At 41.1% G+C, this 57,671-nt stretch carries 49 protein-coding genes and 1 pseudogene (1 of these 50 running past the window's edge); 15 read left to right on the forward strand and 35 right to left on the reverse strand.

Features of this window, described 5'->3' with window-relative positions; all coding sequences use genetic code 11:
- Positions 1-376: 376 nt before the first annotated feature.
- The 6 genes from RMY32_RS19250 to RMY32_RS19275 form a co-directional block, all read right to left on the reverse strand.
- Entirely contained in the window at positions 377-2,086 is a 1,710-nt protein-coding gene (locus RMY32_RS19250; protein WP_322708591.1) for a fumarate reductase/succinate dehydrogenase flavoprotein subunit, read from the reverse strand.
- Positions 2,087-2,112: 26 nt separating this feature from the next.
- On the reverse strand, positions 2,113-3,171 hold the full coding sequence (locus RMY32_RS19255; protein WP_409883448.1) for a sulfonate ABC transporter substrate-binding protein: 1,059 nt from the start codon (positions 3,169-3,171) through the stop codon (positions 2,113-2,115).
- 125 nt (positions 3,172-3,296) lie between these two features.
- A complete protein-coding gene (locus tag RMY32_RS19260) occupies positions 3,297-3,638 on the reverse strand; it encodes a 4Fe-4S binding protein (RefSeq protein WP_322708593.1) in 342 nt (113 codons plus the stop codon).
- A gap of 13 nt (positions 3,639-3,651) precedes the next feature.
- A complete protein-coding gene (locus tag RMY32_RS19265; protein WP_322708594.1) occupies positions 3,652-5,313 on the reverse strand; it encodes an FAD-binding protein in 1,662 nt (553 codons plus the stop codon).
- Positions 5,314-5,770: 457 nt separating this feature from the next.
- Positions 5,771-6,163, reverse strand: coding sequence for an LLM class flavin-dependent oxidoreductase (locus RMY32_RS19270; protein WP_322708595.1), 393 nt, complete (start codon positions 6,161-6,163; stop codon positions 5,771-5,773).
- A gap of 11 nt (positions 6,164-6,174) precedes the next feature.
- Positions 6,175-6,825 carry an LLM class flavin-dependent oxidoreductase gene (locus tag RMY32_RS19275; RefSeq protein WP_322708596.1) on the reverse strand — a complete coding sequence of 217 codons (651 nt, stop codon included), beginning with the start codon at positions 6,823-6,825 and terminating at the stop codon, positions 6,175-6,177.
- A gap of 160 nt (positions 6,826-6,985) precedes the next feature.
- Here RMY32_RS19275 and RMY32_RS19280 point away from each other — a divergent pair, with 160 nt between their 5' ends.
- Together RMY32_RS19280 and RMY32_RS19285 are read left to right on the forward strand one after the other, a co-directional pair.
- The gene (locus RMY32_RS19280; protein WP_322708597.1) at positions 6,986-7,705 is read left to right on the forward strand and encodes an LLM class flavin-dependent oxidoreductase; all 720 of its coding nucleotides are present in this window, start codon (positions 6,986-6,988) and stop codon (positions 7,703-7,705) included.
- Positions 7,706-7,773: 68 nt separating this feature from the next.
- A complete protein-coding gene (locus RMY32_RS19285) occupies positions 7,774-10,698 on the forward strand; it encodes a helicase-related protein (protein ID WP_322708598.1) in 2,925 nt (974 codons plus the stop codon).
- A gap of 84 nt (positions 10,699-10,782) precedes the next feature.
- On the opposite strand, the gene uvrB is transcribed toward RMY32_RS19285, so the two are convergent.
- A complete protein-coding gene (gene uvrB / locus RMY32_RS19290; RefSeq protein WP_322708599.1) occupies positions 10,783-12,780 on the reverse strand; it encodes an excinuclease ABC subunit UvrB in 1,998 nt (665 codons plus the stop codon).
- A gap of 253 nt (positions 12,781-13,033) precedes the next feature.
- On the opposite strand from uvrB, the gene RMY32_RS19295 reads away from it, so the two are divergent.
- The 3 genes from RMY32_RS19295 (at position 13,034) to RMY32_RS19305 (ending at position 15,248) form a co-directional block, all read left to right on the forward strand.
- A complete protein-coding gene (locus RMY32_RS19295; protein WP_322708600.1) occupies positions 13,034-13,486 on the forward strand; it encodes a hypothetical protein in 453 nt (150 codons plus the stop codon).
- A gap of 345 nt (positions 13,487-13,831) precedes the next feature.
- Positions 13,832-14,014 (forward strand): CsbD family protein, encoded by a 183-nt coding sequence (locus tag RMY32_RS19300; protein ID WP_100900626.1) that lies wholly within the window; start codon positions 13,832-13,834, stop codon positions 14,012-14,014.
- Positions 14,015-14,609: 595 nt separating this feature from the next.
- The gene (locus RMY32_RS19305; protein WP_322708601.1) at positions 14,610-15,248 is read left to right on the forward strand and encodes a histidine phosphatase family protein; all 639 of its coding nucleotides are present in this window, start codon (positions 14,610-14,612) and stop codon (positions 15,246-15,248) included.
- Between the two features lie 62 nt (positions 15,249-15,310).
- On the opposite strand, the gene RMY32_RS19310 is transcribed toward RMY32_RS19305, so the two are convergent.
- From RMY32_RS19310 to RMY32_RS19335, 6 genes are read right to left on the reverse strand one after another with little or no spacing between them, the layout of a single operon-like run.
- On the reverse strand, positions 15,311-15,742 hold the full coding sequence (locus RMY32_RS19310; protein WP_322708602.1) for a hypothetical protein: 432 nt from the start codon (positions 15,740-15,742) through the stop codon (positions 15,311-15,313).
- A 1-nt stretch (position 15,743) separates the two neighbouring features.
- The gene (locus RMY32_RS19315; RefSeq protein WP_322708603.1) at positions 15,744-16,196 is read right to left on the reverse strand and encodes a retroviral-like aspartic protease family protein; all 453 of its coding nucleotides are present in this window, start codon (positions 16,194-16,196) and stop codon (positions 15,744-15,746) included.
- Between the two features lie 24 nt (positions 16,197-16,220).
- Positions 16,221-16,508 (reverse strand): PIN domain-containing protein, encoded by a 288-nt coding sequence (locus tag RMY32_RS19320; RefSeq protein ID WP_409883454.1) that lies wholly within the window; start codon positions 16,506-16,508, stop codon positions 16,221-16,223.
- Entirely contained in the window at positions 16,474-16,644 is a 171-nt protein-coding gene (locus RMY32_RS19325; RefSeq protein WP_409883456.1) for a type II toxin-antitoxin system VapC family toxin, read from the reverse strand. Before RMY32_RS19325 ends, RMY32_RS19320 begins: the two co-directional genes overlap by 35 nt.
- Complete coding sequence (locus tag RMY32_RS19330) at positions 16,641-16,931, reverse strand: hypothetical protein (RefSeq protein ID WP_409883458.1); 291 nt, start codon at positions 16,929-16,931, stop codon at positions 16,641-16,643. Before RMY32_RS19330 ends, RMY32_RS19325 begins: the two co-directional genes overlap by 4 nt.
- 47 nt (positions 16,932-16,978) lie before the next feature.
- The gene (locus RMY32_RS19335) at positions 16,979-17,167 is read right to left on the reverse strand and encodes a hypothetical protein (protein WP_322708606.1); all 189 of its coding nucleotides are present in this window, start codon (positions 17,165-17,167) and stop codon (positions 16,979-16,981) included.
- A gap of 39 nt (positions 17,168-17,206) precedes the next feature.
- Between RMY32_RS19335 and RMY32_RS19340 the strand changes: the two genes are divergently transcribed.
- Complete coding sequence (locus tag RMY32_RS19340) at positions 17,207-17,494, forward strand: hypothetical protein (protein WP_409883460.1); 288 nt, start codon at positions 17,207-17,209, stop codon at positions 17,492-17,494.
- Here RMY32_RS19340 and RMY32_RS19345 read toward each other — a convergent pair.
- Positions 17,491-21,126 carry a tetratricopeptide repeat protein gene (locus RMY32_RS19345; RefSeq protein ID WP_322708608.1) on the reverse strand — a complete coding sequence of 1,212 codons (3,636 nt, stop codon included), beginning with the start codon at positions 21,124-21,126 and terminating at the stop codon, positions 17,491-17,493. The two genes, RMY32_RS19340 and RMY32_RS19345, sit on opposite strands and share 4 nt — an antisense overlap.
- 384 nt (positions 21,127-21,510) lie before the next feature.
- On the opposite strand from RMY32_RS19345, the gene RMY32_RS19350 reads away from it, so the two are divergent.
- Entirely contained in the window at positions 21,511-23,505 is a 1,995-nt protein-coding gene (locus RMY32_RS19350) for an MASE1 domain-containing protein (protein WP_322708609.1), read from the forward strand.
- 228 nt (positions 23,506-23,733) lie between these two features.
- Positions 23,734-24,861 carry a succinylglutamate desuccinylase/aspartoacylase family protein gene (locus RMY32_RS19355; RefSeq protein WP_322708610.1) on the forward strand — a complete coding sequence of 376 codons (1,128 nt, stop codon included), beginning with the start codon at positions 23,734-23,736 and terminating at the stop codon, positions 24,859-24,861.
- Positions 24,862-25,032: 171 nt separating this feature from the next.
- Here the strand turns inward: RMY32_RS19355 and RMY32_RS19360 are convergent, their stop codons facing one another.
- Positions 25,033-26,115: an ATP-dependent 6-phosphofructokinase gene (locus RMY32_RS19360; protein ID WP_322698044.1), complete on the reverse strand. Its 1,083-nt coding sequence runs from the start codon at positions 26,113-26,115 to the stop codon at positions 25,033-25,035.
- Positions 26,116-26,543: 428 nt separating this feature from the next.
- Between RMY32_RS19360 and era the strand changes: the two genes are divergently transcribed.
- From era to RMY32_RS19375, 3 genes are all read left to right on the forward strand, one after another.
- Complete coding sequence (gene era / locus RMY32_RS19365) at positions 26,544-27,518, forward strand: GTPase Era (RefSeq protein WP_322708611.1); 975 nt, start codon at positions 26,544-26,546, stop codon at positions 27,516-27,518.
- Between the two features lie 123 nt (positions 27,519-27,641).
- Positions 27,642-28,319: a response regulator transcription factor gene (locus tag RMY32_RS19370; RefSeq protein WP_322708612.1), complete on the forward strand. Its 678-nt coding sequence runs from the start codon at positions 27,642-27,644 to the stop codon at positions 28,317-28,319.
- 164 nt (positions 28,320-28,483) lie between these two features.
- Complete coding sequence (locus RMY32_RS19375) at positions 28,484-28,774, forward strand: hypothetical protein (RefSeq protein ID WP_322708613.1); 291 nt, start codon at positions 28,484-28,486, stop codon at positions 28,772-28,774.
- A 766-nt stretch (positions 28,775-29,540) separates the two neighbouring features.
- Here RMY32_RS19375 and RMY32_RS19380 read toward each other — a convergent pair.
- The 7 genes and pseudogenes from RMY32_RS19380 to RMY32_RS19410 form a co-directional block, all read right to left on the reverse strand.
- Positions 29,541-29,669, reverse strand: coding sequence for a hypothetical protein (locus RMY32_RS19380; RefSeq protein ID WP_322708614.1), 129 nt, complete (start codon positions 29,667-29,669; stop codon positions 29,541-29,543).
- Positions 29,670-29,722: 53 nt separating this feature from the next.
- Entirely contained in the window at positions 29,723-30,463 is a 741-nt protein-coding gene (locus tag RMY32_RS19385; RefSeq protein ID WP_322708615.1) for a DUF3891 family protein, read from the reverse strand.
- Between the two features lie 324 nt (positions 30,464-30,787).
- A complete protein-coding gene (locus tag RMY32_RS19390) occupies positions 30,788-31,480 on the reverse strand; it encodes a manganese catalase family protein (RefSeq protein ID WP_322708616.1) in 693 nt (230 codons plus the stop codon).
- A gap of 165 nt (positions 31,481-31,645) precedes the next feature.
- Positions 31,646-31,946: pseudogene (locus RMY32_RS19395) on the reverse strand (GlsB/YeaQ/YmgE family stress response membrane protein).
- 578 nt (positions 31,947-32,524) lie between these two features.
- A complete protein-coding gene (gene hemN, locus RMY32_RS19400) occupies positions 32,525-33,907 on the reverse strand; it encodes an oxygen-independent coproporphyrinogen III oxidase (protein ID WP_322708617.1) in 1,383 nt (460 codons plus the stop codon).
- Between the two features lie 172 nt (positions 33,908-34,079).
- The gene (locus RMY32_RS19405) at positions 34,080-34,796 is read right to left on the reverse strand and encodes a heme oxygenase (biliverdin-producing) (RefSeq protein ID WP_322708618.1); all 717 of its coding nucleotides are present in this window, start codon (positions 34,794-34,796) and stop codon (positions 34,080-34,082) included.
- 599 nt (positions 34,797-35,395) lie between these two features.
- Positions 35,396-37,651 carry an FdhF/YdeP family oxidoreductase gene (locus tag RMY32_RS19410; RefSeq protein WP_322708619.1) on the reverse strand — a complete coding sequence of 752 codons (2,256 nt, stop codon included), beginning with the start codon at positions 37,649-37,651 and terminating at the stop codon, positions 35,396-35,398.
- A gap of 419 nt (positions 37,652-38,070) precedes the next feature.
- Here RMY32_RS19410 and RMY32_RS19415 point away from each other — a divergent pair, with 419 nt between their 5' ends.
- Positions 38,071-40,317: a DUF1796 family putative cysteine peptidase gene (locus RMY32_RS19415; RefSeq protein ID WP_322708620.1), complete on the forward strand. Its 2,247-nt coding sequence runs from the start codon at positions 38,071-38,073 to the stop codon at positions 40,315-40,317.
- A gap of 239 nt (positions 40,318-40,556) precedes the next feature.
- Here the strand turns inward: RMY32_RS19415 and RMY32_RS19420 are convergent, their stop codons facing one another.
- The 9 genes from RMY32_RS19420 to RMY32_RS19460 form a co-directional block, all read right to left on the reverse strand.
- Positions 40,557-40,748 (reverse strand): hypothetical protein, encoded by a 192-nt coding sequence (locus RMY32_RS19420; protein ID WP_322708621.1) that lies wholly within the window; start codon positions 40,746-40,748, stop codon positions 40,557-40,559.
- A gap of 211 nt (positions 40,749-40,959) precedes the next feature.
- Positions 40,960-42,438, reverse strand: coding sequence for an amidase (locus tag RMY32_RS19425; RefSeq protein WP_322708622.1), 1,479 nt, complete (start codon positions 42,436-42,438; stop codon positions 40,960-40,962).
- Positions 42,439-42,604: 166 nt separating this feature from the next.
- Positions 42,605-44,089 (reverse strand): acyl-CoA synthetase, encoded by a 1,485-nt coding sequence (locus RMY32_RS19430; protein WP_322708623.1) that lies wholly within the window; start codon positions 44,087-44,089, stop codon positions 42,605-42,607.
- Between the two features lie 121 nt (positions 44,090-44,210).
- Positions 44,211-45,191 (reverse strand): magnesium transporter CorA family protein, encoded by a 981-nt coding sequence (locus tag RMY32_RS19435; protein WP_322708624.1) that lies wholly within the window; start codon positions 45,189-45,191, stop codon positions 44,211-44,213.
- 219 nt (positions 45,192-45,410) lie between these two features.
- Positions 45,411-47,471 (reverse strand): tetratricopeptide repeat protein, encoded by a 2,061-nt coding sequence (locus tag RMY32_RS19440; RefSeq protein ID WP_322708625.1) that lies wholly within the window; start codon positions 47,469-47,471, stop codon positions 45,411-45,413.
- A 357-nt stretch (positions 47,472-47,828) separates the two neighbouring features.
- Entirely contained in the window at positions 47,829-49,685 is a 1,857-nt protein-coding gene (locus tag RMY32_RS19445) for an aspartate kinase (protein ID WP_322708626.1), read from the reverse strand.
- A 119-nt stretch (positions 49,686-49,804) separates the two neighbouring features.
- Positions 49,805-50,374, reverse strand: a complete 570-nt coding sequence (locus RMY32_RS19450; protein WP_322708627.1) for a Uma2 family endonuclease — start codon at positions 50,372-50,374, stop codon at positions 49,805-49,807.
- 30 nt (positions 50,375-50,404) lie between these two features.
- Positions 50,405-50,632 carry a hypothetical protein gene (locus tag RMY32_RS19455; protein WP_322669454.1) on the reverse strand — a complete coding sequence of 76 codons (228 nt, stop codon included), beginning with the start codon at positions 50,630-50,632 and terminating at the stop codon, positions 50,405-50,407.
- The gene (locus RMY32_RS19460) at positions 50,622-51,062 is read right to left on the reverse strand and encodes a PIN domain-containing protein (protein WP_322708628.1); all 441 of its coding nucleotides are present in this window, start codon (positions 51,060-51,062) and stop codon (positions 50,622-50,624) included. The genes RMY32_RS19455 and RMY32_RS19460 overlap by 11 nt, the downstream gene beginning before the upstream one ends.
- Positions 51,063-51,546: 484 nt before the next feature.
- Between RMY32_RS19460 and RMY32_RS19465 the strand changes: the two genes are divergently transcribed.
- Together RMY32_RS19465 and RMY32_RS19470 are read left to right on the forward strand one after the other, a co-directional pair.
- On the forward strand, positions 51,547-51,912 hold the full coding sequence (locus tag RMY32_RS19465; protein WP_409883469.1) for a DUF433 domain-containing protein: 366 nt from the start codon (positions 51,547-51,549) through the stop codon (positions 51,910-51,912).
- 9 nt (positions 51,913-51,921) lie between these two features.
- Positions 51,922-52,320 (forward strand): DUF5615 family PIN-like protein, encoded by a 399-nt coding sequence (locus RMY32_RS19470; RefSeq protein WP_322708629.1) that lies wholly within the window; start codon positions 51,922-51,924, stop codon positions 52,318-52,320.
- Between the two features lie 210 nt (positions 52,321-52,530).
- Here the strand turns inward: RMY32_RS19470 and RMY32_RS19475 are convergent, their stop codons facing one another.
- The 4 genes from RMY32_RS19475 to RMY32_RS19490 all read right to left on the reverse strand — a co-directional run bounded on the left by RMY32_RS19475 (position 52,531) and on the right by RMY32_RS19490 (position 56,968).
- Complete coding sequence (locus RMY32_RS19475; protein WP_322708639.1) at positions 52,531-54,609, reverse strand: tetratricopeptide repeat protein; 2,079 nt, start codon at positions 54,607-54,609, stop codon at positions 52,531-52,533.
- Positions 54,610-54,675: 66 nt separating this feature from the next.
- Positions 54,676-55,056, reverse strand: a complete 381-nt coding sequence (locus RMY32_RS19480; RefSeq protein WP_322708630.1) for a hypothetical protein — start codon at positions 55,054-55,056, stop codon at positions 54,676-54,678.
- 301 nt (positions 55,057-55,357) lie between these two features.
- The gene (locus RMY32_RS19485) at positions 55,358-55,747 is read right to left on the reverse strand and encodes a Tudor-knot domain-containing protein (protein ID WP_322708631.1); all 390 of its coding nucleotides are present in this window, start codon (positions 55,745-55,747) and stop codon (positions 55,358-55,360) included.
- 288 nt (positions 55,748-56,035) lie between these two features.
- On the reverse strand, positions 56,036-56,968 hold the full coding sequence (locus RMY32_RS19490; protein WP_322708632.1) for a lysylphosphatidylglycerol synthase domain-containing protein: 933 nt from the start codon (positions 56,966-56,968) through the stop codon (positions 56,036-56,038).
- A gap of 142 nt (positions 56,969-57,110) precedes the next feature.
- On the opposite strand from RMY32_RS19490, the gene RMY32_RS19495 reads away from it, so the two are divergent.
- A protein-coding gene (locus RMY32_RS19495) for an alpha/beta hydrolase (RefSeq protein WP_322708633.1) crosses the window boundary here: on the forward strand, positions 57,111-57,671 show its 5' portion. The gene runs 420 nt beyond the window's last position; only the first 561 of its 981 coding nucleotides appear in the window; its start codon is at positions 57,111-57,113; its stop codon lies off the right edge, out of view.

The following is a 57,671-nucleotide window of genomic DNA, read 5'->3' on the forward strand; positions in this document are numbered from 1 at the left end:
ATTTAATGTGAAGTTACACATATCTAGATCCCCCTAAATCCCCCTTAAAAAGGGGGACTTTGATATGTTTTTCTGGTTCCTCCCTTTATAAGGGGGGCTAGGGGGGATCGAATTCTATGCAGCTTTATAAAAAATTGGTATAAGAACAAAATCCATTTTGACTTGTGTTGCTCCCGCATAGTCGTGCTTTAGAGAATCTCCAACGTCAAGAACTTATGCTTATGTTAAATTGAACTTAGATAAAGTATGATGGAATATCTCAAGAGATGGTTTAGCAAAACCAATTGCTTCATAAACTACAACTGCTTAAAAAAAATGCTCAATTCCCGCAGCTTGCCTAGTGTACGATCAAAATCCCAAAATAAATATTTCATGTTTATTTCACCGCTATATCATAAATTTCATGATGTAAATTTACATCCACAATGTAAGTATCTACAGGACGTTTAAACAATATCATTTGTCCTGATTCATTTTTCTTTAAGTTGACATGACAAAACCACTCATCATCGTTCTTTTCGGGGTAATCTAAACGGTAATGATAAAGTCCCCAACGAGTTTCTTGACGATATAATGATGCTCTAGCTGCCATTTCTGCACAGTCACGAATAAAGTGAACTTCTAGACTACGCATCAATTCATGAGGGTCACGAGCGCCCATTAAATCTAATATTTCTTGATATTGCACAAAATGTTTTAAACCAATTTCGATTTTATTACCTGATTTTGGTGGTTGTAGATAATCATTAACTAAACGTCTTAATTTATATTCTACCTGGGTGTGAGGTACACCATTCGGACGAGTTAAAGGTGCATAAATTCTGGCTTTTTCAGCTTCTAAAAAATCTGTATCTGGTTCAATAAAATCTAGATTTTGGATATATTCAATGGCATGAGTTCCGGCTATGCGACCAAAAACAAATGCCCCAATCATGTAATTATGGGGAACGCTGGCCATGTCTCCAGCTGCATATAAACCTGGAATGGTTGTTTGAGCGTTTTCATTTACCCAGACACCAGAAGCACTATGACCGCTACATAAGCCTATTTCAGAAATGTGCATCTCTACGCCGTGAGTGCGATAATCTTCATTTCTACCATGATGAAAACGTTCTCTACTCGGTCGTTCATTCGCCCACAGTATAGATTCAATTTCCGCGATTGTATCTTCATCGAGATGGGTCATTTTCAATTGGACTGGCCCTTTTCCAGAATTTAATTCTTTCCAGATTTCCAACATCATTTGACCACTCCAATAGTCACAGCTAATGAAGCGATTTCCTTCGGCGTTAGCTGTATGTGCGCCAAAAGGCCCGGCGACATAAGCACAGGCGGGACCATTGTAATCTTTGATTAAAGGATTAACTTGAAAGCATTCAATATTACTAAGTTCTGCACCTGCATGATAAGCCATTGAATAGCCATCTCCGGCATTGGTAGGATTTTCATAAGTGCCGTAGAGATAGCCGGAAGCAGGTAATCCTAATCTGCCACAAGCACCTGTACACAGGATGACTGCTTTAGCTTGAATGACAATATAATCACCGTTTCTGACATCAAATCCTACCGCACCAATAGCACGTCCGGCTTTGACTAAGACGCGGGTTGCCATAACGCGATTTGTGACTTTGACTTTGTGGCGTTTAACTTGTCGGGTAAGAATGGTTTTGAGGTCTTTTCCTTCTGGCATGGGTAAGACATATTTACCCACACGATGCACTTGTTTTAAGTCATAGTTGCCTTGAGCATCTTTTTGAAATTTCACACCCCAACTTTCTAATTCTTGGATAACTTCGTAACCTAATTTGCCTGTTTGATAAACGGCTTTTTGGTTGACAATGCCATCGTTAGCAAGGGTGATTTCGCGCACGTATTGTTCTGGGGTAGAATGACCAGGAATGACTGCGGTATTCACTCCATCCATACCCATTGCGATCGCACCACTCCGTCGGATGTTAGCCTTTTCTAAGATCAGCACCTCTGCATCGGGATTCGCTTGTTTGGCTTTAATTCCAGCCATTGTCCCGGCTGTACCGCCACCAATAACAAGTACATCCGTTTTTATTTGTTGGGTGTTGATGTCCATAAGCTTTTGCGAGTAGGGAGTAACTTCTAAGATTTATTACCATTCCAAACAATATCTTTGACTTGGATTTGCTTGGGAACTAGCTTGATTTTGTGAAAAGTATCGGCAATGTTTTGTTGCTGAGTGATTACTTCATTTGTTAGCGGTAAAACGCCATATTTTCGTCGTTTTTCGGCAATTTCTAATGCTACCGCGGGAATACCTAACTCTGGTTCTAAAAACTTGGCAACTTCTTTTGGATTATTTGTTGCCCATTTATTTACAATGCTTACTTCATCTAACAGGGTTTTCAACAAATCTGGGTGAGAATTAACAAACTCTTGACGTGCAAGATAGTAACCCCGATTTGGTGCTAAATTTGTTGCATCTGTCAATGTCTTAACCTTTGTGTCGTGTTCAACTGCTGCTAGGTAAGGGTCCCAAATTGCCCAAGCATCAACGTTACCACCAGTAAATGCTGCACGGGCATCTGCTGGTGTTAGATGTGCTGGTTGAATGTCGCTATACTTTAATCCGGCAGCTTCTACAGCTTTGACAACAAGATAGTTAGTGTTCGAGCCTTTAGCAAAGGCTACTTTTTTCCCTTTCAGGTCAGCAACCGTTTTAATTGGTGAATCTTTCGGTACAATAATTGCTTCGGCTTTGGGACTCCAAGGATCGTAAGCAACATAAAGCAAAGGAGTACCTCCGGCTTGGGCAAATATTGGTGGTGATTCACCTGTATAGCCAAAGTCAATACTACCTGCGTTCATTGCTTCTAGCATGGGTGGGCCGGCAGGAAATTCTGCCCATGTCAGCGAAGCACCAGCAGTCTTTAAAGTTTGTGCTAAATTGCCTCGATTTTTGAGAGCGCTGAGAATAGTCGCCGCTTTTTGATAGCCAATACGAACTACCACACCTTGATTTGCTGTCTGTGTTGCTACAGAGTTACCTGTATTGGTCGCAGAACACGCAGATATCACAAGAGTCAAAGTTAAACCACAGGTAAAGAATAAGGCAAATATGCCAATTCGGGATATTTCATAATTTTGAATAAAGCTGCTGACAATCCTCATCAGTCGATGTGGTAAATACTTACTGAACATACGTACATTAAACTATAAGCAATATCAATACTACGATAATTCGGGCAATTTGCCGTATTTTGCTCATAAAATATTCACAAAATATATTCCCAGCCTGGAGGCTGGGAACAAGACGACACAAGCCTTTAACTTTGATAAGGGCGCGGCAGTTGGCGTAGTTTATGAGCAGTATCTAATTCACTATTGTTTTTTCTGCCATATCCCCAACCCAAGATACGACGATATTCACCCATGATGCCACTTTCAATTAACTCATCCTCATTGACTGCAACATTGGTGTGAGATTGGGGCGCAACATAGAGTGCATCCGCAGGACAATATGCTTCACACATGAAACAAGTTTGACAATCTTCTTGTCGGGCGATCGCAGGTGGTTGGTTCGGTACAGAGTCAAAAACATTAGTAGGACATACTTGGACGCACAGATTGCAATTGATACAGAGTTTATGGCTGACAAGCTCGATCATGATTCTGCTCCTACTACAACTTTGATACAGAGGGTGTGGTTTGAGAGGTTTGTACTGGTGGTGTAGCGATGGCATCCTTAATCCAATCACGCCTCACCCAAAGTTTATCTAAGCCGCCGGTTGCTTGGTAATAACGCTGATTTGGATCGGTTTCGGGATAGTCCATACGAATATGTTCGCTGCGCGTTTCCGTGCGATGTAAAGCACTAAAGTATGCCCATCGCGCTACAGCCGTCAGAGCAGCCGCTCGACGAGAAAATTCCACATCGCGCACTGTATCTTGTTTTGGGTTCCCTTGTACTTGCTGCCACAGGGTTTCTAATTTGGCGAGGGAATCCAGAAGTCCCTGCTCAGAACGCAAGTAGTTCTTTTCCAACGGGAACATCTGGTCTTGTACGCCACGCACGATCGCTTCACTATCGAATGTTTCAGAAGATGCTGAAGGCGATGGCGTTTTGCCCACCGTAGGCGATCGCAATCCCACTTGACCAGCAGGACGCGCAACCCGTTCATTTGCTTGAGCGCCTAAACTTTTCGCAAAGTTAGCTGCCCCAACTCCAGCCCATTGCCCTGTGGAGATTGCCCAAGCAGCATTGGGACCACCGCCTCCAGATGCTAACCCAGCTAAAAACTCCCGCGATGCTGCATCACCGGCGGCGTAGAGGCCAGGAACCTTTGTAGCACAACTATCATCGGTCAAACGGATTCCACCTGTACCACGGACTGTACCTTCTAAAATTAGTGTTACAGGCACTCGTTCTGTATAGGGGTCAATGTCAGCTTTTTTATACGGTAGAAAAGCGATGAAATGAGACTTTTCAATTACTGCTTTGACTTCAGGTGTGGCTTTATCCAAACGAGCATAAACGGAACCTTTCAAGAGGGCATTGGGAAGGAACGATGGATCGCGACGACCATCGACATAACCACCAAGATCGTTACCTGCTTCATCGGTGTAACTAGCCCAGCCAAAGGGAACACCCCGCGTCACTGTGGCATTAAAAGCGGTCGAAATTGCATAGTGATTGGAAGCTTCCATACTAGAGAGTTCGCCACCAGCTTCTACTGCCATCAGCAGCCCATCACCGGTATTAGTATTGCACCCTAATGCTTTACTCAAGAATGCACAACCGCCATTCGCCAAAACTACTGCACCAGCACGAACGGTATAGCTACGATGATGTTGCCTCTGTACACCTTTTGCTCCAGCTACTGAGCCATCGTCAGCCAATAAAAGTTCTAGAGCCGGACTTTGGTCGAAAATTTGTACACCAACACGCAAAAGGTTTTTGCGAAGTACCCGCATATATTCAGGCCCATAATAGCTCTGGCGCACAGATTCCCCATCTTCTTTGGGGAAACGATAGCCCCAACTTTCCACTAAGGGCAAACTCAGCCAAGTTTTTTCGATCGCACGCTCGATCCAACGTGAGTTAGCGAGGTTTTTTCCTATGCGATAACGCTCCGATAAAACTTTGTCCCAATTCTCTGGAGAAGGAGCCATGATGCCGTTACCACTAGCAGCAGCTGCACCGCTCGTACCCAGAAAACCTTTATCAACAATGATGACTTTGACTCCTTGGGATGCGGCTGCCCATGCTGCCCATGCTGCCGCAGGACCACCACCAATTACCAGCACATCAGTAGTTAATTGTAGTTCATTTTCTGTTAGCAATTCTTTTCCTCCTTATTTGGCAGTCAACAGATTTCTTTGCCACTCTGAGCGGACTTTACAGGCAAAAATCCACCCACCTGCATTTTTCACAACCTTTAAGCACCACTTTTTGCTAGTAATTTGTCATCGGTGCAGTCTTCGACAATGAGCTTCTATACTGGCGTGTTTTGCTCATCGGCTTTTTTGTCTATAAACTTGCGTTAGCGATCGCTTTACCAGAGGTATCGCTGATTTGTCTGACTAAATTATGCAGTAGATAGAGTTTGCACAATATATACAAAGAGTGTGTACGGCAAATTACATTTAGCATGATACTCTAATTATTAGTTTTTCAAACATTAAGTATTGCAAGTTAATTTCCGATTGGACTAAAACTGGTGTACTGGAAACCGAATGACAGAGTGAAAATAAATTCTTTCCTCCTGCCCCCTGCCCCCTGCCTTTTTTCAGTCAACAACTAAACAACTTTTTGCAAGTGCTGCACGCGAGGCATAACTTCTTGAGCAAAACGTGTCATCTCCCGGACAAAGGGATTAAATTGCAGCATGAAAGTGTCGATACCTGCATCAACGAAAGCTGCAACGCGAGTTGCCACTGTATCATAGCTGCCAACCAATCCTGCGGCTGTGCCACCATTGCCGCCAACAGCCGGATTTTTGGCGAAGAGTTGGAACATAACGGCTTCTGCGTCAACTCCTTTAGCAACACTTAACTTATATTGTTCTTCCAACTTTTGCAGTGCCATGAGTCGTTCTAGTTCTGCTTGGGCTTCTTCGTCTGTAGTTCGGGCAATCACAAAGGCTGACAAACCAAAACGGACTGGTTGGGCTAGGAAACGTGGTCGGTTCAAAACTTGTTTAATTACTTTGCGGACATCTTAATCGGCTGACCGTTGATGAAATAAACATCGGCTTGTTGGGCTGCTAAAATCTGTGCTGGGTCTGATGCTCCTCCCAGGTAAATACGAGGATAGGGTTGAGCAACAGAGAAAGGTCGAAAACTCAAATCTTGAATTTTGAAATATTCACCCTTAAAGTTCACCCTCTCACTACTCCATAAAGCTCTAACAACCTGCAACCATTCACCAGAATAGCGATAACGTTCATCATGGGGAGGGAAAGGGATATTAGTACGCTCCATTTCTGGGCGAAACCAAGCACTAATTAGGTTGATGGCAAAACGTCCGCGACTGATAGCATCAATACTCAAGGCCATTTTGGCTAGAACGGCTGGATGAAATAATAAAGGTTTAATCGCGGCGATAATTTCTATGCTTTCCGTAGCCTCAGCCAACGCCGCACAAGCTGTCCAAGTTTCCAACTGTTCTAAATCTAGACTACGGGGATTAGCAAGATGCTGTGCGACTAAGGTTGTCACATATCCTAAACGTTCTGCTTCTAATACTAGCGATCGCGTGCGTTCATAACTAGCATCAATCGGTTCATCTGGTGTATTGAGAGGGCCAAAGTTACCCCCAACAGGAACCCAAATACCATAGCGTGGTTCTGACATTCTTGCCTCCAAATTAAATGGGGACTGGGGAGATATACCTTGTTTTTTATCCTCACCTATGCAAATCTCTTAGTATACTACTAAAAATATACCGATTTACAGTATATTTTAAGGTGCAAAAATAAAGTTTTAGTGCCGACTACAAAGGTTCTAGAAAGCTATGTCTGAACCACACTATGGGATTTGGATTCCCGTTTACGGCAACTGCGGTGTGATGACCCATCCTCTTGAACCTCGTGATGCTAGTTACTCACGAGCCAAGAATTTAATCCAATTGGCCCAAAAGTGCGGATTTACCACAACTTTAATCGCGCAACATATCATCAATGCCAGGAATCAAGAACTTGACCAGCTAGAAACTTGGACAACAGCAGCAGCTTTGGCAGAAGCAACAAACTTTATCGAGATTATTGCAGCTGTTAAGCCATTACTATTTCATCCTGCCGTCTTAGCAAAGATGGCCTTAGGTATTGATGCAATCAGTGGTGGACGCTTTGCTATTAACTTAGTAAGTGCCTGGTTCAAGCCAGAAATAGAAAAGTCGGGGATCAATTTCCTTACCCACGATGAGCGTTATCGCTATTCGGATGAATGGATTAGGGTCGTAAAAGCCCTATGGAGTGGAGAGAAAGTCAACTTCTACGGTGAATATTTTCAGATCGATGATTTGAAGCTCAATCCTCCACCTATAGCCAAACCACATCCGCGTGTGTATGTAGGGGGAGAGTCAGAACCAGCCCAAGAACTAGCCGCAAAAGAAGCGCATACATTTTTCCTGAATGGTCGTCCAGGGAACAGAGGGAGGAAAAAACAGGCTTATCTGAACTGTATTGATTTATATAGTACAGGACTTACGCAATTGGTACAGCGCAATCGCTAAATCATAGTACATAAGTATCAATAAAACAGATAATAGAAAGGTATTGCTGAAATTAGTAACACTCCCTCATGCCTCGCAAGTCCAAGTCAAAGTTAGCTTTGGTTTTACAGTCTAATCCTGATGGGCAACCTATTGCAGGTGTCGGCTCTGGTGTAGGATTAGAGTTTATTAAAGCCTATTTTCCAGAAGCTGAAAATACAATTCGTATTGCTAGTGCTTACTTTAGCCTGGTTGGATACAAGTTGGGTCGTAAGTATGTGGCATCGGAGGTACAATTTAAAATCCTAGTGGGTCGGGAGGAAGGAAAGCATGTCCGAGCCACTGTCATTGATGAGATTACGGCAGATTTGGGGCAGTGTGATACAGATCTGTGGAGAACAGTTTTTGAATTAGTTGAACGCATGAAATCCGGACGTTTCATTATTCGAGATGCCCGCGAAATGCAAGTGCCTTTTCACTGTAAATTTTACATATGTGATTCTAAGCTAATATGGCATGGTTCATCAAACTACAGTCGTAGAGGACTTTGCCAATCAGCAGAGCAAGTGAGCGTTAGCAACGATTTTGAGCGGATCTGTTTGTTTACAAATTGGTATGATGATGTTGCTCAAAATGCCCAAGATTTATTGGCTGAACTGATCAAAAAATTAGAGGATTGGCTTAATCTCGCCACCCCATTCGAGGTATATCTCAAAACAGTTTTTCTGCTCAATAACTTAGCTGAATATCCTTTGTGTTTAGGTGCGTATTCTCCTGTGTATTATCAGAAGGGTGTAATTGCACGTGCTCTTCGTCAAGCTAATGAGTATGGTGGCGCACTTATCATAGCTGCGACTGGTCTGGGTAAGACTGTTATAGGTGCTGAAATTGCTTTGCGTTTGCAACCAATAGGCAGAACCAGTCTAGTTATTTTAATTGCTCCTGGTGGAGTACGCGAAAATTGGGAACAGCAGCTTGAAAATCGCAATGTTTACTTTAAGTTTTTTAACATCGATCTGCTGTTTCGCAAAGCTTCTGAGGAATCTCGCCATCTAACAACCCAGTTAGAAAAGCTGCTTCAACGAGCTAATGATAATACTGTCATTATTATTGATGAGGCTCACTTCTATCGAAATGAATTTCTACGGGAGAAGTCCAAGCGTGGTAAGAGTTTGGTTTATGAACGTATAGTACCAGCAGTCAAAGCAGGTGCAAAAATCTTTCTTCTCACGGCTACAGCATACGGCACAGATTACTTAAATCTTAATAGTCTGTTATATCTTCTACCTCATCGGTTTTACAAACCTAATCTATTGGAAGAGCAAATTCCTTGGGAAATTATTGATGCCGAAGAATTTTCCCGCTTACCAATCGTGACAATTTTGGGGTTACCTCACGTTTTACAAATAGCTCGAAACAGAGGTGATATCGATCCAAATGGACGAACTTTTATTCAGTTTGGTGATGAACGACGTTATCTACCAAAAAGCCTCAAGCTATATTCGTTACGCTACCAGTTGTTCTTGCAGCCTGAACTACAAGCTGCTTTTGATCGCCGTTGTTTCGATCAAGCTTTTAAGTCTCCATATAAACGGTTTGATGATGACAAAATGGCTTTATGCGAGAGTGCGATCGATACAGTGTATAATGCTTCACTTACAAACTGGCTTAGTTCACCTGTAGCAATGGCATACAGTATTGAACAAAACCTTGCGACATTAAGCTCTTGTGAGCAAACAGAATACTCCTCTCAACTCACTCTAAACCTATGGGAACAGTCTGCTACTGATATTCATAATCAAGAACATTGTTCTTTTAACGTGGTTGATACACAAAATCGGTCTCATAAAACACCGATGTATCTAAGCTTGGAAGAGCGTAGTAATACTCTGATACCACTATTGGCACGGCTTAGGCAGAGTAACTACACAGATGACAAGTTTCTGAAATTGCAGAACATTATTGAGGAGCATTGCCTAGATACAAGGGGTAAAGTCATCATATTTGTCAAGAGATATCTTACTGCCCAGTATTTACTAAGTATGTTGGAGAGAAGATTTAGTGAGGCACTTAGGATTGGTTGTACAGTTGAAACGGATGAAGGTAATCCGCGATTAAAAGCTGGATTACAGCGTTTTGAAGTACTAAAACAGTTTTCGCCACGTTCTCATAATTACAATGCCAGCCGAGAGTATGACGTACTAATTTGTACTGATGCAGATGGTGTAGGTGTTAATTTACAAGATGCCGATACTGTTGTGAATTACGATCCACCTGAAGGGGCGGATGAGCTATTTCAAAGGGCAGGTAGAGTGTTGAGGATGACCTCAAATTCTGAACGAGTAGTTCAGTTCTATACACTTGTACCGTTAATCATAGATCGAACAGACAGCCTCTCCCGCGTACAAAACGATATCTGTAAGAGATTTACTCGCATTGCTCATCGCCACAATAAATCGAAACGCATTTTGGGATCTGGTGTCATATCAGAAGAAGAACACTCTGAAATAACCCTTGATAGCGATTTAGATGTGGAGCAACTTACACGAGATAGTCAATTTTTAAAAGATATTGGTGGACTTGGTGCTGAATCCATGCTGACTCATGTAGCAGTGCTTGAACAATACCGGAGTCGTGCAGAAGAACTGCCAGAATATTTACTGAGTGCAAGGAGCTATTCCAAGCCTCAACCCCGTATCTTTGTACTGCTTAAGTATGAAAGCAAGTATTGTCCCATACTTTTCAACTTGTCAAGCAAAAAGCTTGAAAAGCAAGATGAACTTGCTATTCTTGACTTAATTGCTTGTATAGAATCAGAACCTTGTGCCGCAATTCAAGCTGCTGAGATTGAGAAGATAGCTAACCAAGCTGCCCGTGCTTGGTGTGATTTTGAGAATATTTCCCTAGATCGGGTAAGCAAAATTTGTGGTCTTTATCTCGTACCTCTTGACAAGACAGCAGAAATAAATCGCTTGCTAGATGACAAACTGGCAGAGGCGAACGCTAAAGTTTAGTACTTATGTATTGCTTGTAAAAGTCCTTAACCCTCTTTTGTCATCACTGTTTATTAGGCGAATATTGGTCAGCAGAAGATTCACTTAACGTCCTAGCATTTTATCTCGCAGATGTTTAATGCGATCGCGCAATTTTGCTGCCTCTTCAAATTCTAGTTTCTTTGCCGCTTCTTTCATCTGCGCTTCTAACAGAGTAATCAATTGGGGAATCTGTTCTAATGGCAGTTCATCTAGATGTTCATCTACAACTTTTAAATCAGTTGCATTTAACCGCCGAGATACATCTAAAAAAGCCAAAATTGCATTACTTGATTTTTTTACAATCGGTTGTGGTGTAATCCCATGCAATCGATTATGTGCTGTTTGAATCCCACGCCGTCTGTCTGTTTCATCAATAGCTTTAATCATGCTACCTGTCAGATTATCGGCATATAAAATCGCTTGTCCCTGAATGTGACGCGCGGCTCTACCAATAGTTTGAATTAAGGAACGCTCGGTTCGTAGGAAACCTTCTTTATCTGCATCCATAATTGCTACTAATGAAACTTCCGGTAAATCCAAACCTTCCCGGAGCAAATTCACGCCAACTAATACATCAAATGCACCTTCGCGCAAATTCTGCAAAATCTCGATGCGCTCAATAGAAGTAATTTCGGAATGTAAATATCGTACCCTGATACCGTGGTCTTGCAAATATTCGGTTAAATCTTCCGCCATCCGCTTAGTTAGTGTGGTAATCAAGACTCGTTCATGGCGGTCGGCTCTATCTTTAATTTCGCCTAACAAATCATCAATTTGTCCTTCTGTGGGACGCACAGAAATTTCTGGATCGATCACCCCAGTTGGTCGAATTACTTGTTCAACTACATGGTCTTCAGAAACTTCTAATTCCCAATTTCCGGGAGTTGCTGAAACAAAAATACACTGATTTACCTTTTCCCAAAATTCTTCGGCTTTTAAAGGACGGTTATCAGCAGCACTAGGAAGCCGAAATCCATGTTCAATTAAAACTTTTTTTCTCGCTTGGTCGCCATTATACATGCCGCGAATTTGTGGCACGGTAACGTGAGATTCATCAATAACTAATAGCCAATCTTTGGGAAAATAATCAATTAAACATTCTGGTGGTTCTCCAGCTTGTCTTCCTGCTAAATGACGGGAATAGTTCTCAACGCCGTTACAGTAACCGACTTCGCGCAGCATTTCCAAGTCATAGCGTGTACGTTGATCTATGCGTTGCGCTTCTAATAATTTGCCAGCTTGTTCTAAGTCTAGTTTTTGCTGTTTTAACTCGGCTGCAATGTCATGACAAGCGACTTCTAACCGTTCTTCTGGGGTAACAAAGTGACGTGCAGGGTAGACATTTACCGCTTCCAAACTTTTGAGAATTTCACCTGTTACCGGATCGATATAGCGAATTGCGTCAATTTCATCACCAAAGAATTCGACGCGAATAATTCGGTCTTCATAAGCGGGGCCAATTTCTAAAACATCACCCCGGACGCGAAATTTTCCCCGACCCATTTCGATGTCGTTACGGCTGTATTGAACATTTGCCAAATCTCGTAAAATTTGACGCTGATTTACTTCCATACCTATCTGAAGGGGGATGGCAGCTTTCAGATATTCTGCTGGCATTCCTAAACCGTAGATGCAACTGATGGAAGCAACGACAATGACATCACGACGTTCAAAAAGTGATCGCGTCGCTGAATGCCGCAACATATCTATTTCATCATTAATTGCCGCCGTTTTTTCAATATAAGTATCGGTGACGGGAATATACGCTTCTGGCTGATAATAATCGTAGTAGCTGACAAAATACTCGACTGCGTTATTGGGGAAGAAATCCCGCAACTCGTTACAAAGCTGTGCAGCCAGGGTTTTGTTATGCGCCAGTACTAAAGTCGGCTTGCCAATTTTCTCAATAACTGCTGCTACGGAAAATGTTTTGCCAGTTCCAGTGGCTCCTAGTAAAGTTTGGTAACGATTGCCTGATTGGATACTAGCAGAAAGTTTAGCGATCGCTTGTGGTTGATCGCCTGTGGGACTAAAGGGAGCTTGAAGAGAAAATTCTGTCATACAGTTTTGCTGTAAATACCCGATCTCATGGTGACGATTCCGCTCTGTATCTATTGTAGCTGGCTTATCAGAGCAAATAAATAGTAATAATTATTTACAAAATTTATTGCTTTAAATTTACTTATGTATTTGTTTTAAAGATTCTTATATCTATATGGGGTTTTTTAAGGTTAAACTCTAAGGTATATGGGAAAAAATTTCATCTTTCCTTAATTATTGTAAAATTCAGTTAACAAACTAGAGGTGTTCGTTTATGACTAATAGCAACACTGGCAAAGCAACCAGTTCTCGGCAGAAGTATGCCAAGTCTACACAGGAAGTTGTAAATCAACAAGACCAGAGCTTGAATGCAGATAAAGCCGAGGAAGTTAATGAACTGCCAGTAGGAGCTTCTGGAACACTCGCCATTTCTGGAATTCGTCCCATAGGCGCTAGCGACATAGAAGTTGCTGAACACCTTTCAATTTCTGGGGTGCGTCCTGTTAGCACTAGTAATTTGGAAGTAGTTGAAACCTATAATGCAATGGGTATTCGTCCAATTGGTGCTAATAGATTCCAAATTGTTGAAAGTATGAATCTCTCTGGGATTCGTCCAATTGGCTCAAGTTCATTGGTAATTGATGAAAGCTATTCGACATTCGGTAATCGTCCGATAGCATCAAATGAGATTGACAATCCTGAAAATCTGATGGGTTTTCTAGATTAAACAAAAAACATCCCCATAACTTTATTAACCCATTTTCTCTACGAAACTGGGTTTTTTTTATTTAAAAACTAAAAATTATCATCTGTGACATTTGTTCTATGTCTTTTAGCATAGGTAACTAAACTCTTCTCACTTTATTTTATATTCAACTAACAGCCAGAACGCTTATTGAAACTAACTTTCTTAATTATGAATTACCAATTACCAATTCCGAATTATTGAATCTGCCTTGTGATAGAAGGCTTTAGTAAAAATTTTAAGTTACTGTGTAAAAGTAATAACAAAGAGTTTCAAAGTTAGTTTATAGCTTTGAAATTAATTTTTAATTGAATCAGGAGGATCAAAATGAGCATAGAAGATCGTGCAAAGGCTGCTGCTAAAAATGTTGAAGGTAAAGCCCAAGAAGCATTAGGAAACGTCACTGGAGATCCAGAAGATAAAGCTGAAGGTAAAGCAAAGCAAGCCGAAAGCGAAGTACGTCACGGAATTGAAGACGTAAAAGATAATGTAAAGAAAAACATTGACTAGTAATTCATGATTTTTTTTGCAGAAACTCTAGGGATATAAATGGGGTGGATTCCATTTTTGCAAGAAAAAATTACGAAATGCTAAACATTCAATGCTACGCACCTTTATTCTATTCTTAGCAAGCGTTGAAAGATAAAGGAGTAGCTTGATTGAAAGAAATTTTATAGAGACGTAATTAATTACGTCTCTATATTTATGTTTAATTTATTCTTACAGCAGATTGCAAGTTAATAGACCTCTTGCAAAAATCCTTGAATCACCCCTCCCCGTATGTATTGGGAAGGGAGCAAGATTTCAAGTTTCCTCCTTTATAAGGGGGGATTAAAAGGGGTAAGAATGTATTTGATTTAGATGCAAAATGCTCTAATTTATTTTTTATAATTATTAAAACTATAAAGCAATACAGTTCACAATAAGCAACAAAAACCTGATTGAGTTGCAAATCTGTCTACGACGAGCGTAGCTATGACAACTTTGCTCAATCTGAAAATCATTGCAAATATCAAAAATTGTAGTAATATACCACAGGCATTAACTATCTTCAGCTACATCTGATTGTTAGCGCTCTTAAATTCACAATCGATGAGAATATACCGTGAACCTAACTCTTTATTTCCTCCGTCACGGACAAACAGAATGCAGCCGCAATAATTCCTTTTGCGGTTCTATAAATTCAGAACTTACTCCAGAAGGCTTGGAGATGGCAAAAGCTTTTGCAGACACATATAGTTCTATGGATTGGACAGCAATATTTTGCAGTCCAATGCAGCGAACTGTGGAGACAGCAAAACCTTTGTATGAAGCAATAGGGATAGAACCACAACTTAGGGATGGTTTGAAAGAAATTAACTATGGCTTGTGGGAAGGAAAAACGCCAGAAGTAATTAGCCGTGAATATCACGATGATTATATTCGCTGGTCAGCAGATCCGGCTTGGAATGCTCCAACTGGCGGAGAAATGGCTGTCACAATTGCTTCTCGCGCCTTGCAGGTAATTGAAGAAATTAAACAAAATTACACTAGTGGAAATGTTTTAGTGGTTTCACACAAGGCAACCATTAGAATTCTTCTGTGTAGTTTACTAGGGGTTGATGTGGGACGCTTCCGTTTTCGTTTGGGATGCCCTGTGGCTTCGGTGAGTATTGTAGAATTTAGTTCGCATGGGCCGCTATTAAAGGTTTTGGCAGACCATAGTCATTTGGATGAACGGTTGCGAAATTTACCAGGGACGTGAGGAAGTTAGGAGTTAAAAGTTAGAAGTTAGGAGTTAGGAGTTATTATTTTTATCCTTGCTCGTTATTTGTTATCTGGCTCAGTGTATTTGCACAAAACATTTATTCCGATTTTTAAAATATATAACACGACAATTGTGGCGATCGCACCATCAATTGGAATCCCATGTACTGCTGCAACAGCTACCAGTGAGCCAATGATACTATTGAGCAGAGAAGAACTACCAGGGTTATTGGTGTATTCTTTGATTTTGCCCCGTAAACCATCATCACCACAGATTTCCGCGCGGATTTCGTCGAGGGTGAGTTGTAAGAGAGATTTTTTGCCCTGACTATAATCTGTTTTGCCGACTTTCTCTTGCCAGAGTGCATCAAAACTGGTTTCTAGATTGCCGTTGTGTTGTTGCAGAGTAGTAAGCGCTTGTTGCGCTGGGGTCTCGTTTTGCAGAAGTTGCTGAAACTCTTGGATTTCGACAGGGGTTAATTGGAGATTCATGCTATATCCTTAGTACGGGATAATTGGGATGCTCAGGATTGGGTACAAGTCGCTGATTCTTACAATCTACTAATAAATCGAGCGTTTCCAGTACTGTTTGCCCAATCAGCACAGTATTTCCTGTCACTAATGTAGCTTCAGTAGTTTCTCGCCCTTCTAATTCTATAATTACAGGTTCCGTCACACCGATAGATTCTTCCATGCCGTTAGCGTATTCTGCAACCTGCTGACCCCGAATTCTCAAACCTAACTGCTGTACAATCGGCATTGGTAGTACTGTACGCACAGCCCCAGTATCCACCAGTGCTTCGGTTTCATATACCCGCAACATATTGGGATTAAGCATTCCTCGACTCACAAGAGCTTCGTCTATGGCATTTGTTAGTTTAACTTTGATGCGAACTGCACCCATAGAATCATTGCTGGCATTATTGGAAGTATTGAGATTTACCATAATTTCTATCTCCTCAAAAATTCTCTATGGAGAATTTGTTAATTCTTGAATTAATTGTTGAGGTGTGAGAATTCGGGGAGTAGTAACTGGAAAATCTCCAGGGTTGCGAGTAATAATAGCATCTAAATGATTGAGTATCGCAGTGCTGTATTGAATGGCGTCTTCAAAATCTGCAAAGTTAGTGGTTAATGCCATGTTGATTGTGGCACTGTCTACTGTGGCGACTTGACAGAAGGTTACAATTCTATTTAAAAGGGATAGAGCAGATGCTCGACTTTTATTTATTTTTCCGAATGATGTAGTAGAGGTCACTAAAAGTAGAAGCAGAAAGATAACCTTCTATTTGTTTTTGATAAATAAATGAGAATACTTGTATAGTATTGCTGTAAAAGGGATGGCGTTCAAGAGCAAAATCCAGAATTATATTAGTGTCTAGCAAGACTCTCACAGATTATGTTTCTTCTTCAAATATTCCCATTTGGCTTGGTCGGGGTCAAAATCTGAAGGAGTCGGCTCTGTACTTTCCAACCATTCTTTCAAAATGGGTATAGAGCATTCCACTATTCTTTTTTGCTTTGCAGGTTGTGACTGAGTTTGAGTTTCTGTAGAACTTTCTAAAGATGGAACTGGCTGCAAAATAATCACTTCTACCGTACCAGGAGCAATATTAAGAGGTTCGTCAATAATTAAATGACCGAATTCATCAATTGTGGCGTTGAGCTTGTAGGCTTGCATATTGGCTTTTTCCATTTACATATAATTAAATGATATTTTACGCAATTTCACAGATTATGTTTCTCCTTTAAAGCTTCCCATCGAGCTTGGTCTGGGTCAAAGTCTGGTGGTGTCGGTGGGGCATTTTCAAATAAACCTTCAAATGCTTTGACTTTAGACTTTCTTCTCGGCTTTTCTGGCTGTGGCTCAGTAGAAGTTTCCAAGGATGGAACTGGCTGCAAAATAATCACTTCCACTTTTCCAGGAGCAATATTTAGAGGTTCATCAATAATTAAATGCCCGGATTCATCAATTGTGGCGTTGAGTTTGTAGGCTTACATAGTTTTACTCTTTTTGTTTCTAGGATAGAACACTGCTGCTGTAAATGTTCCGTAGGTGTAGCCCGCACTTCTCTACGAGACGCTGCGCGAACGGCTGCGCCAACGGCTACGCTCAGGACAGGCTCAGTGACCGTAGACATCGCACTTCTGAATAACCAGCCTGTCGTGACCAAAATGATGATTTTGGTTATGAAAATGATGATTTTTGTGGCAAACGCTTATGCGATCGCTAGCAATGCTTAAATAAAACTTATGAATGATTTGATATGGGCAATAAATCGTTGCACTGCACCCCACGACTCTGTTTCTAGCCTATTTCGCGCTATCCAGATTGCCTTGCGATACCCTCCAGCGCACTCTTCACCCCTGACCTCGCGCCAAATGGTTTGAAACTGGCTTTCACCTAACTGCTGGAGCATACGGGCTAAATCATGGATATCTGAACCAATCCAATCTTGATTATGCTCTAGGTCAATGGCTAAAACATGAATGTAAACTTGCAAAGCATCAGCGTAATTTTCTTGAGCTTCTAAAACCCTTCCCCATTTACCCAATGTTTGTGAAGCCCAATACCAATCGCGGAATTGCTCGTAAATTTCCCAGGCTTTTTGATAATAGTTAATTGCCGCATCAAACTGCCGTTGCTCTTCGGCTACCGTGCCCAGTTGGTGATATTCTCTAGCAGCACTGTAAAAATCCCCGGCATCTTCACATATCTTCAGCGCCTTGTTGTAGTAATCAACAGCCACATCAATCTGCCGTTGCTTTTGGGCTACCATGCCCAGTTGGTGATAGTCACTAACAGCACTGTACAAATTCCCAACATTTTCTTTTATCTTCAGGGCTTTGTAGTAGTAATCAACAGCCACATCAAACTGCCTCTGCCCATAAGCTACTATGCCCAGGTGGTGATATTCTCCAGCAGCACTGTACAAATCCCCGGCATCTTCAAAAATCTTCAGGGCTTTGTGGTAGTAATCAATAGCGACATCAAACTGCCGTTGCTGTTGGGCTACCATGCCCAACTCGTGATATACTTTAGCAGCATTGCACAAATCCCCAGCATCTTCAAAAATCTTCAGGGCTATGTGGTAATAATCAACAGCGACATCAAACTGCCTCTGTTCATAAGCGACAATACCCAGACGCTGATAATAAGTAGCAATTTTTTCATTTACTGAAGGGTCATTTAAAGCGATCAATTCATCTAAATTTTCTTGATAAACTTTTTTCGCTTCTGCCAATTTAGCACTTAGCAGTGCTTCATTTGCATCCACACCTCGCAGATACATCCAGAAATCCAAAGCATCTTCACCCTTTGCTTTTGCATCTGCCAAGTAAATGCCAATTTGATTTAGCGCCCGTTGTCGCAGTGACTTAAATTCAGGTTTCCGCCCAATGCGCTCATACATTTCTCCCAAGGTATACAAAATGTTATGAGCACAATTCCATTCTTGCTGCTGTTCGGCAAGGCGCAGATTTTGCAACAGATTTGGTTCTTCGACTCGTAGCACAAAAGTTGCTAGTTCTGTGTTGCTGATGAGTTGCTTGCAGCAGCTACGCGCCAAATTAGCGTAGAAAATCAGCAACTTTTTTTCAAATTCGTTAATCACCGCCTGAGAGCTAATTATGTTTAATTGCTGACGCAAATACCAAGGTAATGTAGCGTGAATTTTGTAGATAGTCTCATAACCCAAATATTCCAAAATACCTGCGGCGGCGGCTTCATTGAGAATTCTCATCCAATCTGGTTTTTGCAAGTTTTCCCCAAACACCGCCCGATAAGCTTGCCCAAATTCATTATCAGCACTTTCTGAAAACAGATGCAGCCAATCTGCATTAACCCGTTCCGAAAACAGCGCCAAAAATGGTAAATGTTGGCGTGTACGTTCCGACAACTTCGCAAAGGAATAATCCAACGACACAGTAAGAGATTTTTCTCTCCCTTCTTCCTCTTGTCCCCTAAAAGTATCCAACCCCCGCCGCAGCGCCTCAATTAACTGCATAGGTGTCTGCATTTTTAAATGCGGCAACACCACCCGCAAAGACAAGGGATGTCCCCCCAACAATTCCAACAATTCCAAATACTCTGCTGGTAAGTTCTTTCTCTCCACACCTACCGTTTGCAAAATCTTCGCGGCTAACTCTTGGGCATCCGCTTGAGACAACCCCCGCAAGTTGATTAAACTATACCCACAATCTAACCAAGGTTCTTCGCGGCGACTGGTAATTAATACCCAAGATTTTCCACCCCGCAATTCCTTCAGAAACCGCTTCAGCTTGTTTCTCTCTTCTCCACTCAATAATGGTTCATTCCCCGTAGGAAAACCGTTGACAGGTTCAAAGTTATCCCAAATCAATAAACAAGGATGAGTTTGCAGATATTGCCGCACCACAGCCTCTTGCTGTTCTAGCATCATTTGGGAAAATCTCTCACCGCCCAACGCCCTACCAATTTCGTTAATTACCTGACTCAACCCCGCACCCTGTTCAAAGGAAGTGAAGAACATACCGCCTGTACGTCCTTGAGTATCATCCAACCACCGGGCGAAACCTGCGACTAACTCAGTCTTCCCAACGCCGCCCATTCCCTGCACCAGCACCACATGATTTTGCCGAAATGCTCTCTCTAAACGCAAAATCTCATAATCTCGCCCAATAAAACCATAAGCGCTTTCATCAGGTAAACCTACAGCTTTGCTGCTTTCTGAAATGTTGTCTGCTTGCGCCATCAAATCAGCAAAACTGGGTGCTGTCTTTTGAGGAACAAAAGGCGTATAGGGTTCCTGCTGATACAGCACCGGCACAAGCCAATCTTGTAAAGGTAAATTTCCTTTCGGACTGGGGCGCATTTTTTCTATAGACATGGACTTGCGCCCTGCTGCAACTGCTGTAGCGATACACTCTCCCCTGACTAATTCCCCATACAACCGCCCAACAAAGTGTTCTGCACCTTTGGCGTAAACTGAATACGCCATTGCTACTACACCCTTTGCCCCCAATTTCACCAACTGTCCCGCCACAGAAGAAAAGGCTTCTTCGCCTACTTGCCCAGATTTGCAAGCATTGAGTACAAAAATCGGCACGCGACAATCTGTTAAATATTGGGCAATTTCTCTGGCACTAACAAGTTGCTCGTTTCCCTGCTCATCTTCAAAGACTAAAACTCCTTGAGTATCGCTGTCAAAATTTCCATGTCCATCAAAATGGACGATATGGTAAAAACCTTTATTTGCCTGGAGTTCTGCTTCAAACGCTTTCAAGCTAGGGGGACGCAATACTTTCAGGTTGACTCGCTGACGTATCGGTTGCAACGCCGCCAGCAAAGGACGGGCAATGGTTTTAAAATTTACGTCTTGCTCATCATCAGGACGGGCAATAACTAATAAAATATTCAGTTGGTCATCGGGCATTGGCGGCAATGGTGCTTTTACGCCCTGAGTGCTGAGACTGCGATACATCCCCGCCAGTGAAGGTGCAAGAAATTGATAGTCGGGGGAATACAGCAATTCCCAAGGTAAATTCAGCACGTTGGCGTTATCGGAAATGATGCCCAGTTCGCATTTATCGAGTCCTTCCCGTGTAGCTTCTTGAAAAAACTCTCTTCCTTTTTCTGTGCTGCGAAATACTAGCTCAAATAGCTGTTGTCCCCAGTGCTGTAACTTTTGTTCGATTTTTACAGCGTTATCTGGAAAAATTCCGTAAGGAAACTGTAAATAATCTTCTAAATACCAGCGCAATTCAGCCGCGTTTTCTTCATCGAAGGGTTGTTGGAAAGGGACTGCTGGGGCTAGGCGAGGATTTTCGTATCCGCGTTGCCAAGAAAGTTGGATTGTTTCGCCTTGATGGGTGATTCGCAACCAATTTGTTGCCATTGCTGCTGTGCTGGTTACTGGGTAAATTGATGCTAGCTTAAGTTGAGAAATTCAAGCATAAACGCACAGAGAAGTCGGAGCGGCTACCCTGCGGGAATGCCAAAGGCGAACCGCAGTAGACACACAGCTTGTCGTCAATCTGAACTTCTCCTGTCGGAGACGCTACGCGAACGGTCGGCGCAGAGAGGATAAGCAGTTTTTATGGTTTTAACTCAGTACGAGTAGGGGGTAAGGCAGAAGGCATTTACACAAAATCAGCTTGACAAATTGCTTGTTTTATGAATTTATAAACTACTTTTATGGCTGCTTTATGTTCCGACCTTAAGGGAAAAGGGCATTCTATGTAAAGACAAGTAACTTTGATATCAAGCAGCCACTAAACGGATGATTCAACAAAAATCGCCTATATTCCCTCATGCGCTAAGGCAAATCGGAGGCACTGTTGTTTTGGCGATCGCTTACTATGAAATGGCTGAAATTTCACGTTATCTTGCCTCCACACCTCAGAATGTGACTCCAGTTTGGCCCCCAGATGGAATTGCTGCTGGGGCTGTGCTGTTGTTTGGGAACTGGATCGGGTACGGTGTTTTGCTGGGTTCATTTCTCGCCAACTTCTGGGCGTTCCGAGATTCAACAAGTTTCTTATCCTTGGTGATTTCAACACTGCCAGTTCTGGGAATTGCGATCGGAACAACTCTAGGGACTTTGTTGGGTGGCTTCCTGCTGCGGAAAACTACCAACCTTCGCTATCCTTTAGAACGTGTCACCGACGTGTTCAAATTTTTGATTTTAACCGGCATGGTGGGGCCGAGCATCAATGCAACTGTTGGAGTGGCTTGCTTGGCATTGAGTGGTAAAGTTCCCTGGACAGCGTATGCGACAGTTTGGTTAACTTGGTGGATTTCTAATGTTTCGGGAATTTTTATTATCACCCCGATTCTGCTTAGTTGGGGGCAATTCATTCAAAAAAACCAACATCCAATCTGGCAATGGTTATCCCTGAGTTCAACGTCAGAGGATTGTGAAAATCTCTCTTATATTCAACATTTAAGAGCTGACTTACGCTGTTTAAGATTCTGGTTAATCGTAGTAGAGCCAGTTATCTTGATGGGGTTGGTAATTCTCATCGGCAAAGTTGCTTTTGGTGGGGGATATCATTTGGAGTATATGTTGATTCCGATGTTGATCTGGTCTGCCTTTCGACTGGGGCAACCGGGTGCAACGCTGTTCACTTTTATTGTGGCTGCGATCGCTGTAATCGCAACCGTTAATGGCAAAGGTGGTTTTGTGAGTCAGGATCTCAACCAATCTTTGATCCAACTGCAATCGTTTATTGGCGTGATTACACTCACAATTCTGGTGCTGACAGCGACGATCGCAGAACGAACACAAGCACAAACCAAGCTGCGTTTAGCTTTTGCCGAATTAGCTAGAACCAACGAAACTTTAGAAGTTCGAGTTCAGCAGAGAACTGAAGAATTGAATGAAAAGAATACGACTCTTCAGCAAACTCTACAAACGCTTAAACAGACTCAATTACAGATGCTTCACAGTGAAAAAATGTCTGCATTGGGACAGATGGTAGCAGGGGTTGCCCATGAAATCAATAACCCGGTTAGTTTCATTCATGGCAACTTAATTTATCTTTCTGAGTATATCCAAGATATGCTCAGAGCATTGCAAGCTTACCAACAGCACTATCCAAATCCACCTCAAGCCCTGCACGCAGAATTGGATAAACTTGACCTGGACTTTTTACGGTCAGATATAACCAAGATGCTTGAGTCTATGCAAATCGGTACTGAGCGCATCTCTACTATTGTGTTATCGCTGCGGAACTTCTCACGCTTGGATGAAGCAGAATTGAAAGCGGTAGACATTCATCAAGGGATTGATAGTACCTTAGTGATTTTGCAATATCGATTGCAAGCGACAGCCCATCGCCCACAGATCCAGGTTATTAAAGAGTATGGTCAGTTACCACTGATTGAATGTGATGCTGGTTCGCTTAATCAAGTGTTTATGAGTCTTTTGAGCAATGCTGTTGATGCATTAGAAGCATCTAATCAGGGGCGTTCTTTCCAAGACATTTCAGCCAACCTCAATACCATCTGGATTCAGACTTGTCAAATTGATACAAACCAAGTGATGATTATGATTTCTGACAATGGAGTAGGCATTCCAGAAGAGATTTGCTCTAAACTATTTGATCCTTTCTTCACCACCAAGCCCGTTGGTAAAGGCACTGGTCTGGGTTTGTTTATGAGCTATCAAATTGTAACCGAGAAGCATGGCGGTAATCTTTGGTGTGACTCCACACTGGGGCAAAGCACCAAGTTTGTGATTGAGATTCCTGTAAAAGCTAAGAGGATTGCTTGAGTAACCCTGTTTTGTCACTAAGCGGTAGAAAAAAAGATAAATTACAGTGAGTCAGGTGTAGAGTGCAAATTAACCGGCGTTGCTAGTTGTTAAATTCCAATCTTTTTGATAGCTGCTTAAGAAAAGCCCAATTGTAGATAGACATCATTGCTTCACTTGTATTTTATTTTCCGACAACTTTAGTGCAGATACAGCGATAATTTACTCAAATCATCACCGAGTTGTTTTATGCAGCCAGTTATTGAGACTATTCCTTTACGTCAAATGGCTTCGGGCGATCGCCTTTTTCTCCAAATTTACAAATTCATCGGCGCTCAACCTGGTAAAAAGGTTTACATTCAATCTAATCTGCACGGTGCAGAAATTGCTGGTAATGCCGTTATTCACCAGCTAATTGAGTTTTTTTTAACAATAAATGATACAGATTTAACTGGAGAAATTTGGCTAGTTCCCGTTTGTAATCCAATGGGGACGAATGAACGCGCTCATCACTTCTCCCCTGGACGTTACTGCATTTACGAAGCTAAAGACTGGAATCGCATATTTTGGGACTACGAAAAAGAAGCTGATGATTTAGTAGCTTTTACTAAATCTCAACTTCATATCGATCTAAAGGTCGTTCGACAAAACTATCTAACTATAATTAAGCAACAATTTGCGAAAATTTTAGAAAAAATTAATTCTCCTAGTGCAGTGCCCTACACTGAGCTTTTTGGCTACAAGTTACAAAACCTGAGTTTAGATGCAGACTACTTAATTGATTTACATAGTTCTACAAATCAAGCGTTAGACTACCTTTATTACTTCCGAAATCGAGAAGACAGTGCAAAACACTTTCTACTCGATTTTGGAATCTTGCTTAATAAATACGATGGTGATGCTTTTGATGAAGCTTTTATCAAACCTTGGTTAGCGCTGGAAGCTTGTTTTAAAGAGTTGGGTAGAGAAATCAAGTTTGATGTGGAAGCTTGGACACTAGAATTAGGCTCAGGAATGCAAATGAATCCTGATTCAGTTGCTAAAGGTGTACGGGGTGTAAAAAATTATTTAGCACAAAAAGGTGTCCTCCAAATGTCTGATTTATCAGGTGACACAAAAATCCATGAGATGACTTTTGCATCTAGCAGCAACCGAAAAAAATATTATGCGATCGCAGGTGGGATGATTCAATGGAGAATAGCTTTAGGTAGTTTTGTAAAAGCTGGAGAAAAATTGTATCAGATTCTCAGTTTTAATAAAGAAGGTCAACTACCTACTGTAATTGATGTTTGCGGTCAACATGATGGATTAGTTTATGATGTCGCAACAAATCAAGCTGTGAATGAAGGTGAATTTGTCTTGGGAATTGTTAGTTAGTCATTTGTCATTTGTCATTTGTCATTTGTCATTTGTCATTTGTCATTTGTCATTGGTCATTGGTCATTGGTCATTTGTCATTTGTTATTTGTCATTTGTCATTGGGAGTTTAGAGTTGTTTAACTCTTCACTCCTCACTCCTCACTCCTCACTCTTGACTCAGCACTGAATTCAGTCTCCCAAATAAATACTCATACCACGAGCAGTTTTAACTAAAGTACCATTGGGATCGACAGCGCTATATTGAGCGATCGCTTCTGTAATTGGTACACTTAATACTTGACGATTTTGCCATGTCACCATGCGATCGTATTTACCCTCTGCAATCAGATTAACTGCTGCTACGCCAAAGGCTGTTGCAACTAATCTATCCAGTGGTGAAGCAGTCCCACCTCGTTGAATGTGTCCTAAAACTGTGACTCGCGTTTCTACACCAATGTGCTGAATAATTTCATCGGCTAAATATTCGCCAATTCCACCATATCGAGATTGACCTAAGCGATTGGTAATTGTCACATTTTCGCCGCCTTGGGTACGAACCGCTTCAGAAACAATAATCAAACAATAGTTTTTGCCTTTTTCTTGGCGTTCTTTGATTTTGTGGCAAATGTGTTCAACTGTATAAGGTATTTCGGGAATTAAAATTACATTCGCTCCCCCCGCAATTCCCGCAGCTATTGCTATGTGTCCAGCATCACGACCCATTACTTCCAAAATCATGACTCGGCTATGACTTGCAGCGGTAAAATGTAACCGATCTAGTGCTTCTGTAGCAATATTTACTGCTGTATCAAAACCGATGGCGTGTTCGGTAACGCCAATATCGTTATCAATGGTTTTGGGAATACCTACTAAATTAATACCACCTTGTTGAGCTAGGCGACGCAAAATTGCCAAGCTACCATCGCCGCCAATACCAATCAAAGCGTCTAAACCTAGTTCATGATAGCCTGCAATAATTTCTTCGGAGCGATCGCATAAACTTCCATCCGCCATTGGAAAAGCAAAAGGGTCGCCTTTATTGGTTGTCCCCAACATTGTGCCACCCGCAGTTAACAATGAGTCAACTCGATCGACTTCCAGCTTGGTGAATTGTGGCGGACGCGCCATTAATCCTAGAGTCGCTTGACGAATTCCCAAAACCTCCCAGCCATAAGTATTGACAGCACAATTTACTACAGCCCTAATCACAGCATTTAAACCAGAACAATCACCTCCACTCGTCAAAATTCCTATGCGTTTGGGTTCTCCCACATTTTTTGTTGACATTTTGATCCAAATGTATATGTTAAGCAGTCGATGAAAATTAAGCCAAAGTTAGCAGCAGATTAAACTTAAGCAAAAGTCCTCCCTGTTAATGCCAAAGTAATTTTATGTTTCTTTTGGATCTAAAAACAAAACAAAGTCTAAAAATTCCGCAACTCTTGAGCCAGAAGTCATAATTTATGTAGGTTTGGTATGATTGCCGATGAAATGAGGTAAACTTGGAGTTTATTTTTTTTTAATTCTGACTACTAAATTCTGAATCCTGAATACTATAACTAAGGCGATCTCAGATGTAAAATATAAGTGTAGAACCAGTAGTAGATTAAACCTCGGCAAAAGCAATCCCTAAAAATGCCAGGGTAATTTTATGCCTATTTTGTGTCTAAGAAAAAACCAATTTATCCCAGCTATCAAATATGAGGGTGGAGCCAAAGGTGACTAGTATTGAAAATTACAACTTCTCTTTTCCAGGAGAAGTAACAATCCCCCAGGCTCCTCCTGAGTTTAAATCAGGTTTTATCGGCATTGTTGGTCGTCCAAATGTCGGTAAATCTACTTTGATGAATCAGTTAGTAGGACAGAAAATTGCCATTACATCACCAGTAGCACAAACTACACGTAACCGTTTGCGCGGTGTATTAACTACACCAGAAGCGCAGTTAATATTTGTAGATACACCAGGAATTCATAAGCCCCATCATCAATTGGGCGAAGTCTTGGTGCAAAATGCCAAAATTGCCATTGAATCGGTAGATGTAGTCTTATTTGTGGTAGATGGATCTGTGGCTTGTGGATCGGGCGATCGCTACATTGCCGAATTGCTTAGTCGCAGCAAAACACCAGTAATTCTGGGTATGAACAAAACCGACCAACAATCGGCTGATTCGCAGTTTCTAGATGATAGTTACGCCCAAATGGCCCAATCCCATGAATGGGAAATCGTGAAATTTTCTGCCAAGACTAGTAGCGGATTACCGCAACTTCAAGAATTATTAATTAAACATTTAGAAATTGGGCCATTATATTATCCTCCAGACTTGGTAACTGACCAGCCAGAACGCTTTATTATGGGTGAATTGATCCGAGAACAAATTTTATTATTGACTCGTGAAGAAGTACCCCATTCAGTAGCGATCGCTATTGACTTAGTAGAAGAAACTCCCAGCATTACCCGCGTACTTGCTACTATCAACGTCGAGCGTGATTCCCAAAAAGGCATACTCATCGGCAAAGGTGGAGCAATGCTCAAAGCAATTGGTAGTGAAGCTCGCGAACAAATTCAAAAATTAATCGCTGGCAAAGTTTATCTAGAATTGTTTGTGAAAGTCCAGCCAAAATGGCGACAGTCGCGGATTAGTTTAGCAGAGTTAGGCTATCGCGTGGAAGAATAATAATTGGGCATGGGGCATGGGGCATTGGGCATGGGGTATGGGGCATTGGGGTACAAAGAGAATGACTCATACTCAATAACAAATGACAAATGACAAAGGACAAATGACAAATAATTAATAAAAATGTCTTTAGAAACTCGCTATCCCTTAAATTTACCTGTCAATGCTCCGCCCTTGCGCGTGTTAATTGTCGAAGACGATCCGATGATGCAATTGGGATTAGAGCAATCGTTAATGGCTCATCCTCAGTTGGAGATTGTTGGACAAGCTGAAGATGGTTATTTGGGAGTTCAAGCCGCACTGCAACTGAAACCTGATTTGGTGGTTATGGATATTGGGTTGCCGCGATTAGATGGCATTGCCGCGACACAGCAAATTAAGGCGGCACTGCCAGCAACTCATGTAGTGATGCTGACATCTCATCAAACGGAGACAGAAATTATTGCGGCATTGTCTAGCGGTGCAGATGCATATTGTATCAAAGGTGCAAGTGTGGAAAGATTGTTAAGTGCGATCGCAGCCGCAGTTGATGGTGCAGCCTATCTCGATCCCCAAATTGCGCGGCGAGTAATTGACAATCTCAAACCGCCTTCACCCACCACCAACACCGCCAACTTATCTGGGCGCGAGTTAGAAGTATTAAAGCTGATGGTAGACGGGTTGAGCAACCCAGAAATTGCCGAAAAACTCTATCTCAGTCCCAACACCATCAAAACTCACGTCCGAGGGATTATGAATAAATTAGCAGTAGACGATCGCGTGCAAGCAGCAGTTGTGGCACTGCGTTCTGGGTTGGTTTAATATCCGAAGCAATCCAATATCTTTACTACTGAATATCTGGATCGGTGTGCATAGCGATTCGTACTCTGTATGTAACTTTCAAAATACTAAATGCCAACCTTTGGGTATATTTATAACTATTCAAATAGTTGTAAGACTTTTAAAGTTAGCTAATTTTTTGTTCCATGCGCTCATTACTATTTCAAAACTTGAAGCTGACTATTCCTACAGCTTTAGGATTTACGATTCTGGGCTATATTCTCAGTCTACCTCTGAGTTTACTCGCCAACTCAGAAGCAGCAAGATGGCAACTCAATCTACAACCTAGAGTAAGTATTGAAAATCGAAAGCTTGATGAACTTGGAAGTTTTCAAGCTCAAGTAGCACTTGGAGGTACAGCGCTAGGAATCTTAGTAGCTCAAACAACTTTTATTGTGTATATATTTGGACTTAGCAATCGTAGCACTAAGCAGTAATATCTTTAACGAGATGTAAATACAGCCTTTAGAGGTTGTTTGAAAAGTTGCAAAGTATACTATAAACCCCTTTCAAAACTTCTCTCCGTTGGCGTCAGCCTGCCGTTAGGCAAGCGCATAGAGGCTTTGAAACCCCCATTCCCTTGTAGGGAAGGGGGGCTAGGGGGGTTAGGTTTCTGATACTTAAATATTACCAAAAATACTTGTTCATTCATCCTCTTAGACCACCTAATGCAGTTGTATTTTATGGCGATGCCACACCTTTGGCTTTCAAGTTGGCACACATTTCAAACTTAATTTACAATTATAGGCGTACATATATATGTACGCCTCTATAGCTGATTAATTTGTTGCCAAGATGTTGGAAAGATAGTCTACCTCAATGCATTTTAGTTAAAAGAGTTTGAGAATTGATTAGGGTCTACATTAGCAGGAAATAAAAAAATTTCCTTGCTTTCTAAACTTGCCTTTTGGTGAAGCAAAATTGCCTTTTCCAAAGAACAATATTTGATTGGAACCCATCTGTCGCTATAATAGTAGACAGTTACTCGGCTCATTGCATACTCTTTCAACGGCAGTGGAAGAGACCAGGACGAGTCCACAGTTTGAACCTTACCTGTTGAGTCCATGCTTTGAACCTCAGTTATTAAGTATATTTACTTTCACCGATCCCAATGATTTAAAGAAACTATCATAAGTAATAAGAATCTGCCTTAAAACTACATCTTTAGATAAAAATTAGAATAATTAAAACTGACTTCACGCCTTAAGGGCTAAATGCGATCGCGACTTTTTGCATTTCAACAGCTTGGGTTATATCCACACTATGACCCCCTGTAATAGCCGTAATCATTGCCAAAATATGTAGGGATTTGACACAAAAGTGCGATCGCATAACCTAGTTTTCTTACAGCTATTTTCAGCAAAATAGCTGTAAGCTTTATGCATCTAACTCTTAACAAATTTCCACTCTAGTACCTTGATTGGGGCTTGTTGTAGCGCTTGAGTTAATTCGGTGCTACTCTGAAATTTTACCTCAGAGAGGTCGCAAGCTTCGATGCTGACCGTGAATTTCTCCTCTTGGAAGGGCCAGGGTTTGACAACAACCAAGTTATCACTGCGCTGCATGATGTCATAGCGCTCACCTTCAGGGCCCTTGCTAATTTCTAAAAACCGCTCATCTTCAGGTAGTTTTTGCTGACAAAGAATAAGCGAAAGGCGATCGCACCATTGCATAAATGCATAAGCTGCATCAACTTCCTCCTTTTTGATGCCCAATTCTTTGCGCCAACGTTGCTGATTTTGAAGTTGCTCGTCTAAAAGTTTGTCTAATTTTGAAGACTTACCCCGGCTTGGCTCATTTAAACAGCTGATGTGCATGGAAATTAATAGAGCTACCCATCGTCCACGGTAAAGGGCATTCTTTGCCAAATTAGCCAATTTATCGACACCTGCATCTAAATCGGCATTTGTGGAAAGCATGAAGTCCTTTGGCGCACCCGCTTCACTTAGAATATCTTCTTCCCACTCTTTTTCTAGATCGTCGTGATGAGAAATTGCAGCTATTGTTTCATATAATCTTACTGGAGCATCTTTACATCGCCATTGTCCAGCCAGTTCAGCTGCTAATAAAGCATGGGCACGATGATAAATGACTTCCCAACCATTTGATGTAGCGTTGACAATCACAAGTTAATCTCCGGAGTTTTAGTTGAATTAATTTCTCAAGTCAGAAATATCGAGGTAGAAATTGAAGAAGCGATCGCTAGGAATTTTTCAGTGTTTCTGAATATTTATAGCTATAGCTATAGCTATTTTTAATTGGTGTAATAGCCAAATACTCAGCGAAAATTCCCGACTTATTAGAAAAGTCGGGAATATTTTTGCCTGCTAGATGTAGTGAAACAGCCTAAAATTTGCTAAATCAGGTGAGCAAATAAGCGACTTTACTTTTTGAGTGGGATTTTTTTATAATCTCCCAATCATCTCTTTACTCAAAATCAAGCTATGCAATTAAGAGTGGCTTTCTAGCGGATTAGCAATGTATTTGAATGTTGGCTCAGAATTCCAAGGGCCACGCTCATCTTGACTATTTCCGTTTGTAGACAGGTTGTAATAAAGAGCAACAGTTTCATCTGGCTTAATATTACCAAAGAATGGATCTGTCAACTTACCTAGCGAATCTAGAGCTTTCATAAACATCTGAGTATGAGAAATTTCTCGTGTTAACAGATGGACTAAAGTCTCTTGGGTTCCTTTATCGGTTGCCAACTTAATCAATTCTTCGTAAGTCTGACGAGCGCCAGCTTCAGCTGCAACATTAGCTCTTAAATCACGCACTACATCTCCACCTTCATTCAAGTAATTTGCAGTCCAAGCATTACCTTGGCTATCTAAAAAATGAGGTCCAATTCCTCGGACGGCAAAAAGAGTACTCTTGTAAGCCTCTGTTTGATCTACATTTTTAGTATGAGCCTCAATGAGTTTACCAACCATTTCTAAATGGCTGAATTCCTCAATTGCAATGTCTTGGAGCATGTCTTTAATGCCAGCATTTTCGACATGGAATGATTGAACCCAATATTGAAGTGCTGCACTAAGTTCTCCAGTAGCTCCACCAAACTGCTCTAGTAACAATTGAGCAAAACGGGGGTTTGGTTCACTTACGTTAACTGCATGAATAGGCTCTTTTTTGTGGAAAAACATAGATTTACACTTCCCAAGGTTATGATGTTTCAGAATGAATTGATTTATCTTTTAGTCTTTTTCCAGATAGAGCTAATTTGATGTTTTTTAGCTTCTTAAACTGGTGAACTAAAAGATTGAAAAATTTCAGTAGTTATCTCAGGGTTGATAACTGCCAATCAGCGATTATGCATTGCTGCTTTTTCTGATTAATCCCCATAGATAAATAGCAACAATTGCACCAAGCATAGCCACTAATATACCAGGAAGAGTTAAACCAGCGCCAGCCGCAGTAATTTGCAGAGTTCCTGTTCTTAACAAGGTAAATAAAGTTCCACCGACGAAAGCACCAATGATACCCAAAATCATTGTGGAGAGAATTCCGCCGCCTTGAGAAGCAGGATAAATAGCTTTAGCGTAGGCGTAAGCCCGCCGTAGGCATCGCACCTGCCAAAAGTCCTAAAACTATCCAAGCAATAATACTCATAACCGCCTCAACAATCTCACTCACTTAATATCTAAGCTATCAACTCTAATTACAAATTATTTCTACCAGATGGGGTAAATGTTAAATCCAAAAGTTATACACAATACTTATATTTCAGATTTAATGAGAATTCGCGTTTTCTATATCTTAATTTTAAATAAAAGTGTTTGCACATTTAAGTTAGAAGTCATTAAAAACATCTAGTTATGGACATAATTATTATCCCTAAAACTAACTTTTTATTGACTAATCAATCTACTCTATTTTATCTCTACCTTAAGGCATAACATTTGCATCTAACTTTTTGGGGATGTATGAAAAATATTTATTCACAATATTGTTGAGAATTTTGTCATAAATAAATATAAATAACTACGTTTTTTGTTGGAATTTTTTATTTAATAACTTTATTCCAATTGTTTTTTGACTGCCGATCGCGCTTGCGCTGCGCTTCATGCACCACACAAATAAGTTCAAAAATAAAATCGGATTGCTATAGTCTTAATAATATCCCCTCAATTTTTATTTTTAAGGTAGATTGAGGAGATAATATGTGGTAAATACTTGCAGAAGCGATATCAAATAGCTCGAGAAAACTTTGTCTCTCGCGTTTTTGTATGAGTATCAAAGATAACGGCAATATTTCTTACTAGTAATCTCCCGATGTCGGTAATCTGAATCTGATTTTTTGATAAACTGACTAGACCATCGGCTTCTAGTGGTTTTAACGCCTCTAGTTCCTCAGAAAAATATTCATCAAAACTGATATGATATTTGTTTTCAATATCTTGCTTATGAAGCTTAAAATGAGACATAATACCCATAATCACATCTCGTCGAATAATATCATTCTGAGTGAGTTTGATACCTTTGCTAACAGGTAAACTACCTGCTGCCAGTGTTTGATAATAATCTTTTAACTCCTTGTGGTTTTGAGCATAAGCATCTTCTAACATACTGATAGATGTTGCACCAAAACCAAATAATTCTGTCTCGGCGTGGGTAGTATAGCCCTGAAAATTGCGTTTAAGAGAACCATTGCGTTGAGCGATCGCTAGTTCATCATTAGTTTTAGCGAAATGATCCATCCCAATAAATAGATATTGGTTATTCGTCAATTCTTCAATGGTCATTTTCAGAATCTCTAACTTTTCCTGTGCTGGCGGTAGCGCCTCTTGAGGAATATTTTTTTGCGTCGGTTTTAGCCACGGCACATAAGCAAAATTAAAGACAACAATTCGGTCAGGATCTAATTCAATCGTTTTTTTCAGCGTTTCTTGAAATGTCTCACGTGTTTGATAAGGTAAACCATAAATTAGGTCTACATTCACACTTTCAAACTTAGCTTCTTTGATCCAACTCATGACATCAAAGAGCATTTCTTCTGGCTGGACACGATTGACAGCTACTTGAACTTGGCGATTAAAATCCTGAATGCCAAAACTAATGCGGTTAAATCCAATCTGTCTCAGAAAGAAAATGTAGTTTTTATCGATATAGCGGGGATTAATCTCAATTGAGATTTCTGCTTGGGGATCGATGTTGAAATAGCGATTGATATTTTTCCATAAAAATTCTACTTGGTGACGCTCCAAATAATTAGGAGTACCACCTCCCCAGTGGATTTGCAGCACTTTTCTATCGGAATCGATTAAAGCTGCGGTGTTTTTAATGTCTTGAACCAAAGACTCCACGTAGGGTTTAGCAATATTCTTGTTGTTGGAAATTACTGTATTACAGCCGCAGAAGTAGCAAGCACTTTGGCAAAAAGGGATATGGAAATACAAACTCATAGGGGTTTTGCGTTGATTCGAGGCGGCGATCGCGGCCTTAAAATCAGTTTCAGTGAATGTTTCGCTTAACTCTGTAGCGGGCGGGTAACTGGTATATCTAGGTGCGCGAGTATCGTACTTTTGAATCAGATCCAGATCGAACTTAACACCAGGTAATAGAAAAACCATTGAGTTGCTTTCCAATAAATGAAGGGAGTAATTAATAGGGAGCAGGGGAGCAGGGGAGGCAGGGGAGCAGGGGAGAAGTATACAGTAAGTTTTTCCCTTTGCCTCTTGTGCACAATGACAAATGACAAATAACCAATGACAAATGACAAATGACAAATGACAAATGACAAAATTAATTAGCCGCAGCTATTTCAGTGCTACCTGAATTTTGAGAACGAGTGAGGCTATTAAAAAGAACTTGACCGAGTGCTTTAATTAAACTTCCCTCTAACTCTTGAGCCATCTTTAAATTGAACCCAAAGGCATTATTAGCTTCTGCAACAATCCGTTCTGCTGTTATATCATCAACGGGTAATGCATTTAATGCCTGACGATACTTATCCTTAAATGCCTTTTTGTCAGGAATTTGCTCAAAGTTGTAAAAGGATGTGCCTTCATAGCCAGAAAGCTTTAGGGCTGACTGAGCAACTTTTTGTAGCATTTGACCCCCAGAAAGATCGCCCATGTAGCGAGTGTAGGCATGACCTAGCAATAAGGTTGGTTCACTAGTAGAAATTTCCCGAATGCGCTCAATGTAGCTCTGGGCAGCAGGTGAGGCTGTAACTTGCTCTCTCCAATTATCCCCATAATAGAACACCATGTCTTTTTCAAGTGAGGATTGGCGATTAAGTTCAGGAAAGTAAACCGCACTAATCACAGGATGCTCTCTATGGCTCTTTAATGCCGCCTCTAGTTCGCTGTAGACGTAATACAAGTTGCTTAAGAACTTTGCGAAGCAGTTTCTATCCACAACTCCTTGCAAAAAACATTTCATGAATGCCACATTTTCTGCTGAGGTGTGGGCTTGTTGAGTTCCAGAGCGCAGTTTGATGGCTAGATTACTACTCATTGTTGCTCCCTTCATGTTCAAACGCAAGGTTTCTGGGCAGTCATCGACTCACGATGTTTGCCACGACCAGCTAAAAAATTGTTATTTTAGGTTTAGAGAGGATCTGCATCACTCTATCTGGCAAATACAACTGCCGATGCAAATCCCAGGTATTTTTATTTCTCCTAAGATTATTTAACTCTTAACTTATATATAACTATTAAGATATTAATATTTATTTATGTTTTTATGATGTTTGTATTCAGACACATTCCAGTTAAGTAGTAACAAAACTGATTGTGGAATAGGCATTTAAACTCTTCTGAAACAACGGGTAATGAGTTTATTTCTTACAATTTACTCTCAATAATTTAACTGATGTCTACGAACAACAAAAACTCAAAGCCTGGATTCGCCTGTTCTCAGAGGATGTCTGAGAAGTATTAAATATTTCGCTTGATCCCCCTAGCCCACGCCAGTCGCTCATGGGGGAAACCCCCAAGACCGCGCTGGCTCCCCTTAAAAAGGGGGGAACCGGAATCAAAGTCCCCCTTTTTAAGGGGGATTTAGGGGGATCTACAAGTCTCAAATACAACACCAAAAAGTTTTCAGACATCCTCTTAAAGAAGTCGAGAACCTATAATACAAACTGGAACTCTTTTATAAGCAGGTGTACCGCTTTGCGGATCAATGTTTGCTTTAAATAAAACATTAGCTTCAGGATAAAACATAAAAGCTACACCTTCAAGAATCGCCCCACAAATAATTTCAATATTGTCTAATTCTTCTCGATCTCCTTTCACTATTACTCGCTGATGCTCCTGGAATCCCGCTTTTTTGACATCTAGAGAATTCATTAAAATACAGTGACGATGAGGCATACCTCGATATTTATCTTCACTGCGATAAACTACAGTATTATGTTGACCATAGCTGCGTCCTGTTCCTAAAATTACCACAATTCCTGGCTGATTTTCTGCTACACCAAACGCTGCTTTAGTTGGTACTGATAATTGCGGTAAAGGCGTGACAAACATCTGTGCTTTACCATCAGGTGTGGGAAATTTCGGTTCATCCAAAATCCGCCCTTCAATGATAAACTCTTGCTTGCTTTGGTCAATTGTGCCAATCTTCTCATAGCCAGGAATAGTTTTAGCAATTAATTCTCTAACATAAGTCGTATCTTGCAGCTTACGCCAATTTATCGGTGTTTGACTATGTAAACGATGAGCAATTTCTGTGATTAATTCTATTTCCGAAATTAGCTCGGCATTAGGCGCTTTTAAATGACTTTTACCTTCATCATTTAACCGTACAAAATTATTACCTGATTCAGTTGTTGTTTTATGAGGATTTTCAAAACGATTGAATACAGGTAATATTAAAGTTTGCTGTTTCGCTAATCCGTGGAAATGTCCTAAGTTTGGTTTAGTAGCTACATAAAATATGGTTTCTATTTGCGAGAGTGCCTGTTTCGCTTGCTGTAAATCTGGGTTAGCTGCATACAAGTTACCTCCTAAACAAAACAGTGTATCTATCTTTCCTAATTCTGCTGCTGCGATTAAGTCACGGGTATGATAGCCAGGAGTTTCACTTAGAGTTGTTCCTAATAATTGAGATAGTGCTTGTTTGATTTCTTCTCGCAAGTTTACAGTAACACCCATTGAACCAAAGCCTTGCACATTGGAATGTCCTCGAATGGGCATTGTTCCAGCACCAATTTTACCAGCGTTACCTGTAATTAAGGCTGTATTAGCAATACTAAAAATATTATCCACGCCGTTAGAGTGTTGAGTTATTCCCATTGCCCAGGCGAAAACTACACGCGTTGATTTACCAATTATATAAGCTGTTGCTGTGATTTCTTCTTGGGATAAGCCACAGGTGCTAGTAATGTTATCCCACGATATATTATTAGCGTAATCTACAACATTTTGCCAATTTTGTGTATAGGATTTAAGATATTCTATTTTAATTAAATTCTGTTCAATCAGAGATTTTTGCAAACCTACAAATAATGCAGCATCACTACCAGGAATTGGTTGTAAATATAAAGAAGATATATCAGAACCTCCTGTGAGTAAAGATTTGATCGGAAATGCAGGAGACGCAAATTTAACTAAACCGATTTCAATTTGGGGATTAATAATAATTACTTTCCCGCCTCTTTCCCGCAATTCGATCAATTCATTCATCAGTCTTGGATGATTTGCAGGGGCGTTAGAACCAATTAAAACTATACAATCACTATGTTTTAGGTTTTCTAAGCTCACCATCGATGTACCTGAGCCGAAAACTTTTTTTAACCCTACTGTTGAGGGTGCGTGACACAAATCTGAACAGTCTGCTAGATTATTACTACCTAGCGATCGCATTAATAATTGTAGTAAATAAGCAGCTTCATTAGATGAGCGTCCAGAACTATAACTAGCAATTCGTGCTGGTGGGAAATTAAAGGCTTGTGTAGCGATCTGGTAGACTTCTTCCCAGCTTATACGTTGATAATGGGATGAACCCGATCTGAGAATCAGAGGATAACTTAATCTACCCAAGGAATCGCATTCTTGAGAAGTCAGTTTTTGTAATTCACTAATGCTTTTTTCTCGGAAAAAATCTCGCTTAATTCCTGGTTGCAATTCCGCAGCGATCGCCTCTACACTTTTAGCACAGCGTTGTAAATATTCTCCCGCTTCATTAACAAACCCTCCTTTTTGTCCACCCGTGCCCCAAGCGCAGGATAAACATGCACTTTTATGATTGAGAGTTTGCCATAATTTTAATCCTTGTGATGAGAGAGTTTTTTCTACCCAATACTGAATTACAGGTAAACCACCCCCAGCAGGGGAGCTAGAATCGTTTTGAGGTAAGTTATCCATACTGAGCTAAATCTCAACTCGCTTAACTTATTATTGCTAAAAATTATTCGGCAAGTATTAATTTTAATTGAAACTATTTGTAACACTTACGTAAAAATGCTTTTCTGGCTCTAACTATATAAAAGAGAGCGATAGAACCAATTTAACTTAATCTTATCCTTTTTTTGATTTGTTCTTAATTGTGTTATTACTTTTAATACAATAAATTCTATTTAATCAGTATAAGATTCTTCTATAAAGAGCCGATTTTATTTTTGAAAAGCTTGCCTGCTATAGCTTTGAGTGATGTAAATCAGAACTTGAGTATACTTAAAAAGATTAATACCGGAATCTGAAGAGTTCTATGTGATATTCTCAAAGCAGGTTTCAGGATTCAGCCGGCCGTTTGGTATTGTCCTCACTAAATCAGGATAAACTCTATGTATCGATTCGAGATCAATGCATACACTCAAACGGGCGAATCCATTGGTCTGGTGGGTTCTACTCCAGAGTTGGGATTGTGGGATATTAGTAAATGTGTTCATCTGCGTACAAGTGGCGATCGCTATCCTTTATGGTGGACAGATGAAATTGACATTCAAGAGTCAGGCGGTCAACAGAGAGTTGAATACAAGTATGTGCTATTCGATGTCAATGGCAACGCCCAATGGGAGAGCTTACTAGATACAAACCGTTGGATTCCAATCGATTCTAAAGATCGTGCCAGCACAATTATTGTGGATGATGGCGCATTAGGTTATTTACAAGCTTATCCGTTTGGATATATTGAGAAGCCTGCTGTTAAAATTCCCCTGGATCGAGAGCCTGAAGGTTTAAAAATCGTAGTCATTGGTAGTTCGGTTGCATTAGGTCATAAAGCCTGGTTTTTGAAAGGTTGGGTTTGGCAGTTGGCACAAGCTTTACAGCAAAAATATGGGCATAAACTGGTGAATGTGTCGGAGGTGGGAGCGAATGTCAGCAGAACGATCGCTCGATTCCCCTGGTTTGTCACCCCAGAAAAACCGGATATCGTTATCATTGCCCTATCTCTGGGTAACGAAGGGTTAGCTTACTGTTCCCCTCACGAACGACGAGCAGTACAGCGACGGTTTGAAAGTGGCTTGCAGCAACTTGTGAAAATGACGCGCGACATCGGAGCTATTCCAATTCTGGGCGGTGTCTATCCCAATGGTGATTATTCTCTGGAACATTACTGGCTGATTCAAGACACACACAAACGGATGCTAAGTTGGGGCGTACCTGTATTGGATTGGTTGGCTGCTATAGATGATGGACAAGGAAAATGGAAAGCGGGGACATCCTTCGATCCGGCTCACCCGAATACAGTAGGTCATAGCCTCATGTATCAGCAGATCGACCAGCAATTATTCGATATCGACAAAGACGAATTAGCAGAAAAACAACGCTTCCGCGAGCCGAATGAATTTCCCATTTACTTTGATAATGTGGGCTTTAATGTTTCTGTCTGTATCGAAGAGAAGCGTTTACGGATTATTAATCGATCGCAATACAGCTACACGATCGCTCCCTATTGGCAAGAACTACAAACTGCACTGCAAAGTCAGGCTGGGTTGATACCAGGTATTTACATTGCCAAGGATACCCAACCAGGAACGCTCCCCTTCTTCGTTGTAGAGGATGGCGCGATCGCAACTACAATAAATATCCCTCCAAATACCGATTTAGAATATAGTCCCGCCTTTAATCTCTTTTCGCCGAACAACGTTTTATTCTATGACGGACATTTGGGGATTTTGCAAGCAGATGAACGCCACCTCTGGATAATCAACGAATCAGACAGCGAGTACAACATTCAGCCGATGTGGACGGAAGTTTGCAATGCCCTTAAAGCCATGCCATCGGGTGTTTATGAAGATCCGCTTTATCCCGATGTCCCTTTTCGCACAATGATGATTGGTAAAGATGGGCTAGAAAGCCGGGTAAAAGCACCACCTAAGTCTGCGGTATTTTTCCAATACAAATGTGAGTTATCAGATATCAGCCGTGTGGCAATTCTTCCCCTTGGCGATCGCTGTGCCGTCCGGATGATGTTGTATAAAATGGAGTACGATGGCCCCGCCTTTCCGTTTGATTTAACGCGCACTACTAATATTGCAGATGTTGCGGATGCGATCGAAACCGGTTTTGATGATATGTGGAACCCTGCTTTTCTGCATTACAGCCCTGATGCAGGTAGAATATACCACGGTAAATGGTCGGGTTTATCCTTTGCCCATGAAGTTGAGGAGACAGACAACGCTGTTCAAGATATGTCTCCCGTCTATGAACGGATGCGCGTTCGTTACACAGCACGCGCTGAAAGGTTTTGGTACGCACTGCGGCACTGCGACAAAGTGCTTTTTGTTCGCACAGGAATTAGCGATCGCGGTGGTGTGTTAGATTTAGTCAACAAGCTGGAAAAACAATGCCAGGGGAAACCATTTCATCTCTTGCTTCTTTCTCCCCAAAGCGATGATGAGTTTTTAGACCTTCCCAATGTGCTGCATTACAATGTCGAGTTTAATCCCGATCGCATGTATGACGATTTGGGACACTGGATGTACTGCACAGAGGTGATGCGAGGAATTCTAGAATCCCTTGGTGTGTCTAGCAAAAACCTCTTTTGGTGTCCGCCGAAAATACCGAAGGGGTGGGAAATAGGGTAGAGGCGATGGCTGCGGTGGACTACGCCAACGCATTTGCTATTTCGGAGTACTCATTTGTTATTTCGGAGTACTCATTTGCTATTTCGGAGTACTCATTTGCTATTTCGGAGTACTCATTTGCTATTTCGGCGTACTCATTTGTTATTTCGGAGTACTCATTTGCTATTTCGGAGTACTCATTTGCTATTTCGGCGTACTCATTTGTTATTTCGGAGTACTCATTTGCTATTTCGGAGTACTCATTTGTTATTTCGGCGACTGGGTTGTTTGAGTGGCTGTGAAATGATCTGCCGATTACTTACAGCTTGTTTTTGTCGCAAATCATCACAAATTGCTTGTAAATCGTAGTTGAAAGCCTTTGCATGTTCTTCTCTAATTAGACCTCTTGCATAAATAAAAAATAAAGAACCCCACCCCGCATTTGCTAACACGCTCCCCTCCCCCCTAGCGGGGAGGGGTTGGGGGTGGGGTATTAGGGACTTTTGCAAGAGGTCTATTCTATAAATCTCTTCAAGAATTTCATCTTTCCACATATCTACTCTCCCATTAGTTCGTAGGGTGTACAAAGGGTTGGCAACTCGTATCCGGCATCAAGACTTAACGTGGAATGGCACGCTTGTAAAGCCCAAAAACTGCCATTCCTCAATAGCCTAATGGATGGCGGAAATCACCAACCACTTTATCAAGTTCTTGAGCGATCGCTAGCAACTCCATCTCGCGCCATCGCTTGCCAATAATTTGGATTCCAATCGGTAAGCCATTGTGAGTTTGCCCAATCGGAATCACCACCGCCGGATGACCACTGAGATTAAATGGCATAGTGTAGGATCCGTTTGCCACCGCATGAGGATAGGATTTGTCGTCTATATCAATAGCGCTCCAAGCCGGACAATGAGTAAATGCAGGAGTTGCTGTCACAGGAGTGAGCCATACATCCCACGCTTCTAAAGCTTCATCGATTTGGGCAATGAAGCGATCGCGCTCGGTGAGTGTCTCAAAATATCCTCTTAAGCTAGGATTTAAAAGTTCTGGCAGAAAGCTGCTGAAATTCCCCAATTTTCGCAATTTTTTGTCGCCTTGAGTTGCCGTGCGAAAGAGTAACTCTAAGCTGCGTAGCACATTATAGCGATCTTTTGGTTGGGCGTAGTTGTTGATGTATGCTTCCATCCGCCCGCAGAGGTTCCACACTGTCGATAAATCAAAATCTTTGGGAAGCCAGCGTTCAACATGAGTACCTGCTTGAGCAAGTTTTTGCACCACTGTCTGTACTGCACCTCGAATTTCCGCAGCAACGGGAACCTCTACCCATTCATCAATCCAAGCAATTTTAAGATCCTGCAAAGACTTGCCTGATGGAGTATCAAGGGGAATCGGTGGCACATCTGGGCGACGCAGATCCGCACCAGCGAGCAGCGAGAAACAAAGGCGAATATCTTCGAGCGATCGCCCAAAACAGCCAATAGTCAACATTTGTCGCAAGCACAGCGGCATTCCCGGTACTTCAGGGATACTTCCGGCGGTGGAAATACGGCGATCTGTTGGCTTTAAGCCATACACACCGCAAAAAGTTGCAGGCTGGCGCACGGAACCTGCAATATCGTTACCTATATCTAATGCTGAAAGTCCGGCTGCAACAGCAGCAGCACTACCTCCAGAACTGCCACCTGCTGTATAGTCAAGATTCCAGGGATTATTTACCCGTGGAAACAGAGAATTTGTACTTTGAAAATCACCAGCCAGTTCTGCCATGTTGGTTTTTCCCAGAATAACGGCTCCTGCTTTCCGCAATCTGGCAACAACGGTGGCATCCTGTTGAGGAATGTAGTCTTTAAGAGGAATGTAACCTGCTGTGGTACGGAGTCTTACTGTTTCAAAAATGTCTTTGATTGTTACAGGGACACCGTGCAGAGCGCCCCAGTGTTCTCCTCTAGCTAAAGCTTCATCTGCAAGCTTTGCTCTGGTACGAGCATTGTCTTCGTCTAAGGTGCAAATCGCATTCAGCTTTGAGTTGTGTTTATAAATCTGCGCCAGGTAAGCATCGAACACTTCGACAGCAGAGACTTGGCGATCGCGAATCATCTGAGCAAGTTGATGAGCAGGTAGAAAAATTAAGTCACTCATAAATCGATTTCACCTCATTTGTCAGATTCTAAGCTTGCACATCAACTAATGTTCGCGCAGCGTCTCTTTCAAGAGAGGGTTGTCCTTTGTCATTAGTCATTTGTCCTTAGAAACACAAATGACTAATGACCAATGACCAATGACCAATGACTAATGACAATCGCTATCAGCAAAATAGCTCAACCACCGTCGGCTTAGTCACTTTCCCCATCGCGTTACGCGGTAATTCTTCAACTATCAAAATTTGGGTTGGCACTTTATAAACCGCCAATCGCTCTTTTGCCCAATTCCTGAAAGCTTTTAATGTTAAAGGTTGTGAGCCTTGCAATACTAAGGCGGCACACACCCGTTCGCCCCATTCTAAATCAGTAACCCCAACCACTGCACATTCCTGAATATCTGGATGCGATCGCAGTACTTCTTCAATTTCTAAAGCGGAAACTTTATACCCTCCCGTTTTGATGATATCCACACTCATCCGTCCCAGAATTCGGTAGTTACCGTTCTCAACTACGGCGGTGTCTCCAGTACGGAACCAGCCATTTTGGAAAGCTTTGGCGGTTGCTTCGGGGTTTTGCCAATATTCTAAAAACACTCCAGAACCTTTAACTTGGATTTCTCCTGGTGTTCCGGCTGGAACTAACTCTCCGTTCTCGTCTACTAATCTCACTTCAACTTGAGGTAAAGGCTTTCCCACATATCCAGATAATCGTTCACCGTGTAAAGGGTTCGATAACGCCATGCCAATTTCAGTCATACCATAGCGTTCCAGCAGAAAATGGCCGCTGATGGTTTGCCACTTTTCTAAAACTTGAACTGGTAATGCTGCCGAGCCAGAAACCATCAGGCGCATTTTAGCACAGCCTGCCGACATAATTTTTTGGCGTTCCTTAGAGGCAGTTTCCCAAGCCGCAATGAACTTTACATAAATTGTTGGTACTGCCATAAATAAGGTTAAGTCACCGTCACAAATTCGCCTCCAAACGGTTTCGACATCAAACTTGCTCAATATATGGCACTCCGCGCCAGCCCATAATGCACAAGTGAGTACGTTAATAATCCCATGAATATGATGTAGTGGCAGGATATGCAAAATACGATCGTCCGATGTCCATTCCCAAGCGGTAGTTAAGCTAGTCACTTGCGCTTGAATATTTTGGTGAATTGTAACTACACCCTTGGGTTTACCTGTTGTACCGCTAGTGTAGAGAATTAAAGCGCGTCTAGCGATATCTACTTCTGGGAGGCGACTAACATTAAATGGAAGCGTTTCTGAGGTAAGGATAAATCGTAAATTGTATTGTTGGGCGAGCGATTGCAGTATACCCTCAAAATTAGGATGAGCAATAATAATCGATGCTCCAGAATTAGTAATTACATACTCCAATTCTGGGCGTGGATGGGAAACACACAGAGGTACAGCTATGCCACCAGCCCGCCAAATTCCCCATTGAGTGGCTACATACTCAAACCCAGGCGGAATGAGAAAGGCAACTCGCTGCTCTTGTAAATCTTCTGTATTTTGAAGAAGATTTGTTGCTATTTGACTGGAAGTGTGTAGCAAATCCCGATAGGTAAATGCTCCGTCCGTTGTCACAATTGCTGTTTTCTCGTTGTGTTCTTCAGCACGAATAATCAATGGTAAATTCACGTTTTTTTGTTGATTTAGGGTTGATTCAGTCTACTTAATGAAAGTTTTCTCTGCACCGACAGGCTCAAATAAAGGATTTTTTTAATAAATCTATAATTTTTTATTCGTAACTTTATAAATACTACAACCAACGTTGTTTTTTCGCATAGGCAATACTGCCAATCACAATTAATGCCATCATACAAATTACCACAGGGTAAGCTAAAGGTTGTTCTAATTCCGGCATATTTTTGAAGTTCATACCATAGAAACCAGATATAAAAGTTATTGGCAAAAAGATGGTTGATAAGATAGTCAGGCGATTAATTCGTTCGCCTGTTTTACTAGCAATATTATCGCGTTGAATTTCCATTAATTCTGACATCCAGGCTCTTATAGCTTGATATTCTTGCCAGAGTTTATCAACGTGATGAACCAATTCTTGATTGAATAGTTCTTTTACTGGCTGACCGATCCATTGGAAATCTTCATTATCCATAATCGCCATAAGTAACTTGATGCTTTGAAAATTACGTCGTCCAGAACGAGTAGATTGCCTCATTGTGGCAATTTTTTGGTACGTTGATTCATCACCAGAATTGTCTAAAACTTCATCTTCTAAATCATCAAGTTTTCTAGAAATATAGGTAAATACAGTTTCGTAGTTATTTAAAATGTCTTTAAATATGAGATAAAAAAGATAGTCAATTCCCAGTTTTGGAATATCCAGAGTTCGCTTTTGGAGATTATTAGTTAAAATAGTTAAAATTTTTAGTTCTGTGATTTCAAAAGTTATGATAAAATTATTTCCAACTACAATGTTGCCACGCACCACCTCAAACTCATTATTTTTTATTTGAGAACTTAGGATTTCATAACTGTCAAATAAACAATCTTCTACGTCTTCATCAATTCCTACAGGGGAATGGTTGAAAATCATGTTAACACGAGATGGATTTAGTCCAAAGTGCTTGATAATCTTGGCTGTTCCAGTGCGATCGCGGAAGTGAACACAGCGCAACCAAATATTGTGAGAACCATCAATTCTTTTCAGTACTGTATCGACATCTCTATGGCTGAATATTTCTAGGTTATCTTGATGAAAAGTCAGGAGAATTAACATATAGCAATCCTAATTGAGCCGTGGAAAAATACTGTGACTCATGGTAATTAATCGGACTTTAATCCTTGTTTTATAATTACTAAAGTGCTTACTACAAACCATTAAAACTAGTTTGATAAAGTACTAGTCGTAAATTTGTAAAGTAAAACACATTTAAATAGCACAATCACTCTCTAAGAGTTTTGACTGTTGATAGTCAATACTATATTGAGTGGTAGCTCAATTTTTTTCTATTTTCCCAGATTTTAGGCGAGTAGTTGGCGCTGGTGCTGAATTATTTTGCAGAATTGCAATTTCTTGCCGTGCATCTTGATAACTATCTTGTTCGCCTTGCTGTCGGAATAGTTTTGCAGCTTTTTTGAAATCTGCGATCGCACCTAGTTTATTTTTCTGCTTAGTGCGAATCACACCCCGGTTATAATAGGCTAAGGCGTTGTTAGGATTAATTGCGATCGCTCGTGAATAATCTTGATTTGCAGCTTTTTTATTTCCCAGTTCCAGATAAGCGTTACCACGGTTGTTGTAAGCTGCTATATTATTAATATCTAGTTTTAATGCTTCAGTATAATCTTGAATAGCGCCTTTATAATCTCCAAAAGAAAAGCGGTGAATACCTCTGTGAATATAAGCTGCAATAAATTTAGGATCGATCTGTAAAATAGTGTTGTAATCTTCAGTAGCTTCTACTTGATTTCCCAGATCGCTGTAAATATCACCACGATTTAGATAAGCTTCTATGTATTTGGGATTGATGTTGATTGCATCTGTGTAATCTTTAATTGCTTCATCTTTTTGTTTATTAATAGATTGAGTTAAACCCCTTTGATAAAAAGCTTTAGCATCGCTAGGATTAATCTTAATTACTTTATCAAAATCTTGGATTGCTTCGAGTCTTTGTTTGAGGCGACGGTGGAGAATACCTCGTTGCAAGTAGGCTTCGGTATACTGGGGTTTAAGAGCGATCGCTTTACTAAAATCTTCAATTGCACCTTTATTATCCTTCAATTGAGTACGAGCTAATCCTAGTCCATAGTAAGCATAAGCGTCTTTAGAATTTAACTTAATTGCTTGAGTATAATCTGCGATCGCTTCTTTGTATTTGCCTAATGCCGAAAAAGCAAATCCTCGGTCAAAATAGGCATTAGCATCTTGAGAATTAAGTAAAATGGCTTGGCTAGAATCTGCTTGTGCTTGCTCGTAATCTCCTAATCGATAATAAGCATCACCTCGCCGATTATAAGCTAAAGCGTTTTGCGGATCTAATTCAATAACCTGATTGAAATCTTCAACTGCTCCTTCATAGTTTCCTGACTCATATTTATTCACTCCCTCTTGGTATAATGTCTTTTGAGCATTACTCACAAGTTTTGGCGATCTCAATTGCCAAGCTGCAACACTAAGGGTAATACATCCAGCTATCCCTGCTATAACTAGTAATAATTTTTTCTGATGCTGTTTTTGTCGATTGTCATCAACATTTATTAACTTTTTCAGGTCGTCTAAAACTTCCGTTGCATACTGGTAGCGCTTCCGATAATCAAAACGCACCATTTTATTAATAATTTTTGCTAATTTTCTGTTACATTTTATATTTTTATCGCGCCAAAGTATTTCACCTGTCAGCTTATTTTTCTGACTTCGCAAATTAGATATTTCCTTTGTAGGTAAACCTTTCAGTGCTGCGATCGCAACGATACCTAAAGCATATATATCACTGTTGTATTTAAGATTGCCGTTAATTTGTTCTATCGGCATATACTCTGAATCTTCAACAGTATTAGCGATCGCTTCATTAAAAGTACCCAAATTAATCAAAACTAATTTTTTATCTGATTCCCGGCGAATAATATTTGCTGGCGTAATATTCCGATGAATTATGCCATAGCTATGTACAACTACCAAAGTTTCTAATATCTCTGACAAAAGACTAATTACTTGGTCTTCCTTGAGAAGTTGTCCCTGGATTATTTCGTCAGTTAAAGGATTACCAGGTATGAATTCTTGAACTAGATAAAATTCTTCATTTTCTTCAAAAGAAGCAATGAGCTTTTGAATTTTATCGTGTTCTTGTCCGAGTTTTTCTAAAGTTTCTGCTTTACTAGCAAACAAGCGGCTTAGGATTGTTAAAGCTTGAGGATTGCTATTAGGAACAGATAACTGCTTTACTATAAATTCTTGGTGATTAAGATTAACATCTTCAACTAGATAGGTTTTCTCTTTTTCCCCATCATTGAGAACTTTTAGTATTTGATAATGTCCATCTAGTAAATGACTATTCATCAATATCAAATTATAGTCTGATAAATTGTTCGATTATAGCTTACGTGTTATTATTAATGATTTTAAAATATAAATATTTATTTATTAAGCAATTTCCAATGAGATCGATGCGTCGGCTGCTACGGCGTGTATATTTATCTCGTTTATCTCGTTTATCTTGTTCCCATGTAGAACATGGGAATGCTCCTCGTGGAGGCTCTGCCTCCAATCTGGCATTGAGTCAGAGACTCAATGAATGCATTCCCAGCCGGAGACTGGGAACGAGGAAAGTCTTATCAAGCTAGGTTTTTAGGACTTGTGTGTACACCGTAGCAAGCTTGGAAAGGAATTTAGGGTGAAAGCTTATTGATTCAGATTTTACGCTGGCACGACAAATTTCTCGCTACCAGCCAGTTCAAAGGCTGCATGAATAGCTTGCAAAGCTTTAACACCTTGCTCTTGTGCCACAACACAACTAATTTTGATTTCTGAGGTGGCAATCATTTGAATATTGATTTGTTGTTGAGCTAAAGCTTCAAACATTTTAGCGGCAACGCCTGGTTGTCCTACCATCCCTGCACCGACAATACTTACTTTAGCGATCGCACTATCTAAAACAACTTCACCCCATCCTAACTCTGCCGCTACTTGAGTCAGCATTTTTTTGGCATTTTCCCCGTCTATCTGCGAGACTGTAAAAGCAATATCTCGTCTGGGAACACCATCAATCACCCGGCAACGCTGAGATTGGATAATCATATCAACACTAATATTGTATTGCGCTAATAATCCAAACAACTTCGCCGCCACCCCCGGACGATCTGGTAATTGGCGAATCGCAAGACGCGCTTGATTCAAATCGAGGGCGACACCGCGAACCGGGGGACAATTAGGCAGAGGGGCAGAGGGGCGGAGGGGCAGAGGAGAATCTATGCACGTACTCTCCCCTGCTCCCCTGCTCCCCTGCTCCCCTGCTTCTATTTCAAAGGCAGTGCGGAGTGCTAAGACGGCGCGATCGCATTCTGCAGCATTGACTACGCAACTTACTTTCACTTCGCTGGTGGAAATCATTTGGATATTCACGCCAGCTTCAGCTAATGTGGCGAACATCTTTGCAGCTACACCAGGACGGCCAATCATTCCTGCACCTGCGATGCTGACTTTGGCAATGTTATGTTCTACCATTACCTCGGCTTCGTCAGATTTGGGGTTAGATGGACTTCTCAGTGCTGGGGCGATCGCTGTTGCTACTGCTTCTGCTCGTTTTAATATTGGTGTGGTGACAGTAAAGGCAATGTCATTACTATTACCATCATGAACTGATTGAATAATCAAATCTACATCTACTTTTTGCCGAGAAATTTCGCCAAATAACCTAGCTGCAACGCCTGGTTTGTCGGGTACGCGCAACAAAGCGACCTTCGCTTGATCGGTGTCAAATTCTACATGATCTACTGGACGGGCAATTTCTAAATTGATTAGCGATCGTCCTTGGGGTTTGGCTGATGTCACCCAAGTACCTGGTTGATCCGTCCAGCTAGACCTAACTACCAGGGGAACACCGTAGTTACGGGCAATTTCTACAGCACGAGGATGCAGCACTTTTGCGCCCAAGCTAGCTAATTCCAACATTTCATCGCAGGTGATGGCATCCATCAACTGGGCTTCGGCAACCAAGCGGGGGTCTGTAGTGAGAATACCTGGAACATCTGTATAAATTTCACAGAAATTCGCTTTTAATGCGGCGGCGATCGCCACTGCTGAGGTGTCGGAACCACCACGACCCAAAGTCGTAATTTCCATCTCTCCAACGCTAGAGATACCTTGGAAGCCTGCTACTACAGCTACTTTACCTGCATTTATGTGGCGAGTTAGGCGAGTAGTTTCAATATGCAAAATCCGAGCGCGGCTGTGTTCGGCTTCAGTAACAATTCCTACCTGAGCGCCAGTCATGGAAATTGCAGGTTGTCCGAGTTCCTGCAAAGCCATACTGAGTAAGGCAATAGTTACTTGTTCGCCAGTGGAAAGCAGCATATCCATTTCCCGGCGATTAGGATTTGGAGAAATTTCAGTAGCTAGTTTGACGAGTCCATCGGTGGTTTTGCCCATTGCCGAAACCACTACGACAATAGAGTTTCCAGCTTGAACAGTTTTATAAACACGCTGTGCAACAGCTTGAATACGTTCCACTGAACCGACAGATGTACCACCGTATTTCTGAACTATGAGCGCCATAACTTTTTTTAATCAATTGTGCCTGCTTTCATCAACGCTTCCGCCTAGTAAGGAAGCTTTCAAGGCTTATCAGTTATATATTTTACTAAATATTGCGTCGAATGCCCTATAATAATTAACTATTCAAAAACTACATCTTCGTAAAGTGTTGCCATTGTTTCCTCAAAATCCACGCTATTGAGTCGAAATGATTGATGCTCTGCTGTGTAAGATTGTAAAACCCATAACCCTTGTTCATTGCGTCGAAAACACTCAACTCGCTGACGTTTTGTATTAATTAAAACATATTCTTGCAGACTTTCGAGTGTTTGATAATCAGCGAATTTATCGCCCCGATCAAAAGCTTCGGTAGAATTAGATAAAACTTCGACAATTAAACAGGGAAATCTTTTATAACCTGGCGTTTCTCGATCTCGTCGAGCGCAAGTAACCATCACATCAGGATAATAAAAGCGATTCAGAGATTCGATTCTGGCTTTCATGTCAGCGATGTAAACACGACAATCAGAGCCGCGCACATAATTACGGAGGAGAACGGCAAGGTTTCCAGCAACGGTAACATGTGGATCGAGTACTTCAGGCATTGCATAGATGTAGCCGTCTATATATTCATGCTTGATATCGCTTTGTTCCTCCATTTGGAGGTATTCTTCAGCAGTAATATAGCTTTGTTGGGGTGAGGCTATCATAGTTGAAACTTTAATTCAGGAATATAGCCTTCATTCTAGCGATTGCTTACTATCATCATCTTGATATTCTTTGATTTTGGCATATAAACTGGCAACCGTTTCTTTAGCAAATAATTTTTCTTTAACTTGCAAATAATCACATTCACCTAGTTTACAAGCTGCCCAAAATTTCATTACCTTCGATGGTTCTAAATGATTGAGTAAGACCTGCATAACTTCTTGTAAATTTTCTTGTTCGTTAATAACTTTAATTTCCATTGTCTACCTCAAATATAAAATTATTCGGGTTAATTACCAAGATTGATAAATCTTGGCATCGGTTGATTAACCTCCGATCGCAAGTAATAAAATAATTACTTTGGGAAGCCTCTGCACAAGCTACATGAAGTGCATCAATAGGTTTAATTCCTTGTTGCTCTAGTTGTTCTCCTCTCACTCTAATATTTTCATCTACTAATACTCTCAAGACAGCTATTTGTAAATATAGCTCCATCGATTGCTGATTTACAAGAAAAGGGTTACGGCTATTTTCATATTCTAGAACTGAAGAACTAACTAGTTCTATTAATCTTGCCTCCACCATTTGTAAAATTAAGATGATAGCTTGTGTTTCTAGAAAAATTTTTGGCTGTGTTTGGTCGTCAAACGGACGATTATAAATACTGGTATCTAGATAAACCCTGGTCATATAGCCTTTTTTACAACTTTCTCTTAAGAAAAGCCATCGCCTCTAGCAGTGCGTTCTATGCGTAGGCGTAGCTCGTCGTAGACATCGCTTATAGATTTACACTTCTTTTCTAGAGCATCGCCAGCTTTCGGCTCAATGATATACCAAAATGAATGCGTGAATTACTTAAATGAGTAAGCAAACTGGGGTTTGAGAAAGTAAAAGCTGCTTTTGCTTGCGGAAAACACCAAAATGAGAAAGCAAAAGCAGCTTTTGAGTAAGTAAAAGCTTCTTTTGCTTGCGGAAAACACCAAAATGAGAAAGCAAACTGGGGTTTGAATAAGTCAAAGCTGCTTTTGCTTGCGGAAAACACCAAAATGAGAAAGCAAAAGCTTATTTTGAGTAAGTAAAAGCTCCTTTTGAGTAAGTCGAATGGCATTTTTACTTAGTTCAATATGAATTTTAGTCTAGACGATCGCCCTTTTCAGTTTTATTATGGTACGCTTTGCACAAAACTAGCTTATTCTGGATTTGGGGGGAGGCGATCGCTTATGGGTTTACAATCAAAAATAGAGCGCTAGATTTTACAATATCATCATTGCACCTCAGAGCGATAAAAAAGATTTTGGAGCGATCGTTTATGTTAGGTCTGGAGAGAATTACATTTGACCCTAGCATTATGGCTGGACAAGCTTGCATTCGCGGGATGCGAATTCCGGTTTCTTTAGTGGTAAATTTGGTAGCTTATGGAAAGTCTATAGAAGAAATTTTAGAAGAATATCCTGATTTAGAAGCAGAAGATATTCGTCAATCTCTTCTTTATGCAGCATGGTTGACTCAAGAACGAGTTTATACCTTCAAAAGTGCTTAACAAGTAATAATGAAGTTTTTGGCAGATATGGGAATTTCACTACGCACTGTAACTTGGTTGTGTGGTGCTGGTTATGATGTAGTGCATTTGCGCGATGAAGGTTTGCAAAGACTACCAGATGATGAGATTTTAATTAAAGCCCGTGGAGAAGGAAGAATTTTATTAACTATAGATTTAGATTTTGCCCAACTTTTAGCCGTGAGTGGGGAGAGTTTACCCAGTGTGATTTTGTTTAGGTTGGGGAACGAAAATTATGATGCAATTAATGAACGGTTGACGCAAGTTTTAAGTGAATGTCAGGAAGATTTAGAGTTAGGGGCAATTATAGCAAGGGACTGGGGACTAGGGACTGGGGACTGGGTGAAAAGCCTTTTTGTGTCTAAATTTTATCATCTGTCAATGTCCTAACCATTTTGGCTGTTGCTATATTTATGTAAGTAATGAAACTTTCCGAGTGAGGCGATTGCCTATATAACAATACGCTTGGGTTAAGGCTAAAAACTAAAACTGGCGTAGATTGGGGAGCCTCATTTTACCTCAGAGTTCAGAACAGGAAAGTCCGAGTTAAAGCGATCGCCCTTTTCAGTTTTATCACGGTACGCTTTGTACAAAACTACCTTATTCTGGATTTTGGGGGAGGCGATCGCGCAAATATGCTAAATTTTTATGTACAGTAACAGTATTAGGATGATTTGCGCCTAACCGTCGCTCAAAAATATCTAATGCTTGCAGATACAACGGTTCAGCTTCTACATAAAGTTCTTGCAAGTAGTAGAGTTTTGCCAGATTGTTGAGACTAAGGGCAAATAATGGATGTTCTTCACCCAGCAGCTGACGCCTGAGTGCCAAAGCTTGGATGTAAAGGGGTTTGGCTTCGCTGTATCTGCCTTGGGAGTTGTAGAGTACTGCTAGGTTGTTGAGGCTAGAGGCGACATCTGGATGTTCTTCACCCAGCAGTTTGCGCCATAGTGCCAAAGCTTGGATGAAAAAGGGTTCGGCTTCGCTGTATCTGCCTTGGGAGTTGTAGAGTCCTGCTAGGTTGTTGAGGCTTTGGGCGACATCTGGATGTTCTTCTCCCAGCAGATGACGCCTGAGTGCCAAAGCTTGGATGTAAAGGGGTTCGGCTTCGCTGTATCTGCCTTGGGAGTTGTAGAGATACGCTAGGTTGTTGAGGCTAGAGGCGACATCTGGATGTTCTTCTCCGAGCAGCTGACGCCTGAGTGCCAAAGCTTGGATGTAAAAGGGTTCGGCTTCGCTGTATCTGCCTTGGGAGTTGTAGAGTACTGCTAGGTTGTTGAGGCTTTGGGTGACAGATGGATGTTCTTCTCCCAGCAGCTGACGCCTGAGTGCTAAAGCTTGGATTAAAAAGGGTTCGGCTTCGCTGTATCTGCCTTGGGAGTTGTAGAGTGCTCCTAAGTTGTTGAGGCTTTGGGCGACATCTGGATGTTCTTCTCCCAAACGTTTTTTAGTAGTTTCTAGACACTGCTGACACCAAGTTTCAGCCTGAGTATATAATCCTTGACCATCGTAAAATCGAGCGTTACCAACAAATACCCAAATTAAATCATCATCGCTGATATATTGAATGAGATGATTTGCAACTTCAGCTATATGAGGTATGGCGAGAGAAACATCGTTAATTTGCTTCAAGGTGGGTGAGTCAGGAATTTCCTTAGCAACGTTTACCATTACCCGACAAAGCGATCGCTTTAATTCCTCCCCCTTATTTAAACCTGTACACTTGTATTGAAAAAACTCCCGCAACAGTGGATGCAGTTGATAGATTCCCTCACCTTTGCGCTGGAGTAAATGCAGATTCAGCAAGCGATCGTCTCTAATTTCTTCTAAATCTTCCGCATCTTCTTCTGGTAAACACTGTTCCACCAACTTCCAAGGTATGGATGCGGCGGCAAATAAACTCAATAAACAACCCAATTGTTTATCGTTGTCCTCTAATTCTTGCCAACTCAACTCAAAGGCTGCTAACACACCTCGTTGTGCTGTCATGTCGGCTTCCGACTTAGATTTAGAGAGGGAACGCTCATCTAATCGCTTGTTGTCTAACCGCCGCAACATTTCTGTTAAAGATAAATCCTGTTTCCGCGCCAAATATCGCCCAACTAATTCCACACCCAAAGGTAAATATCCCAGCCATTCACACAACTGATTTGCTAAAGCTAATTCTTTTTCAATTCGCCCCGGTGTTTCTTTGAGTAAAGACTTTAATAACTCCAGCGCCGCCTCTGGTTGCAGCACATCCAAAGATAACTGTGCGATGCGTCCCAACTTCTGGCGCGTAGTCATCAACACTTTAAACCGAGAAGGTAGCGACTGTAAGTAAGGCTTAACTTCCTCGTAGTCACTGACATCATCCAGCACTAGCAGCACATCACCCTCACGCCAATGCCGCCAACAGTATTGCACTTGGGCGAGTATATCAAAATCTTCTGGCGGCTTTAAATCAAGCTGCGTTCTGGCAAACTGCACAACTTGAATGCCCACATCCCCAGTTTTTGCCAGCAACCAGCAAAGTCCACCGTTATATGTTTCGCGGCGCTGGATGGCATATTGTAAGGCGAGTTCTGTTTTACCAACTCCACCCATCCCAGCGATCGCAGCAATGGCAACTTGTTTATTATCCTGCAAAAGTTGGTGAAGATTTTGCAATTCATCTTCACGTCCGACAAATTCCACCACCCCACTCAGGGGCAAATTTTGCGGTATTTCAGTAGAAACTATCAATTCCCCTTGGGGCGACTTTAGTCAGCCGAAGTTGAAGGTGTTACCAGAAATGGTATTAGTTCCACCTTTAATATTTATCCCCTGCCAATTTTCAATAATAGTGTTCGTCAGTTGAGGTTGTGCCTCATTGGCTACAGCTTCTACCGCTTGAGCAATTTCAGGATCTTTCTTCGCCGCTTCATCTACTTGCTGCCCAATGAGATAAGCTTGACCGTAATCTAAAGATTGTGTTTTAGCCTGTTCGATAACCTTCGCCGTACTAGGTTCCTTGCGTTTCAGCAAAACTAACAACTTTTCGCCTTCGTTCCAAGCCTTTTCGCCGATAATTTCCCCAGTTTTTTCAAAGGCTTTGATGATTACCAAAGTTGCGATCGCACCTGCTGTCAGTGATACTGGCTCCATAAGTTTGCCAAAGTATACGAGATTTCACTTATGATTCTCAGTTTAACAGAGCTAGGGCGAATGAAATGAGACTGTTGGCGAATTAATAGGGGATCTAACCCATCATTCCTGATTACTCTGATTTCAGTCCGTTTCAACGGACTTGAGCTATTAGCCCGAAATTTATTTCAGGGCGGGAAAGCAACGCCAAACCAATCTTTTAGGGGTGAGTAGCTGCGGTTTATAATCACCCTTTTAAATTTAAAGGGACGACTTCAACAGGTGAAATCGCCCCTTTAAACTTATAAAAGTGAAATATTCTCTATCTGCTTACTCTTGCAGGTTCAACCCACTCATCCCAAGAGCTATCGTAGCCATCATAAGTAATTTTATAAAGATCGTTGCTAACTTCTAAAACCTGCCCTGGATACCATTTACCCTTCCACAAAATTCTCACTGCATCGCCAGTTTGAAATGATGCCCGAAAGCGTGCAGTGCCAACCCATTCATCCCAGGAACTATCATAACCATCGTAGGTAATATAGCATTTCTCATCATTAACCTGAAGTACCGTTGCTGGATACCATTTTTCCTTCCAAAGAACTTCAGCTTTTTGTCCTACAGAACAGGGTGAAGCAGCAAAAGCACTGGGAATTAATGTTCCTACCCAAGTTGCTATGAATATAGCGCCAAACAATACTTTATTTTTCATGATTATTTCTATCCTCAAACAGTAAAACCAAATTTTGATGGTGATTTCTGGAAATCTACTTCAAAATTTGCAACTAACTGTTACTATTTTTGTGGGATTTGTTTAGCGATCGCCTCAGCAAAAATTAGGAATTTATGCTGTTGAATGTGAAGATAGCACCGCAGAATTCCGCATTTAAAAATAACGGTAGTTACTGATTTTGCGAGTTTGACATAAATACTCTTCACCCAAGCTTGGGAGAAGGGGTTGGGGTATCAGGGCTTTTGATTCATGCAAGAAGTTTATTTTTTAATTCCCTTTTTTAAATCTAAGCTCATAAATTCCGAGCAAACCTGCTGCTACTAGCAAAGGTAAGAAATAGTAGACTCCCCGATAAGCTAACATTGAACCCAAAACTGCTGCCGCCGAAACTTTTGAAGAGAGAATCAGCAAAATTATAGTTTCAAATACTCCCAAACCACCGGGAACATTACTAACCACACCTGCAAACATCGCTAGTAAATAAATTCCCAAAAAGTCTAAATATGACAAAGATATATTGCTAGGAAGTAAAGCATAAAGAACTGCTGCCGCCAGAATCCAGTCAAAACTAGAAATTGCTATTTGAGCCAGGGATATTTTCAAAGAAGGAAATCGAAATTCATGTCTACGAATGATTAATGGTTGTTTGATAAAAATACTTCCTAGTAAGTAAACTGCAACTAATAGCAGAAAAATTATACCGATGGGACGCACGGTAGCAAAAGGTAAATGTAATTGAGTGGGAATCTTCAAAGGATTGATGATAAATAATAAACCTGCAACGGCAAACATTCCCAACCAAAAAGTAAAATTGGCGAAAGCAATTACTTGAGCGATCGCCACTGCTGACACTCCCCAACTAGCATAAAATCGATAACGGATAGCACTGCCAGTCAGCAAAGCAAAACCGATGGTATTACTAAATGCAGAGCTAATAAAGTTAGTGAAAGCTATCTTATTCCAACTTAAAGAACGATTAATGTAGTTAAAACCTAAGATATCGTACCCAATCATCACTAGATAACCCAAAGCTGTCAGCCAAATTGCCCAACTTACGCGACTTTTGGGAATAGCACCTAAAGAATTGAGAATATCACGATAATTATACTCTCGTAATTCGTTAGCGATCGCCAACAGGGAAAGCACCAGCAGCAACAAGCCAAACAAAGAACTGAAATTGAGTTGCAGCTTTTTAAGCATAGTGAAGAAACTTATCCTAACCTTGACTTTTAATTTACAACCAGTCGTAAAGTTTCCATTCTGTTGACACAGCGTTGACATATCACTTGCATAAGATTTTGAAAACAAGCAACGACTACTCCATGCTCAATTTTCTTCAAAGATGAACTACAAACAATCTAAAACTCTCTTGCTATTTTCAGTATTAACTCTAGTTAGCTGTAATTTTTACCAAAGTGTCGTTGCAAAACCACCGCAACAGCAGGATTTACAAACAACGCCTTCTGTTGTTCCAACCCAGCGCAATACTAGCAACTCAGAAACTCTCCTAACCTATCAAATTGAAACCTACAATAGTCAAGCAATGGGTGGAAGTCGCACTTATGGCGTTTCTTTACCTCCTGGCTATGAGCAAAATCCCAAACAAAGGTATCCTGTAATCTTTCTCCTCCACGGTGGACATGGTAATCCCAGTGATTGGTTTATTCAGAATAAAGGACAAGCTCTCAAGACTGTAGAACAACTTTATACTACAGGTAAGTTGCCACCCAGTATCATCATTACACCAGATGGTAACGACAAACGTGGCTCTAGTCCGTACCGAGATCCAGAATATATCGATGGCCCTAATGGTAAAGTCTCTACAGCCGTGGGCGATGAGTTAGTAAAAGTTGTGCAAAGCCGTTATCGGACAATAAATAATCCAGATTTTTGGGCGATAGGT

It is taken from the genome of Nostoc sp. ChiSLP03a (assembly GCF_034531215.2).
In the GTDB taxonomy this organism is placed as follows: domain Bacteria; phylum Cyanobacteriota; class Cyanobacteriia; order Cyanobacteriales; family Nostocaceae; genus Nostoc.

Excerpts from the sequence above, each read along its gene's own strand:
- RMY32_RS19250 (WP_322708591.1), bottom strand. The coding sequence starts at position 2,086 with ATGGACATCAACACCCAACAAATAAAAACGGATGTACTTGTTATTGGT.
- RMY32_RS19255 (WP_409883448.1), bottom strand. The coding sequence starts at position 3,171 with ATGTTCAGTAAGTATTTACCACATCGACTGATGAGGATTGTCAGCAGC.
- RMY32_RS19260 (WP_322708593.1), bottom strand. The coding sequence starts at position 3,638 with ATGATCGAGCTTGTCAGCCATAAACTCTGTATCAATTGCAATCTGTGC.
- RMY32_RS19275 (WP_322708596.1), bottom strand. The coding sequence starts at position 6,825 with ATGTCAGAACCACGCTATGGTATTTGGGTTCCTGTTGGGGGTAACTTT.
- RMY32_RS19280 (WP_322708597.1), top strand. The coding sequence starts at position 6,986 with ATGTCTGAACCACACTATGGGATTTGGATTCCCGTTTACGGCAACTGC.
- RMY32_RS19285 (WP_322708598.1), top strand. The coding sequence starts at position 7,774 with ATGCCTCGCAAGTCCAAGTCAAAGTTAGCTTTGGTTTTACAGTCTAAT.
- uvrB (WP_322708599.1), bottom strand. The coding sequence starts at position 12,780 with ATGACAGAATTTTCTCTTCAAGCTCCCTTTAGTCCCACAGGCGATCAA.
- RMY32_RS19295 (WP_322708600.1), top strand. The coding sequence starts at position 13,034 with ATGACTAATAGCAACACTGGCAAAGCAACCAGTTCTCGGCAGAAGTAT.
- RMY32_RS19300 (WP_100900626.1), top strand. The coding sequence starts at position 13,832 with ATGAGCATAGAAGATCGTGCAAAGGCTGCTGCTAAAAATGTTGAAGGT.
- RMY32_RS19310 (WP_322708602.1), bottom strand. The coding sequence starts at position 15,742 with ATGAATCTCCAATTAACCCCTGTCGAAATCCAAGAGTTTCAGCAACTT.
- RMY32_RS19315 (WP_322708603.1), bottom strand. The coding sequence starts at position 16,196 with ATGGTAAATCTCAATACTTCCAATAATGCCAGCAATGATTCTATGGGT.
- RMY32_RS19330 (WP_409883458.1), bottom strand. The coding sequence starts at position 16,931 with ATGCAAGCCTACAAGCTCAACGCCACAATTGATGAATTCGGTCATTTA.
- RMY32_RS19340 (WP_409883460.1), top strand. The coding sequence starts at position 17,207 with ATGCCCGGATTCATCAATTGTGGCGTTGAGTTTGTAGGCTTACATAGT.
- RMY32_RS19345 (WP_322708608.1), bottom strand. The coding sequence starts at position 21,126 with ATGGCAACAAATTGGTTGCGAATCACCCATCAAGGCGAAACAATCCAA.
- RMY32_RS19350 (WP_322708609.1), top strand. The coding sequence starts at position 21,511 with ATGATTCAACAAAAATCGCCTATATTCCCTCATGCGCTAAGGCAAATC.
- RMY32_RS19355 (WP_322708610.1), top strand. The coding sequence starts at position 23,734 with ATGCAGCCAGTTATTGAGACTATTCCTTTACGTCAAATGGCTTCGGGC.
- era (WP_322708611.1), top strand. The coding sequence starts at position 26,544 with ATGAGGGTGGAGCCAAAGGTGACTAGTATTGAAAATTACAACTTCTCT.
- RMY32_RS19370 (WP_322708612.1), top strand. The coding sequence starts at position 27,642 with ATGTCTTTAGAAACTCGCTATCCCTTAAATTTACCTGTCAATGCTCCG.
- RMY32_RS19375 (WP_322708613.1), top strand. The coding sequence starts at position 28,484 with ATGCGCTCATTACTATTTCAAAACTTGAAGCTGACTATTCCTACAGCT.
- RMY32_RS19380 (WP_322708614.1), bottom strand. The coding sequence starts at position 29,669 with ATGCGATCGCACTTTTGTGTCAAATCCCTACATATTTTGGCAATGATT.
- RMY32_RS19390 (WP_322708616.1), bottom strand. The coding sequence starts at position 31,480 with ATGTTTTTCCACAAAAAAGAGCCTATTCATGCAGTTAACGTAAGTGAA.
- hemN (WP_322708617.1), bottom strand. The coding sequence starts at position 33,907 with ATGGTTTTTCTATTACCTGGTGTTAAGTTCGATCTGGATCTGATTCAA.
- RMY32_RS19405 (WP_322708618.1), bottom strand. The coding sequence starts at position 34,796 with ATGAGTAGTAATCTAGCCATCAAACTGCGCTCTGGAACTCAACAAGCC.
- RMY32_RS19410 (WP_322708619.1), bottom strand. The coding sequence starts at position 37,651 with ATGGATAACTTACCTCAAAACGATTCTAGCTCCCCTGCTGGGGGTGGT.
- RMY32_RS19415 (WP_322708620.1), top strand. The coding sequence starts at position 38,071 with ATGTATCGATTCGAGATCAATGCATACACTCAAACGGGCGAATCCATT.
- RMY32_RS19425 (WP_322708622.1), bottom strand. The coding sequence starts at position 42,438 with ATGAGTGACTTAATTTTTCTACCTGCTCATCAACTTGCTCAGATGATT.
- RMY32_RS19435 (WP_322708624.1), bottom strand. The coding sequence starts at position 45,191 with ATGTTAATTCTCCTGACTTTTCATCAAGATAACCTAGAAATATTCAGC.
- RMY32_RS19440 (WP_322708625.1), bottom strand. The coding sequence starts at position 47,471 with ATGAATAGTCATTTACTAGATGGACATTATCAAATACTAAAAGTTCTC.
- RMY32_RS19445 (WP_322708626.1), bottom strand. The coding sequence starts at position 49,685 with ATGGCGCTCATAGTTCAGAAATACGGTGGTACATCTGTCGGTTCAGTG.
- RMY32_RS19450 (WP_322708627.1), bottom strand. The coding sequence starts at position 50,374 with ATGATAGCCTCACCCCAACAAAGCTATATTACTGCTGAAGAATACCTC.
- RMY32_RS19455 (WP_322669454.1), bottom strand. The coding sequence starts at position 50,632 with ATGGAAATTAAAGTTATTAACGAACAAGAAAATTTACAAGAAGTTATG.
- RMY32_RS19460 (WP_322708628.1), bottom strand. The coding sequence starts at position 51,062 with ATGACCAGGGTTTATCTAGATACCAGTATTTATAATCGTCCGTTTGAC.
- RMY32_RS19470 (WP_322708629.1), top strand. The coding sequence starts at position 51,922 with ATGAAGTTTTTGGCAGATATGGGAATTTCACTACGCACTGTAACTTGG.
- RMY32_RS19480 (WP_322708630.1), bottom strand. The coding sequence starts at position 55,056 with ATGGAGCCAGTATCACTGACAGCAGGTGCGATCGCAACTTTGGTAATC.
- RMY32_RS19485 (WP_322708631.1), bottom strand. The coding sequence starts at position 55,747 with ATGAAAAATAAAGTATTGTTTGGCGCTATATTCATAGCAACTTGGGTA.
- RMY32_RS19490 (WP_322708632.1), bottom strand. The coding sequence starts at position 56,968 with ATGCTTAAAAAGCTGCAACTCAATTTCAGTTCTTTGTTTGGCTTGTTG.